The 57671-nt window shown below is 56.7% G+C and carries 51 protein-coding genes, 1 tRNA gene, 2 rRNA genes and 1 pseudogene (1 of these 55 cut by a window edge); 39 read left to right on the forward strand and 16 right to left on the reverse strand.

Annotated elements, in window-relative coordinates:
• Window positions 1-425 precede the first annotated feature (425 nt).
• The 3 genes from EE36_RS00020 (at window position 426) to EE36_RS00030 (ending at window position 3737) form a co-directional block, all read left to right on the forward strand.
• A 23S ribosomal RNA gene (locus EE36_RS00020) occupies window positions 426-3293 on the forward strand.
• Window positions 3294-3476: 183 nt separating this feature from the next.
• Window positions 3477-3591, forward strand: a 5S ribosomal RNA gene (gene rrf / locus EE36_RS00025).
• A 69-nt stretch (window positions 3592-3660) separates the two neighbouring features.
• A tRNA-Met gene (locus tag EE36_RS00030) sits at window positions 3661-3737 on the forward strand.
• A 17-nt stretch (window positions 3738-3754) separates the two neighbouring features.
• Here the strand turns inward: EE36_RS00030 and EE36_RS00035 are convergent.
• The 9 genes from EE36_RS00035 to EE36_RS17425 all read right to left on the reverse strand — a co-directional run bounded on the left by EE36_RS00035 (window position 3755) and on the right by EE36_RS17425 (window position 11372).
• Window positions 3755-5398: a recombinase family protein gene (locus EE36_RS00035; protein WP_005848216.1), complete on the reverse strand. Its 1644-nt coding sequence runs from the start codon at window positions 5396-5398 to the stop codon at window positions 3755-3757.
• Window positions 5395-5610: a hypothetical protein gene (locus tag EE36_RS00040; protein ID WP_005848217.1), complete on the reverse strand. Its 216-nt coding sequence runs from the start codon at window positions 5608-5610 to the stop codon at window positions 5395-5397. Before EE36_RS00040 ends, EE36_RS00035 begins: the two co-directional genes overlap by 4 nt.
• 193 nt (window positions 5611-5803) lie before the next feature.
• Entirely contained in the window at window positions 5804-6244 is a 441-nt protein-coding gene (locus EE36_RS00045; RefSeq protein WP_005848219.1) for a hypothetical protein, read from the reverse strand.
• 79 nt (window positions 6245-6323) lie between these two features.
• Window positions 6324-6668 (reverse strand): hypothetical protein, encoded by a 345-nt coding sequence (locus tag EE36_RS00050; protein ID WP_005848221.1) that lies wholly within the window; start codon window positions 6666-6668, stop codon window positions 6324-6326.
• 86 nt (window positions 6669-6754) lie between these two features.
• Window positions 6755-7881, reverse strand: a protein-coding gene (locus tag EE36_RS00055; RefSeq protein ID WP_198005472.1) for an IS3 family transposase whose coding sequence is annotated in 2 segments (ribosomal slippage) — window positions 6755-7611 and window positions 7611-7881 — 1128 coding nt in all. Because the reading frame shifts where the segments join, the coding sequence is not laid out codon by codon here.
• 63 nt (window positions 7882-7944) lie between these two features.
• On the reverse strand, window positions 7945-8067 hold the full coding sequence (locus tag EE36_RS17730; protein ID WP_005848228.1) for a hypothetical protein: 123 nt from the start codon (window positions 8065-8067) through the stop codon (window positions 7945-7947).
• 235 nt (window positions 8068-8302) lie between these two features.
• Window positions 8303-10096 carry a caspase family protein gene (locus tag EE36_RS00065; RefSeq protein WP_005848229.1) on the reverse strand — a complete coding sequence of 598 codons (1794 nt, stop codon included), beginning with the start codon at window positions 10094-10096 and terminating at the stop codon, window positions 8303-8305.
• Between the two features lie 116 nt (window positions 10097-10212).
• Window positions 10213-10830 carry a hypothetical protein gene (locus EE36_RS00070; RefSeq protein WP_005848232.1) on the reverse strand — a complete coding sequence of 206 codons (618 nt, stop codon included), beginning with the start codon at window positions 10828-10830 and terminating at the stop codon, window positions 10213-10215.
• Window positions 10831-10994: 164 nt separating this feature from the next.
• Window positions 10995-11372, reverse strand: coding sequence for a hypothetical protein (locus EE36_RS17425; RefSeq protein ID WP_156785493.1), 378 nt, complete (start codon window positions 11370-11372; stop codon window positions 10995-10997).
• A gap of 795 nt (window positions 11373-12167) precedes the next feature.
• On the opposite strand from EE36_RS17425, the gene EE36_RS00080 reads away from it, so the two are divergent.
• The 13 genes from EE36_RS00080 (at window position 12168) to EE36_RS00140 (ending at window position 27024) form a co-directional block, all read left to right on the forward strand.
• Window positions 12168-13217, forward strand: coding sequence for a pentapeptide repeat-containing protein (locus tag EE36_RS00080; protein ID WP_005848236.1), 1050 nt, complete (start codon window positions 12168-12170; stop codon window positions 13215-13217).
• Window positions 13214-13903, forward strand: coding sequence for a nucleotidyltransferase domain-containing protein (locus EE36_RS00085; protein WP_005848238.1), 690 nt, complete (start codon window positions 13214-13216; stop codon window positions 13901-13903). The genes EE36_RS00080 and EE36_RS00085 overlap by 4 nt, the downstream gene beginning before the upstream one ends.
• 294 nt (window positions 13904-14197) lie before the next feature.
• On the forward strand, window positions 14198-15517 hold the full coding sequence (locus EE36_RS00090) for a plasmid recombination protein (protein ID WP_005848240.1): 1320 nt from the start codon (window positions 14198-14200) through the stop codon (window positions 15515-15517).
• Between the two features lie 114 nt (window positions 15518-15631).
• Entirely contained in the window at window positions 15632-16048 is a 417-nt protein-coding gene (locus EE36_RS00095; protein ID WP_005848242.1) for a hypothetical protein, read from the forward strand.
• Window positions 16049-16245: 197 nt separating this feature from the next.
• Window positions 16246-16824: an ImuA family protein gene (locus EE36_RS00100; RefSeq protein ID WP_005848244.1), complete on the forward strand. Its 579-nt coding sequence runs from the start codon at window positions 16246-16248 to the stop codon at window positions 16822-16824.
• Window positions 16796-18238, forward strand: a complete 1443-nt coding sequence (locus EE36_RS00105) for a DNA polymerase Y family protein (RefSeq protein WP_254655515.1) — start codon at window positions 16796-16798, stop codon at window positions 18236-18238. The genes EE36_RS00100 and EE36_RS00105 overlap by 29 nt, the downstream gene beginning before the upstream one ends.
• Window positions 18235-21498, forward strand: coding sequence for an error-prone DNA polymerase (locus EE36_RS00110; protein ID WP_083776443.1), 3264 nt, complete (start codon window positions 18235-18237; stop codon window positions 21496-21498). Before EE36_RS00105 ends, EE36_RS00110 begins: the two co-directional genes overlap by 4 nt.
• A 197-nt stretch (window positions 21499-21695) precedes the next feature.
• Complete coding sequence (locus EE36_RS00115; RefSeq protein WP_005848250.1) at window positions 21696-22685, forward strand: DctP family TRAP transporter solute-binding subunit; 990 nt, start codon at window positions 21696-21698, stop codon at window positions 22683-22685.
• Window positions 22686-22699: 14 nt separating this feature from the next.
• A complete protein-coding gene (locus EE36_RS00120) occupies window positions 22700-23056 on the forward strand; it encodes a cupin domain-containing protein (protein WP_005848253.1) in 357 nt (118 codons plus the stop codon).
• The gene (locus tag EE36_RS00125) at window positions 23053-23526 is read left to right on the forward strand and encodes a TRAP transporter small permease (protein WP_005848255.1); all 474 of its coding nucleotides are present in this window, start codon (window positions 23053-23055) and stop codon (window positions 23524-23526) included. Before EE36_RS00120 ends, EE36_RS00125 begins: the two co-directional genes overlap by 4 nt.
• Window positions 23523-24806, forward strand: coding sequence for a TRAP transporter large permease (locus EE36_RS00130; protein WP_005848257.1), 1284 nt, complete (start codon window positions 23523-23525; stop codon window positions 24804-24806). The genes EE36_RS00125 and EE36_RS00130 overlap by 4 nt, the downstream gene beginning before the upstream one ends.
• 29 nt (window positions 24807-24835) lie before the next feature.
• Window positions 24836-26080 carry a Zn-dependent hydrolase gene (locus EE36_RS00135; protein ID WP_005848258.1) on the forward strand — a complete coding sequence of 415 codons (1245 nt, stop codon included), beginning with the start codon at window positions 24836-24838 and terminating at the stop codon, window positions 26078-26080.
• On the forward strand, window positions 26077-27024 hold the full coding sequence (locus EE36_RS00140) for an ornithine cyclodeaminase family protein (RefSeq protein WP_005848259.1): 948 nt from the start codon (window positions 26077-26079) through the stop codon (window positions 27022-27024). The genes EE36_RS00135 and EE36_RS00140 overlap by 4 nt, the downstream gene beginning before the upstream one ends.
• Here the strand turns inward: EE36_RS00140 and EE36_RS00145 are convergent.
• Window positions 27006-27938, reverse strand: coding sequence for a LysR family transcriptional regulator (locus tag EE36_RS00145; RefSeq protein ID WP_005848261.1), 933 nt, complete (start codon window positions 27936-27938; stop codon window positions 27006-27008). The genes EE36_RS00140 and EE36_RS00145 overlap by 19 nt on opposite strands.
• Before the next feature lie 167 nt (window positions 27939-28105).
• Between EE36_RS00145 and EE36_RS00150 the strand changes: the two genes are divergently transcribed.
• The 9 genes and pseudogenes from EE36_RS00150 to EE36_RS00195 all read left to right on the forward strand — a co-directional run bounded on the left by EE36_RS00150 (window position 28106) and on the right by EE36_RS00195 (window position 35922).
• Window positions 28106-28450 (forward strand): RidA family protein, encoded by a 345-nt coding sequence (locus tag EE36_RS00150; RefSeq protein WP_083776444.1) that lies wholly within the window; start codon window positions 28106-28108, stop codon window positions 28448-28450.
• Window positions 28451-28556: 106 nt separating this feature from the next.
• Window positions 28557-29171, forward strand: a complete 615-nt coding sequence (locus tag EE36_RS00155; RefSeq protein WP_005848265.1) for an RraA family protein — start codon at window positions 28557-28559, stop codon at window positions 29169-29171.
• Window positions 29172-29225: 54 nt separating this feature from the next.
• Window positions 29226-30758 (forward strand): ABC transporter substrate-binding protein, encoded by a 1533-nt coding sequence (locus EE36_RS00160; RefSeq protein ID WP_050752180.1) that lies wholly within the window; start codon window positions 29226-29228, stop codon window positions 30756-30758.
• 70 nt (window positions 30759-30828) lie between these two features.
• Window positions 30829-31749 (forward strand): ABC transporter permease, encoded by a 921-nt coding sequence (locus tag EE36_RS00165; protein WP_005848269.1) that lies wholly within the window; start codon window positions 30829-30831, stop codon window positions 31747-31749.
• Window positions 31749-32621 (forward strand): ABC transporter permease, encoded by an 873-nt coding sequence (locus EE36_RS00170; protein ID WP_005848271.1) that lies wholly within the window; start codon window positions 31749-31751, stop codon window positions 32619-32621. Before EE36_RS00165 ends, EE36_RS00170 begins: the two co-directional genes overlap by 1 nt.
• Window positions 32622-32629: 8 nt before the next feature.
• Window positions 32630-33601 (forward strand): ABC transporter ATP-binding protein, encoded by a 972-nt coding sequence (locus tag EE36_RS00175; RefSeq protein ID WP_254655516.1) that lies wholly within the window; start codon window positions 32630-32632, stop codon window positions 33599-33601.
• Window positions 33598-34548, forward strand: a complete 951-nt coding sequence (locus EE36_RS00180) for an oligopeptide/dipeptide ABC transporter ATP-binding protein (RefSeq protein WP_005848275.1) — start codon at window positions 33598-33600, stop codon at window positions 34546-34548. The genes EE36_RS00175 and EE36_RS00180 overlap by 4 nt, the downstream gene beginning before the upstream one ends.
• A gap of 140 nt (window positions 34549-34688) precedes the next feature.
• Window positions 34689-35143, forward strand: a pseudogene (locus tag EE36_RS17235) (transposase); the annotation flags it as partial.
• Window positions 35144-35472: 329 nt separating this feature from the next.
• Complete coding sequence (locus EE36_RS00195; RefSeq protein ID WP_005848280.1) at window positions 35473-35922, forward strand: hypothetical protein; 450 nt, start codon at window positions 35473-35475, stop codon at window positions 35920-35922.
• A 173-nt stretch (window positions 35923-36095) separates the two neighbouring features.
• Here the strand turns inward: EE36_RS00195 and EE36_RS00200 are convergent, their stop codons facing one another.
• The 4 genes from EE36_RS00200 to EE36_RS00215 all read right to left on the reverse strand — a co-directional run bounded on the left by EE36_RS00200 (window position 36096) and on the right by EE36_RS00215 (window position 41879).
• Window positions 36096-36689 (reverse strand): TetR/AcrR family transcriptional regulator, encoded by a 594-nt coding sequence (locus EE36_RS00200; protein WP_005848282.1) that lies wholly within the window; start codon window positions 36687-36689, stop codon window positions 36096-36098.
• A gap of 27 nt (window positions 36690-36716) precedes the next feature.
• On the reverse strand, window positions 36717-38456 hold the full coding sequence (locus tag EE36_RS00205) for an aldehyde dehydrogenase family protein (RefSeq protein WP_005848284.1): 1740 nt from the start codon (window positions 38454-38456) through the stop codon (window positions 36717-36719).
• Complete coding sequence (locus EE36_RS00210; protein WP_005848285.1) at window positions 38453-40075, reverse strand: long-chain fatty acid--CoA ligase; 1623 nt, start codon at window positions 40073-40075, stop codon at window positions 38453-38455. Before EE36_RS00210 ends, EE36_RS00205 begins: the two co-directional genes overlap by 4 nt.
• A gap of 76 nt (window positions 40076-40151) precedes the next feature.
• Window positions 40152-41879 carry a GMC family oxidoreductase gene (locus EE36_RS00215; RefSeq protein ID WP_156785495.1) on the reverse strand — a complete coding sequence of 576 codons (1728 nt, stop codon included), beginning with the start codon at window positions 41877-41879 and terminating at the stop codon, window positions 40152-40154.
• A gap of 452 nt (window positions 41880-42331) precedes the next feature.
• Between EE36_RS00215 and EE36_RS17430 the strand changes: the two genes are divergently transcribed.
• Complete coding sequence (locus EE36_RS17430; RefSeq protein WP_005848288.1) at window positions 42332-42472, forward strand: hypothetical protein; 141 nt, start codon at window positions 42332-42334, stop codon at window positions 42470-42472.
• 319 nt (window positions 42473-42791) lie between these two features.
• On the opposite strand, the gene EE36_RS00220 is transcribed toward EE36_RS17430, so the two are convergent.
• Window positions 42792-43106, reverse strand: a complete 315-nt coding sequence (locus tag EE36_RS00220) for a putative quinol monooxygenase (protein WP_005848290.1) — start codon at window positions 43104-43106, stop codon at window positions 42792-42794.
• Window positions 43107-43442: 336 nt separating this feature from the next.
• Here EE36_RS00220 and EE36_RS00225 point away from each other — a divergent pair, with 336 nt between their 5' ends.
• The 6 genes from EE36_RS00225 (at window position 43443) to EE36_RS00250 (ending at window position 50439) form a co-directional block, all read left to right on the forward strand.
• Window positions 43443-44969 carry an acyl-CoA synthetase gene (locus EE36_RS00225; RefSeq protein WP_005848292.1) on the forward strand — a complete coding sequence of 509 codons (1527 nt, stop codon included), beginning with the start codon at window positions 43443-43445 and terminating at the stop codon, window positions 44967-44969.
• A 73-nt stretch (window positions 44970-45042) separates the two neighbouring features.
• Window positions 45043-46233, forward strand: coding sequence for an acyl-CoA dehydrogenase family protein (locus EE36_RS00230; RefSeq protein WP_198005474.1), 1191 nt, complete (start codon window positions 45043-45045; stop codon window positions 46231-46233).
• 52 nt (window positions 46234-46285) lie between these two features.
• Window positions 46286-47263 carry a nitronate monooxygenase family protein gene (locus tag EE36_RS00235; RefSeq protein WP_005848296.1) on the forward strand — a complete coding sequence of 326 codons (978 nt, stop codon included), beginning with the start codon at window positions 46286-46288 and terminating at the stop codon, window positions 47261-47263.
• Between the two features lie 44 nt (window positions 47264-47307).
• Window positions 47308-48045 carry an enoyl-CoA hydratase/isomerase family protein gene (locus tag EE36_RS00240; protein WP_005848297.1) on the forward strand — a complete coding sequence of 246 codons (738 nt, stop codon included), beginning with the start codon at window positions 47308-47310 and terminating at the stop codon, window positions 48043-48045.
• A gap of 42 nt (window positions 48046-48087) precedes the next feature.
• Window positions 48088-49293, forward strand: coding sequence for an acyl-CoA dehydrogenase family protein (locus tag EE36_RS00245; RefSeq protein ID WP_005848299.1), 1206 nt, complete (start codon window positions 48088-48090; stop codon window positions 49291-49293).
• 12 nt (window positions 49294-49305) lie between these two features.
• Window positions 49306-50439: an acyl-CoA dehydrogenase family protein gene (locus tag EE36_RS00250; protein ID WP_005848301.1), complete on the forward strand. Its 1134-nt coding sequence runs from the start codon at window positions 49306-49308 to the stop codon at window positions 50437-50439.
• A 40-nt stretch (window positions 50440-50479) separates the two neighbouring features.
• Here the strand turns inward: EE36_RS00250 and EE36_RS00255 are convergent, their stop codons facing one another.
• Window positions 50480-51124 (reverse strand): TetR family transcriptional regulator, encoded by a 645-nt coding sequence (locus EE36_RS00255; RefSeq protein WP_005848303.1) that lies wholly within the window; start codon window positions 51122-51124, stop codon window positions 50480-50482.
• Window positions 51125-51522: 398 nt separating this feature from the next.
• Here EE36_RS00255 and EE36_RS00260 point away from each other — a divergent pair, with 398 nt between their 5' ends.
• The 7 genes in view from EE36_RS00260 to EE36_RS00290 are tightly spaced (at most 46 nt apart) and all read left to right on the forward strand, a layout consistent with a single transcriptional unit that may run on beyond the window.
• On the forward strand, window positions 51523-53091 hold the full coding sequence (locus EE36_RS00260) for a long-chain-fatty-acid--CoA ligase (protein ID WP_005848305.1): 1569 nt from the start codon (window positions 51523-51525) through the stop codon (window positions 53089-53091).
• Entirely contained in the window at window positions 53088-54098 is a 1011-nt protein-coding gene (locus EE36_RS00265) for a phosphotransferase family protein (protein ID WP_198005475.1), read from the forward strand. The genes EE36_RS00260 and EE36_RS00265 overlap by 4 nt, the downstream gene beginning before the upstream one ends.
• Window positions 54098-54490: a DUF6285 domain-containing protein gene (locus EE36_RS00270; RefSeq protein ID WP_005848309.1), complete on the forward strand. Its 393-nt coding sequence runs from the start codon at window positions 54098-54100 to the stop codon at window positions 54488-54490. The genes EE36_RS00265 and EE36_RS00270 overlap by 1 nt, the downstream gene beginning before the upstream one ends.
• A 46-nt stretch (window positions 54491-54536) precedes the next feature.
• Window positions 54537-55868 (forward strand): acyl-CoA dehydrogenase family protein, encoded by a 1332-nt coding sequence (locus EE36_RS00275; RefSeq protein WP_005848311.1) that lies wholly within the window; start codon window positions 54537-54539, stop codon window positions 55866-55868.
• Window positions 55868-56719, forward strand: a complete 852-nt coding sequence (locus EE36_RS00280; RefSeq protein WP_005848313.1) for a crotonase/enoyl-CoA hydratase family protein — start codon at window positions 55868-55870, stop codon at window positions 56717-56719. The genes EE36_RS00275 and EE36_RS00280 overlap by 1 nt, the downstream gene beginning before the upstream one ends.
• A gap of 35 nt (window positions 56720-56754) precedes the next feature.
• Window positions 56755-57546 (forward strand): enoyl-CoA hydratase-related protein, encoded by a 792-nt coding sequence (locus tag EE36_RS00285; RefSeq protein WP_005848315.1) that lies wholly within the window; start codon window positions 56755-56757, stop codon window positions 57544-57546.
• Between the two features lie 38 nt (window positions 57547-57584).
• A protein-coding gene (locus EE36_RS00290; protein WP_005848317.1) for an acetyl-CoA C-acetyltransferase crosses the window boundary here: on the forward strand, window positions 57585-57671 show its start. It continues 1074 nt past the right edge of the window; 87 of the gene's 1161 nt are visible here — the first part of the coding sequence; the start codon lies at window positions 57585-57587; the stop codon falls past the right edge of the window.

Below are 57671 nucleotides of genomic sequence, written 5' to 3' on the forward strand. Positions count from 1 at the left end.
GATACAGTTACTTTAAGAGTAATCTTAAAGTAACAAACAACACGATCTGATCGCACCGCGTTAGGTGATGATCTCGGTTGCTGCTCCTTTTGGAGCCGGCGTTTATTTGACTGTTTCCTCGGTCTTTTGAACGTATCGCGACTGAAAGCGACGTGTTGTCCAAGTCAAGTACACTAACCAGAGTAGTGACGCCTACTTCCTGCACGGAAGGTAGGCTAGATGCACTACTCGCTGTCCACTCTGAGAGAGTGGGCGGGTAAAAGTATGCTTTTGATCTGGAATAAGGGAAGACAGTTTCTTACCAGCTTCTGTCTCCCGCGTTGGACTGACGTCCTGCACTCTATCGGCCGTTTGAGGGTCTAAATTGTCCTCAAGTAGCCGAATAGGCGGTAGGACATTAAATCAGTCTTTCTTTTTCTGGATCAAATCAAGCGCGAAAAGGGCGTTTGGTGAATGCCTTGGCAGTAAGAGGCGATGAAAGACGTGATACTCTGCGATAAGCCATGGGGAGCTGAGAATAAGCTTTGATCCATGGATTTCTGAATGGGGCAACCCACCTGATTGTTTATTGTTGTCCTACCGCTTTGCTACTTGAGGACGTAAGTTCGCAAGGTGCAGACGGTGGGTTCATCAGTAAGCAGAACCAGGTATTTATAGACTGAATACATAGGTTTATAAAAGCAAACCCGGGGAACTGAAACATCTAAGTACCCGGAGGAAAGGAAATCAATTGATACTCCCCTAGTAGCGGCGAGCGAACGGGGACCAGCCGAGCCATGAGTGTGGTTAGAATGCGTTGGAATGCGCAACCAAAGTGGGTGATAGTCCCGTATAAGAAGCATGATTGGACGTATTAAGTAGGGCGGAACACGTGAAATTCTGTCTGAAGATCGGAGGACCACCTTCGAAGGCTAAGTACTCCTTACTGACCGATAGTGAACCAGTACCGTGAGGGAAAGGTGAAAAGCACCCCGACGAGGGGAGTGAAACAGTACCTGAAACCGAACGCCTACAATCAGTTGGAGGGTCTTTACGGCCTGACAGCGTACCTTTTGTATAATGGGTCATCGACTTGGTCTCACAAGCAAGCTTAAGCCGTTAGGTGTAGGCGTAGCGAAAGCGAGTCTTAATAGGGCGTTGAGTTTGTGGGATCAGACCCGAAACCGAGTGATCTAGGCATGGCCAGGTTGAAGATAAGGTAACACTTATTGGAGGACCGAACCCACATCCGTTGAAAAGGATCGGGATGAGCTGTGCCTAGGGGTGAAAGGCCAATCAAACTCGGAGATAGCTGGTTCTCTGCGAAATCTATTTAGGTAGAGCGTCATCCGAATACCCTCGGGGGTAGAGCACTGGATGGGTAATGGGGCCCCACAGGCTTACTGATCCTAACCAAACTCCGAATACCGAGGAGTACTAGATGGCAGACACACAGCGGATGCTAACGTCCGTTGTGAAGAGGGAAACAACCCTGACCTACAGCTAAGGCCCCTAATTCATGGCTAAGTGGGAAAGCAGGTGAGACGACCAAAACAACCAGGAGGTTGGCTTAGAAGCAGCCATCCTTTAAAGATAGCGTAACAGCTCACTGGTCTAAATAAGTTGTCTTGCGGCGAAGATGTAACGGGGCTCAAGCCATGAGCCGAAGCTTAGGATGCATTAATTGCATGGTAGCAGAGCGTAGTGTGACATAGTTCCATGTCTCCTTAGCCCTTCGGGGTATTGGAGACGCGGAGCTTTCTGTGAAGCGGGCGCGTGAGCGATCCCGTGGAGAGATCACTAGTGAGAATGATGACATGAGTAGCGACAAAGAGTGTGAGAGACACTCTCGCCGAAAATCCAAGGGTTCCTGCTTAAAGCTAATCTGAGCAGGGTAAGCCGACCCCTAAGGCGAGGCCGAAAGGCGTAGTCGATGGGAACCAGGTTAATATTCCTGGGCCAGATGGAAGTGACGGATCTCGAGGGTAGTTCATCCTTATCGGATTGAATGGGCTGCTTAGAGGTCCCTGGAAATAGCTCCATCGCTAGATCGTACCCTAAACCGACACAGGTGGATAGGTAGAGAATACCAAGGCGCTTGAGAGAACTATGTTGAAGGAACTCGGCAAAATACCTCCGTAAGTTCGCGAGAAGGAGGCCCGGTTCCTAGGCAACTAGGGGCTGGGGGCACAAACCAGGGGGTGGCGACTGTTTATTAAAAACACAGGGCTCTGCGAAGTCGTAAGACGACGTATAGGGTCTGACGCCTGCCCGGTGCCTGAAGGTTAAAAGGAGGAGTGAGAGCTCTGAATTGAAGCCCAGGTAAACGGCGGCCGTAACTATAACGGTCCTAAGGTAGCGAAATTCCTTGTCGGGTAAGTTCCGACCTGCACGAATGGCGTAACGACTTCCCCGCTGTCTCCAACATAGACTCAGCGAAATTGAATTACCGGTCAAGATGCCGGTTACCCGCGGTTAGACGGAAAGACCCCGTGCACCTTTACTACAACTTCACACTGGCATTAGGCCGAACATGTGCAGGATAGGTGGTGGGCTTTGAAACGTGGACGCCAGTCTGCGTGGAGCCTCCCTTGAGATACCACCCTTGTTCTGCTTGATGTCTAACCGCGGTCCGTTATCCGGATCCGGGACCCTGTGTGGTGGGTAGTTTGACTGGGGCGGTCGCCTCCTAAATCGTAACGGAGGCGCGCGAAGGTTGGCTCAGAGCGGTCGGAAATCGCTCGTTGAGTGCAATGGCAGAAGCCAGCCTGACTGCGAGACTGACAAGTCGAGCAGAGTCGAAAGACGGCCCATAGTGATCCCGGTGGTCCCAAGTGGGAGGGCCATCGCTCAACGGATAAAAGGTACGCCGGGGATAACAGGCTGATACTGCCCAAGAGTCCATATCGACGGCAGTGTTTGGCACCTCGATGTCGGCTCATCTCATCCTGGGGCTGGAGCAGGTCCCAAGGGTACGGCTGTTCGCCGTTTAAAGAGGTACGTGAGCTGGGTTTAGAACGTCGTGAGACAGTTCGGTCCCTATCTTCCGTGGGTGTAGGATACTTGAGAGGAGTTGCCCCTAGTACGAGAGGACCGGGGTGAACGATCCACTGGTGGACCAGTTGTTATGCCAATAGCAGTGCTGGGTAGCTATGATCGGACAGGATAACCGCTGAAGGCATCTAAGCGGGAAGCCCCCCTCAAAACAAGGTATCCCTGAGAGCCGAGATAGACCATCTCGTCGATAGGCCAGAGATGTAAGCGTAGTAATACGTTCAGTTGACTGGTACTAATTGCTCGATAGGCTTGATTTGATCCAGTAGAAGAAAGACTTCTTACTAGGACAAAAGCATACACATACAATCAGTCGTACTGACTTGGACAAATCCTTACCCAGAATGGTGAGGGGGCGGGAACGCGCATCCTTCGGATACGCTCTCTCCCGCTTGTTGCTCTTTTGCCAATGGCAAAAGCAGCAACATAGAGGTTTTACTCGGTTTGGTGGTCATAGCGTAAGCAAAACACCCGATCCCATCCCGAACTCGGCAGTTAAGTGCTACTGCGCCAATGGTACTGCGTCTTAAGACGTGGGAGAGTAGGTCACCGCCAAACCTAGCAAAACCTCTACGTATCTCTCAACGATGACAATAAATAAGCCAATACAAAAACATTGGCACCCGGCGCGGGATGGAGCAGCCCGGTAGCTCGTCAGGCTCATAACCTGAAGGTCGTAGGTTCAAATCCTACTCCCGCAACCAGCTTTAAAGAACTTTAACTAGCACCAACCGCTCGCATCGCCTGCGGGCCTTGTGGCGTTTAGCATCTCCAACAGCTTGCCACGCAGCTCAAGCGCATGATGCTTGGCTTCTACATCCCAGGTGACCACTACTGTATCAACCCATTGATGTAGCTCGTCGCTCGCACGACCCGAGACAGCCTCATCTGAAAGAGTGGCCGCCAGGTCGTCAATTTGGGCACGGTAAAAGACAGGGAGGTCCTCTGGCAACGTGACCGGGGTCGGCTTGATGGCCTTGCGTTTTATTTCTGCGGCTTTGAGGTCGGCTTCCAGTGATTTCAAGCGTGCAGTCAAAGAGGTTGGCGCATCGCCATCTTCAATGGACCGCACAATGTTCCCGATCTTGGTCTTCAACTCGTGAATGGTTTTGTCGTGCAGTTTGAGCATTTGACCATTCTCTTCTGCCTCCACCTTTTTGCGCGCCAGAAAGTTCTCCCGAAACTCCGCATAGGCCTCATCCTGCATCAGGCCAAACTTGAGGCCTGAAACGATGGAGGCCGCAGCATCTTCCTCTTTGAGCCCACGCATCCCGGCGCATACGGACGCACCCTTCTCCTTAGCGTTGGCGCAATAATAGCGCCGCGCTTTGCCGCTGCCTGCCACGGTGAGATTCCCGCCGCACTGCCCGCAGCTCATAAGTCCAGACAGCAGGTATTTACGCCGCCGGAACGATTGTCCGACGGAGAGGCCATTTTTATCTGTTGCTGTTTTTGTGCTGCGCACCTTTCTTTGTCCGGCTTGCAGCGCTTTTACTGCGTCCCAAAGATCTTGGTCGATGATCGGTAGGTCAGGCACATCCCGAACCTCCCAATCCTCGGAAGGGTTAAGACGTGAGACCCGTTTGCCGGTCTCAGGGTGTTTGGAATAGCGTAATCGGTTCCAGATGCGACGCCCGATATAGAGCTCATTATTTAGGATGCCGGTGCCACGGGTTGGATTGCCATTGATGGTGTTTTGCTTCCAGTGGCCGTTGGTAGCGCGTTTGGTGTTGGCGGCTGGAGAGGGGACACCGTCTGCATTGAGTTGTGCCGCGATCTTGAGGGGGGACACGCCGGACGCGTATTCCGTGAAGATGCGGCGCACAATGGTAGCTTCATTGTCGTCAATACTGACGTGGCCTGTCTGAACCAGACCGTCTTGTCCGATGCGGGGGGCATAGCCGTAAGACTTGCCACCTGCGCTTTGACCGCGCTCAAACTTTCCGCGCAGACCGCGCCTTGTTTTAAGGGCGAGGTCTTCAAGAAATATCTGCGCCATCGTGGACATAATGCCGATGTCGAGCAGGCCGAGTTTGCCTTTGCCCAACTGGTGGAGCTCAATGTCTGCGAAGGTCGCAGCCTTGTAGAAGTTCGAGGCCCTTTCAAGATCACGCCCAAGACGGTCGACGTGTTCGAACAGAACGATGTCAAATGAGCGTGCGTGAACTGCGTCGAGCAGCGCCTGAAATCCAGGGCGGTCCCGTAGGGCACCAGACATCCCGGCGTCGGCGTATTCTTTGACGACTTCATAGCCGTTGCGTTCTGCGTATTTACGGCATTCGCTGAACTGATCGTCAACAGACTTCGGGTTCTGCATATCCGAGGAGTAGCGGGCATAGATTGCCACGCGAGGTTTGACCGTCATTTAGAATCTCCTTGGGCCGCAAATTTGGGTCGCCTTTGTTTGGAATACAATCCAAAATTGAAAACATTGTGGAGAGGCTGCCATAATCTGGCCGGAATCTTGGCTATTATCCAAATCACTGCGCTTGGTGTTTCTTCCTTCGTTCTGCCCTCTTCGGTGGCCCGCTTGGCGGCAACTTCAGCTATCAGGTCGATCAGATTTGTGAGGGTCATTCGCTTCTCCTTCGGTTGTGGACACACAAAACCAACAACACGACGAGACACGGTGGCCCTTAACGGTTGATCGTCTATGCCCGCACAGAGATGATCTGTGCGGGCATCTCATTATGGGCGGCGCGCTGACATCTGTAGCAGCAGAAGGGTCGTCAGCGCGCCTGATGCAGGGTGTCTAAACCCGCATGTTCGGTCAGGCTGCTGCGCGCAGTCCCTGAAGGGCCTTCTCGGCACGAAGCAGATCGTGCACAGCCGAAAGCGTTACGTAGAGCTCGACTAGCACTCCCAGTGCGTTGGTTAGCCGATCGGCTTCAGGCGTCAGACGTTCCATTCCGTATTTCTTGGTGTCGGATACGTTCTCCAAGGCGTGATCGTAATGGGTTTCGATATAGGTTCCTTCGATGATCTCGGCATCAAGCACGCCCACAAGATCGTGCAGCTTTGCGAGAACGCCTTTGTCGAAGATCGCCCCACGCTGAAGTAACGCCGCGAGCGCTTGCGCCTCGCGTTTTGGCTTTGGCGAAATGAAGTCGAGGACATCCTGTTCGATGCCGGTCGCAGCGGCGCGCGCAAGCGGGTAGCAGGCGGCTGTCATTGGTGTAAGTTCTGTGCCCGATGTGAATGGTAGTTCCATAGTCTTTATCCTTTGATGTTTGGGGGGCGGGGTCGCTCGAAGGCGCGGTTCCCAAAAGGAAACCGCGATCTACGCGCGACTATCGTGCCCGTTGTTCCCGGCGTTCTTCTTGCGGAGCTGCCCGTATGTCAGCGTCGGCTTGTAACCGCGCCTGCACGGCATTCATCCGCTCGATAAGTGGCGGATCCAGACGACCGACGAGTGTTCCGCTATCGTCGTCGTCATCGAAACCAGAATGATTAACGCTGACGATGATCCGACGGGCGCAGACAAAGCGCGACGGCCGCTTCAGGCCAGCTGCGTGGCAGGACGCCAACTCCCCGACTCTCACCTCGTAACCGCGGTTGGCGTTGGTCGGGGCGGAGGTCCCATAGGCGAGTTCGACAAAGCAGGTTCCGGCCTTGTCGAAGACGTCCAGAACCAAGCAGGGGCGGCGTTTGGGGTGGGCTGAAGTGGTCCCACCTTTTCGGACAGGTTTGCAGCGTTTCTAAGGTGTATCGGGTTTAGGTTTCATGCTGCTTTTTGCTCTTCCAATCCGGCCCAATATGCGTCGTCGGGCGTTAACCGATCAAGCGCAGAATGGGGCCGCTCGGTGTTGTAGAATGTCATCCAGCCCTTGATGACGCGCCGGGCCTGGAAGCCATCGCTGATCTCTTGGAGATAGATCGCCTCCTGCTTCAGGCTCCGCCACAACCGTTCGATGAAGATGTTGTCGAGGTAGCGGCCCCGCCCATCCATCGAGATGCGCGCGCCTGCCGCGGTCAGCGTCGTGATCCACGCCGATCCGGTGAACTGCGATCCTTGATCCGTGTTGCATATCTCGGGCGGGCCGTATTTGACGATTGCCTCCTGCAAAGCCTCCACGCAGAAGTCTGCGTGCATCGTGTTCGACAGCCTCCAGCTCAGGACTTTGCGCGACGCCCAGTCCATGATCGCCACGAGGTAGAGGAACCCGTTGCGAACCGGCACGAAGGTGATGTCGGCACACCAGACCTGGTTCGGACGCTCGATCTGCAAGCTTCGAAGCAGGTAGGGATAGACCGGATGCTGGGGATGCGGCTGGCTGGTTTTGGGCCGTTTGTAGACTGCTTCCAAGCCCATCTTCGCCATCAGCCTTCTGACGCGATGGCGCCCGACAGCAATTTCTTCCCGGCGCAGATAGGCCGCGATCTGGCGACTGCCGAAGAACGGGTATTTGGTGAAGACGCGATCGATCTCTTTCATCATTGCCAGAGTGTCCGCATCGATCCCGACCGGCGTGTAATAGAATGCCGACCGCGACAGCCGCACCAGTTTGCATTGCTTGCTGATGCTCAACTCGGGATGGTCCCGTATAATCATCGCGCGTTTTTCCTCGGGGCTCACTGCTTCAGCCCTTCGGACAAAAAATCGTTCTCGACCGCCAACCTCCCGATCTTGGCATGCAGCTCCTTGACCTCTGCTTCTGTCGGGCCGCTTTGCTTGCCGCCAGAGAACACATCGGCCATCCCGTCGATAGCCTGCCGCTTCCAAGTGCTGACCTGGTTTGGGTGAAGCTGGTGCTTCGCCGCAATCTCCTGCACGGTCTTGTCGCCACGCAGCGCTTCCAACGCCACCTTGGCCTTAAACTGATCTGTAAAATTCCGACGCTTCGCCATTCTCGTATCCCTTCAAAGGTTTGGGATACACCTTAGCCGACTGTCCAGTTTTCTGGGACCACCTCAGGCACCCGTGGAAGCATCCTCTTCGTCCGCCAGCGGAAACCGAAACAGAACGACATCGCCGCGTTCGACAAGGTCCCGCCAGTCAAAGACCGGCACGAAAGGTTGGGGGGATTGATACATGTGGGGTCTCCTGTGATGCGATTGGAAATCGACACCAGCTTTGGAAACTTAGAAAAGCCTCCTGTTTTGCTGCGCGTCACAAAGAACGTGCAGCAAAACAGGAGGCAAAATCCGGGAGAGCGGCGAGAGGGTGCCCCTCTCGTCAAAATATGTTCAGGTGGCAAGTTGGGCGGATTCCAGACATTCGCGGCTGCGCGGCACGAATTATGAGAGATCGTTAAAGCGGACTTTCGCTTCAGAACACATCGGCAGTTAAGCTACCCATGGCACACCATGGGATTCGATCGGGGTAAATGAGCGAAGCGCAGATCGCTATCGAGTGGATCATAGTTTGGGGAGGCTGACTAGCAGTATAGACCGCCGGAGAGACATAGTTTCGTATAAAATTGTCAAAATCAGAGGCGGTAAAGACATCATGGCCAATCTGAAAATTAAGGTTGCCACCGCTGGCAATAACTTCGTCCGAAAAGTTTGCGTAGCTGTCAGGAATGTAGGTTGTACAGTGCGTTCCATCAACTTCGGAAAAGTCATAGCGGACAACGTCCAATTGATCGAAATTCCAGTAGTGGGCAAAAAGACAGAACAATAGTTCACTAGGTCGGGCGCTAAAACGGAGAAAATCTACTTCTTCTTCTAGTGAGCGGTATTTCATGAATTCGTAAGTGTCTTCAAGGGCAAGACCAGTTCTAGCTACACGCCCTCCATGGGCAAAGTAATCATGATAAAGCGATCCAATGAACCGTTCGCCCCACTCAGTTAGGCCGTGGCGTTTCGTAAGGCTTGAAATGGTAATGATGTATGCCGCTTGCTCCTCTGAAATCAGACTTATTGAACCGCTGTAATCGCGTTCCAATGCATCTAGGATCGCTCCACAGACCTTTGAACGTCTAGCGGTTTCGACGGCGTTGCCGCTGGAAAGGTCAAGGTAGAACAAGGACCAAGCCGCAACCTTGGTTATCCTGATCGGCAAAGAGAAGAACTCACTGTGCCCACCCCCGCCTCGGACAAGAAAATAGTCTTCTTTCAAGCCTTCATGAATGCTTGAGGTTGCAAACCCTAAGCTTGCTTCCAGTTGCCCCAGGATGAACGCGACCACTTCATCTGCGACATCTTGGTCAGAAATTTTCTGCGCGACGAACAAGAAAACTGCAGTAACCTGCGTGGTTGCAAAACCGTCGTCAGCAAGGGAACAACGTGCTGTGAAACTATCAAGTAAGCCGATAAGAAAGTTGGCCTGCTTGGTCGGTTCAGCTAACTCAAACAAGCCCTTTTCTAAGCAATTCTGTAGCTCGCGAAGTTCCACCTCTGTTTTGGAATCCAGATAGCATTTCCACAACTCTTCGGACAAAGCCAGAGGCAACGTTGAGCTGTCTGAGTCTTCAAATATTGGAATTGGTATGAGCGATTCAGATGGACCGACACCGGCCGTTTTATTCAAGCAAAACTGAGGAGAACCTGAGATGTTAAATGACCAAAAATTGGGAGATTGATCGTCCCTTTCAAGATCAATTGCTTTAGATATATCGTCAAGTGACAGGTGGGACTTACTGACCTGACAGTCAGTTTCGCCCTTCAAGCATTTCAGTAGTGATAGGGTCCCGTAGCCACCCTGAACGGGGTCGCAAGGTAGTGCTTCATGTGCATATTGATCGGTTGCGCTCATCGCTAGTATGGACACCCCAAACGAATTCGCAGGCCCCAAACTATTTGGTTTTATTAGACTTTGAACATCATGCACGACACCTGCCGCATGACACGCATCTATAATAATATTTGTATGGCGGGGCTTCGCGTTGCCAATAATCTGAAATAACTCGGTCAAAGATAGACCCGAATATGCAGCCCTATCTAACTCAATATCTCTACAACACAGGTAGTAGACCGAATCTATGATTACCCCATGCCCTGCAAAATAAATCGTTAGCGTGTCTATATCCGGATCGTAAGAAAGTTGCGCTAGAGCACCCGTAAACTCGGCCCTCGACGGATTGATCAATTGAACGGATTCAATGGCATCATATTGACCCATTGTGCAATCAGTTAGAGCTTCAAAAACCGAGGAAGCGTCTACCTTGGTTCCAGGAAGTGGACCTAAATGAGGGTCTGAGCATTCCGGTACACCCACGCACAAACACAACCTTTTTCTCAATTTCGTCGCCTCTCAAAACGATTCAATCTGGCTGTCTCGTTCTCTTTTGCCTCTAACTTTTTGCGCGCCTTCAATTCATCAATGCGCCGTTCAAACTCAGGCCCTGCCGCTTCAAGTTCAGCAACTAGTTTGGGACCTTGAGAGGGATGTACCAGCATCGTCGGTAGCAGAAGTTCGCCATCGTCTCCTAGTGACGGTTGTATCATTTCGAGCATTTCAGCAAAGGCTTCTGGGAAAGGCCGACCTCCTGCGTTTACTACATTGCCTGATTGCGCGGTTGACCTGTTCAATGTGGAGATCATTAAATCCATGATTGACTCGTGCATTTGCTCTGAGACCGTCATTGCAGCCCAAAAAGTCACTGTGGGATCACCCCTAACCACGTCTTTTAAGTGTAGTTCAGTTATGCTGCTGTGACGCGTCATTTCCGTACTAGTATCGCCAAATTCATTGGCGGGACTCTCAAATTTTCTACCATGCTGAAAGGACAAGACATTGCGTGAATCCAACAGTTTATTTCGCATTTGTGCTGACCGATCCCCAACGTCCTTGGTAAACCCAATCATGTAGGCTTCACTTAGCTTTTTCTGCAAGAACGGGGTCATAATGTTCATTCTAAAATACCAATTGGTGTGCTTGGAGGTTCAACCAATAGTTTGCCGCGAATAGAACTTGTGCGCCAGTACGCATTTTCTATCGATGCATGGGTCGCCAAGGTCAGGTTTGGGCATGCTGAAATTCAGCGTATTTGGTGATGACAAACGTTTGCTTTGGACCGTCAACTGCAGATAGCAATTAATACTCCTAAAACCCCCAAGCACACCGACATAAGTGCAAGCCATGCCGGTACATGGACCGCTGGATCATGGGTCCCGAGAAGCCAACAAACCTTGCCGAACCATCCAGTTTTCTGGACTGTAAATTCGAGGTCGGCACCCTTGTCTGCCCCGAGGGTTTCTCTGATGTCGTACGGCATGAAGATGGCGGTGTCATCATCATGGCCAAGTACAAGGACTTTTACGGATTTTTCATTCTCGGAGTTCCTCAGATGCGCGATGCCATAACGCGGGATACCAGCTCGGTACTTTCTATTTAGTCGAACCAACAGACGGCCAGTATCGTTGGGTGGGAGTGCTTTAACAGGCAGTTTTGTCATTATCTGAACTCCAATATAAAGTCTTTGCCGAATAGCATGTAACGACCGCTTCGGGGAAGCTGCATTGCAGCGTCGTTGCTGCGTACGGATGGCGGCTTTGGGCCGTCTGCGTCAGTGCCAGCAAGTTCAGATTGACCGTCGGAGACGCCTGAGAGGGTGCCGGGACAGACGGCGAGTGTTCCTTGCCTTGGAGTGTCCAGAGAGGGAAGTCCCCTCTTTGGTCCCAGACGGATAGGCTGCCAGGGGGTGCAGGGGGAGTGGCGAACGATGACCCTGCGAGTGGGGATGAAAGGGGTGGGCGAAACCTCCCTTTCTCGGGCTGAAAGCCCCTTGAGGGTTTGGGAGAGTTGGACGTCTCCCGAGGTCGCCGAAGGCGGCCAGGGTCCAGGGGCGTGCCCCTGGCGAACGCGTAGCTCGCACATAGAACCGAAGGGCCGGAGTGCGAGCTACTTAGTGAGTAAATGACACGCGCTTATGACTGGTACGTAAGTCGTTTCGACCCATGGCCGCCGTCTGTTTAGAAGGCGACCAACGTCTGCTCCTAACCTAAATTATTTCGCAATGGTTCGTTTAGCATTCATAGGATTAGCGCCTATCATCAAAGAGAACGCTGTTGACATTAATGTAGCACATTTTGCATTTTCGCAACACTTGCTTGGCTAATAGGCGACTATGGCAAAATCAGTTCGCGCCTCAGAAGCCGAACAGCTTTCGTAGCCATACACTTTATTGTGCGACCTTATGGAATGGCTTAGGATTTGCGAAAGGTCTTCTGACCGAGAGGATGCGTTATACATGACAAAGCAGAAACGGACCGAGAACTGGTGGGAGCCAGTTTATAGTCAAGAGGAATATGCATTAACGAAAGATAACCTTCGTGAGTTTCAGGAAGGGATTACCGTAGAAGACAAGGTCTTCATGCGGCCCGAAGAAGTGAACAACCAACTTCGGAATAAGCTGGTTACATTTAAAAATTGCGATTTTGAGGATAGTTTGGATGAAACCCGTTATATCTTTGAGCAGTGCACATTTTCGGGTTGTGACTTTGGTGGATCGGTTTGGAAGCAGTCCAAATTTCGAGGATGCCGCTTTGATCGAACGTCATTCTCGATAAGCACATTCAAAGATTGCGAGTTTAGAGAGTGCGAATTCTCGAATATTGCATTCTCTGGGAATACAACGGTAATTCCAGATACCCTGATAACGAATCCTTCCCAATTCATTGGGGCTGCGAGTATTTTCGAGGATCAGATACCTGATGATGTTTCTACCAGCTTTCAAAAAGCGCACCTCCGGGTGACACAATCGACGCTTTCGCGAATAATAATGGATAATCTCTCACGGGAAGGATCCGAAGAATCATACTATGAGGCCGTAAAGTGCCGCACTATCATGGCTGCCCGGGCAAGGTACGCACCAAAGTTCATTCAAGTATATGGGGAACGCAGAAAGATTAAGTTTGCAAGCCTGATGCTTTCAGATATCGCAAAGCTTTCTTGGATTTTCGGACTCCGTATTGGTGCGAACCTTGAAGTTCTTGTGCTTCGGACCCTCGGATCAATGAATGCTTGGGGGGCAAGCGTATCAAGATCTGTCCTAGTTGGGTCGCTTCTCGTAGCATTTTTCGCCTTGCTTCAAGTAAATTTGAATTCAGATGGGTGGAATGGTGCGTTGATGAAAACCTGTGAAGTCTTCTTCTTATTCGGCTATACAAACCATACCTCTGATCTCGCAATGCCGGGCTTTGGAAGATTTCTTTTTCTATCTAATGCAGTGGTGGGCCTGATATGGTATGCCGTATTTATTACCACCGTAATCAACAAGCTCACCAGGCAACGTTCATGACTGAGTGCGGCCTGCCCACGGTTATTCTATTTGGTAGCACAGCTCGCGGCGACAACGACGCCCAGTCTGACATAGATTTACTAATACTCGAAAAAGATGCATTCCCGAAGAGCATAAAGGAGGGAGCCTTGGAGATACAAAAGCTCTCAAGGGATGATGCAATGCGCAAAGCAATTAGCGGCGATCTATTCATGCTACATGTCGTGCATGAAGGTAAGGTTATTTCAGATCCGAACGGCTTCTTTAGCCCTCTGAGGGAGTCGTTCGTCATTAAGGATAGCTACGCAAAGGAACGAAGGGAGGCGTTGTTGCTTGCTTCTTTTATTGAGTCGAATTGGATGAACTTTTCAAATAGAAATCTGTTGAATAAGCGTATAGCGTGGTCAGTGAGAACTATCGTTATTTCACAGCTTATCGAAGAAGGTAAGATTATTTTTTCACCAAAAGGTTTATGTGAATCGGTCCAAGAGGTAGACATTTCTTCACTGATTGGTATGCGCCGATCCTCAGATGACCCATCCATTGTTATGCCTGCGCTCAGAGAATTCCTTTTGCTTCGAGGCGGGAGGGAATTCTTGGATCTGGATAAACGTGAGTTTGCCAAAGAGATAAAGAGCCTTGGAAAATCTGTGGCTTTGAGTACGTTTAGAAACTTCCTCTCAGGTAATGCTGGTTTCAGCTATTAGTCTCTCTGTTCTTTATAGGAGTGCTATCGACGAACTGCGGTGGCTGGGTCACGGCGGCAATATTTTTTTCGCAAATGCGGCGGCTGCGACATTCCAAACTGAGAAAAATCAGCATATTTCCGTTGGTTCCTATCTCAAATATTGAGCGCTTTCCTTTCCAATTGTCCGAAGTTTGAGTGAGCCAGACTGATGCCTTTGCGCCAAAATCTTGCACATGAAACAATTTTTCGCTCAACTCACTCGATCTAAAAACGAGTTCCCATTTTCTCATCTCCACCATCAAGGAGATAAAAAATGGACGGATCACAATTTCATACGCGCTACCCTGTCGTTTTGCGTTTCGAGGGGATCGGCCCCGAAAACATCGCCGGATACGAAAAGCACCGCAAGAGGGTTGGGGGTGATACTGGTCACATCTTGGAGCATCCGCCAGCCCCAAATCGCCGTCTCATTGGATCCGAAAACTGGGCGGCGGAAGCTTTGGCTGAGATAGCTGAAATCAAGGCGCAGAATTTTGCCGCTGAGTTGCAGTCGCTCGAACAGCGTAATCGCAAGAAGGACATTCAGAAGCGGCTGGCGGAAGGGCCGCACAACCCTTGGCGTCCGACACGTCACGGTCCAATGCGTGAGGTGATTTTGACTGCTAACAAAGAGTGGTTCGATGCTGACCCTGCAGCAGTCTTCGATGAAGGTGTCGAAAACAACCAAAGGATTGCGGATTTCGAGCTGTTGTCGATTGCTTGGCTGAAAGAACAGTTTGGCGATGACGTCATTCACGCCCGCGCAGACCTTGATGAAGAAGCTTATCACATCCACGCCGTAATCATGCCGCGTGTCTGCGTGGAGATGATGCGCACGGACAAGGCAACGGGCGAGAACAAAGTCATCGCGACCCGGAAGATGCTTCAACCATCAAAGTTCGACGTAATAGAAGACTACGAGCACGCTCAGGATAGCGTCGGCGCGTGGTTTTCCAAAATCGGTCTCGAACGCGGTGAAAAGCGCAAGGAGGCGTTCCGCCAGGCTGTCGCCCAAGGTGAAACGCCGCCGCCAAAACGGATGCATACAAAAACGAGGGACTGGCGGCGCAAGAAGGATAGTGAACTGGCCAAGCGTGAGCATGATCTTGATGCTCGAACTGACGCGATCGAGGAAAAGTCGGCGGAGGCGGACGCCATCATCGACATCACCGAAGCCATCGCGGACGGCGTTGTTGATCCCTCGGCTGATGGAACAGCGGCAATCGCACCGGTGAAGGGTCGCGAGAATGACCCAGTTTTCCTGAGAGCACAAAACAAAGCGAGACAATCGCCCAAGGGCGCAGCGCGCGTTGCGAAAGCCTTCCGTCGCGGATGGGGCGCAATGTTCAAGAAAGCGCGCACGGACGCCTTTGAGCGGGTTTCGGATGAGTTCCGCGCTGCCAACCGAACATTGGAGGAGGCAACATCCATGTTGGTGAAGATTGGTGCCACTCTCGGCGATGGCTTCACCGGAAATGTAGGCGCTCTCTCGGAACTTGCCCAGCGACTCAAGAAAGCAGTTATCGCGGGAAATCTTTCACACGAAAGAGCCGAAAAAAGAAGTTCAAGCAAAGACAATGGTTTAGGAGATTGAGCGATTTTTTATTGCCGTAAAAGTCACCGCACCCCGATTTGCTCTCCCATCTTTTTTTTACGTAGCCCAGACATTCTGCCCGGGCCTTAACTTACTAAGACAGAGGACGATTAGATGAACAACCGCATGCAAGGAAAGCCTTCCAAAACCACCCGTAAGAAACGCGCTGACGTTCCGATGAGCGCAGCGATGCAAGCAGCGATGTTCAAGGTCGCCAACGTTGCCGCGAACTTGTCCAGAAAAGATGAAGCAGCCCAGCAAGCTGCGCGCAAAGCGATTGCTGACACTATCGAGGAATGGATCTCATTCCTGACGGAACATGATCAATCAGCAGTTGATGAGTTCTATTATGAGATCAGCATGCTTGCCTCTGTTGGTAACCGCCGCCGAATTTCCAAACACGCGCTTATGCCCACAACGGTCGCCGAACGAGTTGAGGGCGATTTGCGAAAGCAAAAGGAAGAAACTGAAGCAGCGAAAACGCGAGCTGCAGAAGGCGATAAAGAGGGCGGCGCGCCAGTTCCGGCATAAGCTCAGGCGCAAACCTCAAGATTAGTTCGCCAAAGTCCAAATCCCCCTCCCGCAACCAAATACAAAATAGGTTATAGGAAACGCCCGCAAGCGGCGTATCGCCCAAGCGGGCGCTGGTTCTAGACGGATCAAAGTTCAGTGGCGGGTCAAGATGTCTTCAATGTGCATCTTTTGTTCCGTCTTGTATGATCTGAGCCATGGCCCAGTTCGAATCTCACTTTCCGCTCAAGAATACCCGCACCCATGAGGTTTGCGGGGCGTCTGCCTATGCTTTTGCATATGCATTGGCCGGTCAGGTCTGTGGCGCGAATGGCGGGGCCGCGCTTTGGGTGCGTGAGGCATGGCACGGCACGCAGATCAATCCGGTGGGGGGCGCGGCGTATCTTGATCCATCGCAACTGCTGATCGCGCAGGCGCCGCGTCATATCGATGTGCTCGCCTCGACCGAGGAGGCGTTGCGGTCGGGGCATGTGGCAGTGGTGATCGCAGAGCTCACACAGCCCATTGGGTTGACGGAAGGGCGGCGTTTGCAACTGGCTGCGCAAGAAGGCAGCGCCACAGGGCTTTGCATTTTGCCCGAAGGAATGGGGAACAATGCCGCGCAAACCAGATGGCACTGCACCCCTGTTTTTGATGAAGGCAACACAGCCGAGGACTCGACTCTGCAAAATTGGAAACTTATAAAGAACAAATCAGGAACATTAGCGGTTTGGACTGTGAAGTGGAATGCGCAAACGCGTCGCATCAGTGTGGTTTCCCCGACTGCCCAGCGATAGGGTGCTGCGCGCGCGGACGCGTGAGGCCACCAATAGCGATCGCCCTTTCGCGCTGGTGCAACACGCGAAAAATACCGACCGCATCTACTGTTTGAACCAAGCGGCAGAGGCGCAGGGGTTGCATCGTGGCATGGGGTTGTCAGATGCCCGTGCCTATTGCCCCGAGCTTTACAGCGCAGCAGCCAATCCCCAAGAGGACGCGCGGTTTTTGCAATCACTTGCCCGGTGGAGCAAACGATACTGCCCTTGGGTGGGGGTGGATGGGAGGGATGGTTTGGTCCTGAACATCACCGGGTCAGTGCATCTGTTTGGCGGTGAGGCGGAAATGCTGGATGATATGCGTCACCGTCTTGCGCGTGCGGGGCTGAACGGGCGTATCGCGGCGGCCGATACCCGCGGGGCAGCTTGGGCGCGCACGCATTATGCCCGCAAGCCCGATGCGGATATCACTGCATTGCCCGTTGCTGCGCTGCGTCTTGACGAGAAAACTGACACGGCGTTGCAGCGGCTTGGTCTGCGGAAAATCTCGGACCTGTTGGCTTTGCCCCGCATGACAATCGCGCGTCGTTTCGGGCCGAATGTCATGTTGCGACTGGATCAGGCAATGGGCACCCAGGACGAGACGATCACACCGATTGGCGAGGCACCGCACTATGCTGTGCGTATGACATTGCCCGAGCCGATCGGGCTTAGCGCTGATGTGATGGCGGGCACGAAAAGGTTGCTGGATCAGCTTTGCGACAAGTTGAAACGCCAGGCCATGGGGGCACGGCGATTGCAGTTAACGATGCGGCGGGTGGATCAGGGCGCGCAGCAAATCGAACTGCGTCTTGCGGCACCCATGCGCGATGCAATGCGTATTTTGCCCTTATTTGACCGGGGGATCCGGACTGTAGATGCGGGTTTTGGCATCGACCAGTTACGGCTTGAAGCGACGCAGGTTGAAAACCTTGCCGACGCGCAAATCACCGCCGCCACGGCTGCGCGCCCTGACGGGCTGGAGGATCTGATCACCCGTCTTGGGAACCGGATCGGGCTTGAAAACATTCAACGTTTTCTACCGGCAGACAGTCATATCCCCGAGCGGAGCTTTCAAATCGTACCAGCGGCCTACAGTACCGCCACGGGATCATGGTCCACTCTGCGGCCGCGCCCTTTGTGCCTGTTCCCGCCGGAACCTATCGCAGCCAGTGGGGCACGCCCGCCCGCACAGTTTCGCTGGCGCCGGATGTCGCTGACCACGGGGCGGGCGACAGGGCCTGAACGTATCGCGCCTGAATGGTGGTTGCCAGATGACAACTGGCGGTCAGGTGTGCGGGATTATTGGAAAGTGGACACAACGCAGGGCCGGCGATTGTGGTTGTTTTATACGCCGCAAAACCCGAACTGGTTTGTGCAGGGTGAATTTCCATGAAGGCGCGAAACCCATCTCTGGATCCCGGCTATGCGGAACTGTGTTGCACGTCTAACTTTACGTTCCTGCGGGGGGCATCCCACCCAGAGGAATTGGTTTCTCGGGCGGCCCAGTTGGGGCTGAACGCCTTGGCCATCACAGACCATAATTCGCTGGCCGGGGTCGTTCGGGCCTATTCCGCCCTGAAAGAGCTTCGTCGCGAGTTGGGGGCTGATGCGCCCTTGCCAAGGCTTGTTATCGGGGCGCGGCTGATCTTGCGCGATAGCGATACCCATTGGGTCGCATTGCCCCACGACCGTGAAGCCTATGCGCGGTTGACGCGGTTATTGACCCTTGGCAAACGACGTGCCCCCAAAGGGGCCTGCTATCTGGACCTGCCCGATCTGGTTCAAGGCTGTGCAGGCATGAGCTTGATTGCCGTGCCGCAAGCGTCTTTGAAAAGCAGTCAGCCCGATATTATGACGCTGAAAAAGCACTTTCCTGCGGATGTCTTTATCGGTGTCGCGCCGCGCTATGATGGCAGTGATCAACGCTATTTCGATGCCTGCGCCACCCTCGCGCATCGCACCGCAGCGCCGATGGTGGCCGTGGGGGATGTGTTGATGCACCACGGTGCGCGACGGCAGTTGGCTGATGTTCTGACCTGCCTGCGCCACAATATTACGATCGATCAAATCGGCACGCGTGCCTTACCCAACGCTGAAAAACGCCTCAAGCCCGAAGCTGACATGAAGCGCCTGTTCGCCCGTCACCCGGCGGCCTTGCGCCGCACGACACAGATCGCGGCCAGGTCCAGCTTTTGCCTGTCCGAACTCAGCTATGATTACCCGGACGAGATCGCAGACAATGAAACGCCCCAAGACCGTTTGGCGCGATTGGCGTCCGAGGGTCTGAAGGTCCGCTATCCCAAGGGGGCACCTGCGCGGGCGATTGCGCAAATGGAAAAAGAACTGGCGTTGGTCAAGACGCTCGATTTTCCGGCCTATTTCCTCACGGTGCATGACATCGTTCAATTCGCGCGCTCCAAGGGGATCTTGTGCCAAGGGCGGGGGTCCGCGGCCAACTCGATCTTGTGCTATCTGTTGGGCATCACCGACGTCAGCCCCGAGACGATTACCATGGTGGTGGAACGCTTTGTGTCAGAACATCGCGGAGAGCCGCCGGATATCGACGTCGATTTCGAACATGAACGCCGCGAAGAGGTCATCCAGCATATCTACGCCAAATACGGCCGGCACCGCGCCGGGCTTTGCGCCACGGTGATCCATTTCCGCTCGCGCGCGGCGATCTCCGAGGTGGGCAAGGTTATGGGCTTGTCCAAGGATGTCACGGCCAATCTCTCGGGGCAAATCTGGGGCACCAGCAATGGCGGCCCGGACCCCGAGCGCGTTAAACAACTGGGGCTTGATCTATCGGACCCGCGTCTGGCGCTGACCATCAAGCTGATTGGTGAAATCATCGGGTTTCCGCGACATCTGAGCCAGCATGTCGGCGGGTTTGTCATCACCAAGGGGCGATTGGATGAGCTTTGCCCTATCGAAAACGCCGCGATGGATGACCGCACGATCATCGAATGGGACAAGGATGATATCGACGCTCTGAATATTCTGAAGGTCGATATCCTGTCGCTTGGGATGCTCACCTGTATCCGCAAAAGCTTTGATCTGATCGCGCAACATGGGGGCAAAAAACACAGCATCGCCAGCATACCCCAAGATGATGCGCAAACCTATGACATGCTGGGCGTTGCGGACGCCATTGGTGTGTTTCAGGTGGAAAGCCGCGCGCAGATGAACTTTCTGCCGCGGATGAAGCCCCGTGAATTATATGATTTGGTGATCGAGGTGGCGATTGTGCGCCCCGGCCCCATTCAGGGCGGCATGGTACACCCCTATATCAATCGCAGGCAGGGGAACGAAGCCGTGGTTTTCCCCTCGAAAGAGCTGGAAGACGTGCTGGGCAAAACGCTTGGCGTGCCATTGTTCCAGGAGCAAGCCATGCAGATCGCTGTCGTCGCAGCCGGGTTCCTGCCAAGCGAGGCAGACCAGCTGCGCCGTTCTATGGCAACCTTCAGGCGGATGGGTACGATTGGCCAACTTCGCGATAAATTCATCAATGGCATGTTGGCGCGGGGCTATGAAAACGCTTTCGCCGAGAATTGCTTTTCCCAGATCGAGGGCTTTGGCGAATACGGTTTCCCTGAAAGCCATGCCGCTGCTTTTGCAATGCTTGCCTATGTATCGGCCTGGCTGAAATGCCATCATCCGGCAGCCTTTGCCTGCGGCTTGCTGAATGCGCAGCCTATGGGGTTTTATGCGCCCGCCCAGATCGTGCGCGATGCCCGCGAGCATCACATCGAAGTGCGCCCCGTCTGTGTCAACACAAGCGAATGGGACAACACGCTTGAAAAGCGCAGCGACGGGTCACTGGCTTTGCGATTGGGGTTTCGCCAGATCAAAGGCTTTCGTGAAGAGGATGCAGGGTGGATCGTTGCCGCGCGTGGCAATGGCTACCCCGATCCCGAAGCTTTGTGGTTAAGGGCAGGGCTTTCGCCCGCGGTTCTGGAACGTTTGGCCGAAGCCGACGCCTATGCAGTGCTTGGCTTGGGACGACGCGACGCCTTGTGGGCGGTAAAAGCGATCAAAGGCAACGCGCCCCTGCCGTTGTTCAATGATAAGATCGAGGGCGAGGGCATTGCCGAACAGCCTGTCACTTTGCCCGCCATGCATTTAGGGCAGGAAGTGGTCGAGGATTACGTGGCCATGCGCCTGTCGCTGAAAGCCCATCCGATGGAACTGTTGCGCCCGGCCATGACGGGGCTGACAGCTCATGACGCGCTGCCCGAGGTGCCTTTGGGGCCTATGGCACAAAGGCCCATTTCTGTCTGCGGTCTGGTGATCACGCGGCAACGGCCCGGTACGGCGTCGGGTGTCGTTTTCCTGACGCTTGAGGATGAAACAGGTGTGTCAAATGTGGTGGTCTGGAAAAAGGTCTATGCACAATTCCGCCGCGCGGTGATGACGGGGCGCTTGCTGCGCATCACCGGCCATGTACAACGCGAAGGTATCGTGGTGCATGTGATTGCGCATAGCATCGAAGACGTGTCGCACTATCTCAGCCGTCTCGGCCACCCGATGGATGATGCGGTAGGCATCACGCAACCCCAAGCCGACGACGCACCAAGATCCCGCACCCAACCCCGTGCCATGCACCCCCGCGATCAGGCCAAGCGTTTGTTCCCAAGCAGGGATTTCCACTAGTCGTGCGCTTTGCAGGGCGTCCCATGAGCGGGTGCGCATGATGTGTGCAAGCCTTCACGCCGCGCGAAAGTGCAGCCCTGTGGTCAGACCGATGAGCATTCAAGAAAGCTTTTTCAATTATAGGCCCAGCCTATTTGCGTAGAAACGGCGATCCGTATTTCTTCTGTTCCAAATAATGCACAACAGGAGAGACCAAAATGAAATCCCCCACCACATTGATCAAAGGCGGCCTGCTGGCGGCCAGCCTCATGGCCTTTGCGCCGCTTGCCGCCCTGGCTGATGACGTGTCGATCCGCCTTGGCCATGTTCTGCCGGAAAGCCACAGCTGGCACGTTGCCGCCACTGGTTTCGCCGAAGAGGTCAACAACCGCACAGAAGGTCGCGTTGCGATCAAGGTCTTCCCCTCCGGCCAGCTTGGCAGCGAAAAGGAAGTGATCGAGGGGCTGCAATTCGGGTCGGTGCAGGCCGGACTGATCGGTTCCGGGTCGTTCCAGGGGATCGAGCCGCGCATGGGCATCATCGAGATGCCCTATGCCTGGGGCGCGCGGGATCAGGCCTTTGCCGCGCTGGACGGCGATCTGGGCGTTGCACTGGCCGATATGCTCGATGGCAAGGGGATCAAGGTTCTGGGCTGGTGGGAAAACGGTTTCCGCAACATCACCAACAACGTCCGCCCCGTTGAAAAGCCCGAAGACCTCGCCGGTCTGAAAATCCGTGTCACGCCCGACAAAGTGCGCTTGGCAACATTCGAAGGTCTGGGCGCAGAACCGGCACCCCTGTCGTTCGGCGAATTGTATTCCGCGCTGCAACAGGGGCTGTTTGATGCGCAGGAAAACCCGCTGGCAATCATCTATTCCGCGTCCTTCTTCGAAGTGCAGAAATACGTCTCGCTGTCTGAACACATCTGGGGCGCTGCCACGCTGACCATGTCGAAATCCGTCTGGGACAAGATCTCTCCCGAGGATCAGGCCATCGTCATGGAAGCCGCCACATCCTGGGGCCTGAAACAGCGCGACATGGTTGCCGCCGCCAATGACAAGCTGATCGCCCAGTTGGAAGCAGAAGGCATGCAGTTCAACGAGGTCGACAAAGCCGCCTTTATCGAAGCGGTCGCACCGATCTGGGAAAGCCAGAAGGACGTTTATGGCGAAGAGCTTCTGACCATCCTGGACCAGTACCGCAAATGACTTTGCGACCTGAAATGACACAAGTTGCATCGGTCGAGCCGGTGCAACTTTACGACTTCACACAAAAGGTGCTGTTTTCCCCGGCTCAACGCGGCGAGGGCTTTATCAAGCTTTCGGTGACCACCGGTAAGAAAGGCGCGAAGTCTACCGCGCACAGCCATCCCCGCGACGAGGTTACGCTGACGCTGAAGGGCGAGGCGATCCTGCGCGCAGGGGGCGAGGAATACCATATGACCGAAGGCACCGCCATGCGCCTGCCACCGGGGCTTGACCACACGGTCGAGGTAATTTCGGACGAATGGGTCGTTGTCGCGGCCTATTGTGACGAATGCATGCTCTGCCGCGGCCCAGAAGGATTTTTGAAACCATGACTTTCGAGAGCGGGTCGCTGCGGGCGGCCATTCTTATCGACCGCGCGGCCCGCTGGGTTGGTGCGGCGCTGGTGGCGGGGTTTGCGGCGATGGTCGTCTATGTCGTGATCTCGCGCTACCTGTTCTCCTCCACCCCTCGCTGGGCCGAGGAATTGCCCCGCATGGCGCTGGTCTGGCTGACCTTTGTGGGGGCCATTTCGGGCTTTGTGCGTGGCACGCATTTCCGTGCGGGGTTGCTTGACTTGGTGACCATGCCCGCACCGCTGCGCCGGGTTTTTGCCGTTCTGGCATGGCTGGCGAGCTTTGTTTTTCTTGCGGTGTTCATCTGGACCGGCTGGAAGCTGACCCAGATCACATGGGCGCATCAGACCACCGCGCTGTCGTTGCCGGTGGGGCTTTTTTACCTTTCACTCCCCGTTTGCTGCGGCGTTGCACTGCTGGGCCTGATCCTGAAAGGGGGCCGCGCATGAGCCTCGCGCTTGCTTTGCTTCTTGTCGTCTTTGTTCTGTTGGTGCTGCTGGATGCGCCCATTGCCGTGGCGCTTGGTCTGTCGTCGATGTTCTATTTGCTGATCGCCGACGCCGCGCCCCTGATCGTTGTGGCGCAGCGCGCGGTGGCGGGGATCAACAGCTTTACACTGCTGGCGATTCCGCTGTTCCTGCTGGCGGGTCTGCTGATGGTCCACGGCGGGCTTGCACCGCGGATCATCGCGCTGTGTTCGGCCCTTATCGGGCGGCGCACAGGCGGGTTGGCGATGGTGATGATCATCGCCTGTATGATGTTCGGGTCGCTTTCCGGCTCCGGCGTGGCCGACGTGGTGGCCATTGGCACGATGATGCTGCCCGCGATGAAGGATCAGGGCTATGCCCCCGGCTTTTCAGCCTCTGCCTTGGGCTGTGCTGGTTCGCTTGGTACCGTCATCCCGCCGTCAATCGTGCTGATTGTCTACGGCACCGCCACCAACAGTTCGATCGGCCAGCTTTTCGTGGCTGCGATCATCCCCGGCATCCTGCTGGGTCTCGGCCTCATGCTGGTGGCGTGGTGGATTTCGCGCCGCAACGGATGGCAGGGCGGAGAGCCGTTTTCCTGGGGTGAGCTGGGACGTGCCGCCAAGGGCTCGATCCTGGCGATGCTGGCACCGATCATCATCGTGGGGGGCATTCGTCTCGGCATCTTCACCCCGACCGAAGCTGCGGGCATCGGCGTGGCCTACGCGCTTTTCATCGGCGTTTTCGTCTATCGCGCGCTGTCACTTTCCACCCTGATGCGACTGTTGCGGGAAACCACCGAGATGACAGGGGTGATCCTGCTGGTGATCGCTTCGGCCTCGGTCTTTGGCTGGATTCTCGCGGCCGAGCAAGTGCCGCAGATGGCCGTCAACGGTATTACGCAGGCCACGCAAAGCGGCACTGTCGCCTTGTTGATGATGATGGCGGTCCTGTTGATCCTTGGCACTTTCATGGAAAGCATCGCGATCATTCTGATCCTTGCGCCGGTGTTCCTGCCGATCCTTGGCCACTACGGCATCGATCCGGTTTACTTCGGCATCCTGCTGACCATCAACCTCGCCATTGGTGCCAATACGCCCCCGTTGGGGATCGACCTCATGGCCGCCTGTCGGGTTGGTGAAATCCCGCTTAGCGCGTCGTTCAAGTATTTGATCCCGTTCCTTGGCGTGATGGTCGGCGTGCTGCTGCTTCTCGTCCTCTTCCCCGCACTGATTACCGAACTTCCGGGCATCCTGTTTTGATCCCGGCCCTCGAAAGAAAGAAGGTTTCCATGTCGATTACCCCCGATACCCGTGTCGATCTTGACCGTTTCTGGTCCACCATCGAAGCCTCCGGCGAGATCGGTAAAGGCCGCCCCGGCGGGCTGTCGCGCCTGACGCTTGGCGATGCCGACCGGGACATGCGCGATCTGTTCCGGTCCTGGTGTGAAGAGGCCGGTTTGACTGTTGAAGTGGATGCCGCCGGCAATATCTTTGGCCGTCGCGACGGCAGCGACAACGATCTGCCGCCGATCCTGATTGGCAGTCACCTTGATACCCAGATCAACGGCGGGCGGTTCGACGGGATCGCCGGCGTGCTGGCCGGGCTCGAGGTGATCCGCTGCCTGAACGATGCGGGCCATGTCACCAAACGCCCCATCGTGGTGGTCGACTGGACCAACGAGGAAGGCGCGCGGTTCTCTCCTCCGATGGTCGCCTCGGGCTGTTTCGTTGGGAAATATGACATTGACTGGGTGCATGATCTGATTGGCGATGATGGCGCGCGCTTCGGTGATGAGCTTGAGCGCATCGGCTATAACGGCGAACGCGCTTGCAAGGCGGGCGAGATCGACGCCTATTTCGAGCTGCATATTGAACAAGGGCCGATCCTTGATGCCGAGAAGCGGCAGGTCGGCATTGTCACCGGCGGCTATCCGGTGCGGGGGATGCGGGCGTCGTTCAAGGGGCAGACCTCGCACACCGGACCAACGCCGATGGACCTGCGCAAGAACGCGCTGGCGGCGGGGGCGCGCTGGCTGACCGCGGTGGATGACATCGGCTGGGATTTTGCAGTGCATGACGGCAAGGCCACCGCCGCGCGGTTGACCGCTTGGCCCAACAAGCCGGGGATCCTGTCCGACACAGCCGAAGCCGTTTGTGACGTGCGCCACCCCGATCCCATCACCACCCGCGCCATGGCCGAAAAGATGCGCCGGGCCCTGTTCGAATCCGCCGCACGGTGTGGGTGTGAGGCCGTGATCGAGGATGAATGGGAATGGGGCGGCGACATCTTTGACCACGAGATGATCGACGGCATCCGCGACGAGGCTATCCGCATGGGCTTCAACTGGCGTGATATCGAAAGCCAGGCAGGTCACGACGCCTATTTCCTTGCCACCCATTGCCCGACGGCGATGATCTTTGCGCCTTGCGAAAACGGCATCACCCACAACAACGAAGAAAACTGCACACCAGAGGATTTCGTCGCCGGGCTAAATATTCTGCTGCATGCCGTCGTCAAACGGGCTGATCGATGAGCGCATTGATCGGACACGAGGCGCTTGAAACCGCGCTGGATTGGCCCGATCTGATCGGCCAGTTGCGCGACTGGTATCGCGGCAAGGCGGTGCAGGCACCGGACCGGCAGGTTTTGACGATTGAGCAGCCGGACGGCACCGAGGCATCTTTGCTGATCATGCCCGCCTGGGTTCCCGGTGAAAGCATTGGCGTCAAGGTGGTGACCTTCTTTCCCGAAAACGCCGCCAAGGGCCGCCCGACGATCAATGCGGGCTACCTGCTGTTTGATGGGGAAACCGGGCAAATGCAGGCCGCGCTGGATGGTGATACACTGACCGCGCGGCGCACGGCAGCGGCGTCGGCACTGGCGGCGGATCTACTGGCGCGCAAGGATGCGCGTGATTTACTGATTGTCGGAACGGGGCAGCTTTCCCTCGCCGTCGCAGCGGCACATTGCGCGGTGCGGGGCTACACCTCGGTTTCAATCTGGGGGCGCAGCGGTGAAAAGGCTGCGGCTATTGCCACAACGCTTGGGGATCAGGGCCTGCCCGCTCGGGCCGTAGACGACCTTGAAACAGCGTGTCGCGCGGCGGATGTGATCAGCACTGTCACGGCCTCCACCAGGCCCATCATCCAGGGGGACTGGCTCAAACCCGGCAGCCACCTTGACCTGATCGGCGCATTCAAGGGCGACATGCGAGAAAGCGACGATCAGGCGATCCAACAGGCCGAGGTTTTTGTCGATCTGCGGGCAGGGGCATCGCTTGCGGGGGATCTGTCGCAGCCATTGGAAGCGGGGCAGATCACGCCAGAGCATATTCGCGCCGACCTAGCGGAATTGTGTCAGGATACCCATCCCGGCCGGAGCGATGATAGTGCCCGCACCGTTTTCAAATCCGCGGGCATGGCGCTTCAGGATCTGGCAGCGGCGACGATGGCAAGCGATCACACCATATTGGGGTAAATCGCCAGCAGCTCCTGCGCGATATCCACAAATTTCTGCTCCGAGGGAGATAGCTTGTCTCTCGGGGCGTGCACCAGATAGACGTCGGCCCCAATCGTTTCATCTGTAATCTTGATGGGCCACAGGTCGCCGCGCCTGATGTCGTCCTGCGCGACCATGAGGGGCAGGATGCCAATGCCCATGCCGGCCACGATCATTCTTCGGACCTCTTCGATGTTGGTGCTTAGCCCGTTGATGCGATTGCCAAGCCGTGTGCCTTCGCGCAGGACCGACATCGGCTCCAGCCCCATCCCTTCGGTGGCGCAGGCAAAGCTGATAAAGGGCTCGCGCTGAAGATCGCGGAGCGCGACGCTTTCCTGCCCGAACAGCGGATGCTCGGCCCCGCAGAAGACACAGAACTCTTCGCGAAACAGACGGATCGAGGGCAGGTTGACCAAGGGTGCGGCCAATAGGCAGAACCCGATCGTGCCACGCCCCTGCTGGATCGAGCGCACGATCGCCTGACTGTTCTGGACCTCACTTTGGAAGGCCACGGAAGGATATCGCTGGTGATAAAGCCGCAGCAATTCGTCCATCATCGGTGACATCAGATTGCTGATAATCTGATAGCGGACTTGCCCGCGTTCCTCTTCTTCGGCGTCGCGGACCAAAAGATTGATCCGTTCGGCACTGTGGAAAATTTCGCGGCATTCCTGAAAAATCTTGTCGCCACGCGTTGTCAGTTCGAAGTGGCGGCTGTCGCGAAAGACAAGCTGGCACCCCAGTTGCGCTTCGAGCTTTTGCAATGCATTGCTCACCGAAGGCTGGCTTAGGCCTAGCCGTTTTGCGGCCTTCGTGATGCTTTCCTCCTTCGCAATCATGTAAAACATGCGCAGAAGGTTCCAGTTCAGATCGGATTGCGGCAAAGCGTTCATGCTGATGATTCGTTTCTTGCTTGGGTCTGAGTAGAGTTTCCTATTTTTCATCCCCTATCACATAGTCAACGCGAATGCCTAAAATTGACTGTGACTATGGTGTGCAACTGTGCGCCTGGGGCAGGTTCGGCTAAGCTTGCCACTCATTTCATCAGAAAGCACAAAACATGACCATCACTCGTTTGCACCCCGGCCCCCGCATGAGCCAGGCCGTCGTTCACAATAACACCGTTTACCTTGCCGGTCAGGTCGGCACCGCCGGAGCCGATGTCGCGACCCAGACCCAAGATTGTCTGGACGCGATCGACCGCCTGCTGGCAGAGGCAGGCAGCGATAAGTCCAAGCTGCTGCAGGTCACCATCTGGCTTGCTGACATGGCCGATTTCCAGGATATGAACGCAGTTTATGATGCGTGGATTGACCCTGCCAACCCGGCGGCGCGCGCTTGTGGTGAGGCCAAGTTGGCGACACCGGACTACAAGGTAGAATTTCTCGTGACCGCCGCGATCTAATCGCCGCTTTCTAGCCGGAGATTATGCGAGCCATAATCTCCGGCTATTTGACCCTGCCGCTCTCCCGTCGCCATCCTTTCTTTCACATCAGGCGACAGGATAGGGCATGACATTTCAAATCGACCTTTCGGACATCGAAACAGCGACGCTGGGGCATTTTCTTGAATCCGGTTTCATGTCCCCCGCGCTGCAGGGGCTGTTGCCGCATCGAACTGTTTTTGGCCCCGCGCTGACCGTGCGCATGCTTGGCGATGATGGTGCGATGCTGACCGAGGCGCTGTCCGCCGCACAACCCGGACAGGTCATCGTTATCGACCGTTGTGGTGATCTGCGCCATGCCTGTTGGGGGGCCGTCACGACCGCTGCCGCCAAGGCACGCGGCGTGGTGGGGGCGGTGATCGACGGCTTTGTCACCGACCGCTCCGCCATAGAGCAAGAAGACTTTCCAGTCTGGTGCCGTGGACGGTCCCCCATCACGACCAAGCCGCGTGGGCTTGGCGGCGACTTCAACGTGACCGTGGGGTGTGGCGGCGTCTCGGTCCGGCCCGGCGACATTATTCTGGCCGACGAAAACGGGGTTGCCGTGCTGGACAAAGATCAGGCTGAAACCCACGCCGCGCGCGCCCGAAAAATGCAGGCGGACGAGCTTACAATCCTCGAACGGCTGCGTGCTGGCGAAACACTGGCTGACATAACGCGAGGCGCAAAGCAGCCCGCATAGAACCGGATAACCGGCGCAAAACACCTTCCCTTCACTCAACCGACAGAGAGATCCATGACACAGACATTCTCCATAAAGGGCCTCACTACATTGGCCGTCCTTGCTGCCAGCACAGCGCTGACACTGGGCACACCCGCCGTCGCCGACAAGGCGTCCAATACGCTCAACGTCGCTTTCGCCGCCGAGCCAGAGCCGCTGGATACCTATAAGATCGCCGGTCGTCAGGGCCTGATCCTCGCGCGGCACATCTATGACGGGTTGCTCTACAAGAACCTCGACACCGGAGAGATCGTCCCCGCGCTGGCGGAATCCTGGGAGTTTACCGGCCCGCTGACGATGGAGTTCACCCTGCGCCAAGGGGTCAAATTCCACAACGGCGCCGATTTCACCGCTGATGACGTGGTTGAAACGCTCAACACCGTGATCACCCCGGAATACGGCACCCGCTATTCGATCTCGGTTGACTGGATCGACAGTGTCGAGAAGCTGGATGATTATAAAGTCCGCATTAATATGTCCAAGCCTTTTGCCGGTGCGGTAGAGATGCTGGCGGATGCACTGCCGATCTATCCGCACGCCTTCTTTGCGGAAAACGGGTCTGCGGGTATGGCAGCGACCCCGATCGGCACCGGCCCCTACAAGCTGGTGAGCCAAGAGCCGGGCATCCGCTACGAGATGGAGCGCTTTGAGGATCACTATGAAGGCAGCCCCAAATCCGGTGCCACCATCGACAAGATCTCTGTGCGCACCATACCCGAGATGAACACACAATACGCCGAACTGATGTCGGGGTCGCTGGACTGGATCTGGCGTATTCCGCCGGATCAGGCGTCGCGTCTTGAAGGCCGTGTGCAGATCATCAGCGCACCGATCATGCGCATCGGCTATGTCGGTTTCGCCCCCGAGGCGATGGATGGCGGCACGCCGATTGCAGACAAACGTGTGCGTCAGGCGCTTATCCACGCTACAAACCGCGGCGCGATTGTCGACGCTTTCGCAGGCGGCGCGTCCGAGGTTCTCAACACCCCATGCAACCCGGCGCAATTCGGCTGCGAACAGGATGTCACCGCCTATGAATACGACCCGGAAAAAGCCAAGGCGCTCTTGGCCGAAGCCGGATATGAGGACGGTTTCAAGATGGAGATGGTCTTTGCCGCCATGCCGCGCCCGACTGCCGAAGCCGTGGCCGCCGATCTTGCCAATGTCGGCGTGACGCTTGAACTGAACGAACAGCAGTATGCGTCGGGCATCGGCAAGTGGCGCGCCAAGGAGCTTCCGGCGTTCTTCTCGAACTGGGGCAGCTATGGCATCGGCGACACCGCATTCATCTTGTCGAATTTCTTTGGCGGCGGCGCGGATGACCTTGTGCAAGACGCCGAACTGGCAACCTGGCTGACCGAGGCTGATACGTCATCGGACCGCGATGTGCGCGCCAAGAACTACTCTATGGCCGTCAAGAAGATCGCCGAGGAAGCCTATTGGATGCCGATGTATAACTTCAACGTCAACTATGGCCTGTCCAACGACCTGAACTTCACGCCGCATCCGGATGAGTTCGCCCGTTGGTGGGGTGCCAGCTGGAAGTAAGCTGACCCTGTCAACGTAACGGGCCGGACAGTTCTCTCCCCGCTGTCCGGCCCCCATAACGGAAAGACCTATGCTCTCTTTCATCTCTAAACGTCTGCTTGTGGCGCTCTTGGTCTGTCTGACCGTGTCGGCGCTGAGCTTTGGTCTGATGTTCGTGTCGGGCGACCCTGCGATTGCCATCGCGGGCGCGGGTGGCCGTGCCGAGGATGCCGAAGCGATCCGGCAGGCCTATGGCTTTGACCGACCCCTGGTTGTTCAATACCTGGACTGGATCGGCAGCGCCTTGACCGGAAATCTGGGGCAGAGCATCTATTTCAATGTGCCGGTGACAGAGATCATCGGCAACCGTGCCGGCGTTACACTGGCGCTCGGCTTCATCTCGTTCCTCGTCGCTTTGGTGATCGCCGTGCCTTTGGGAGTCGCCGCGGCGCTCAGACCGAACGGCTGGATCGACCGCCTTGCGCTGGTGATCGCCGTGTCCGGACAGGCAATCCCGAGCTTCTGGTTGGGGTTGATGGCCATCGTGGTCTTTGGGGTCTGGTATGGCTGGGTCCCCATTTCAGGCGCGGACACATGGCAAGGATACATCCTGCCCGTGATCGTGCTGAGCTACTACGCTATCCCCGAACTCATGCGCATCACACGCTCGGGCATGATCGACGTGCTGGCCACGGATTACGTCCGGGCGGCCAAGGCCAAGGGCCTGCCGATGCATCTTGTGATTTCGCGCCATGCCTTGCGCAATGCGGTGCTGCCGCTTGTATCACTGGCAGCGGTTCAACTGGGCCAGCTTCTATCCGGCTCCATCGTGATCGAAAGCGTCTTTGCGCTGAACGGGTTGGGGCGGCTGGCGTGGGAATCTCTTCTGCGCAGTGACCTGCCGGTGGTGCAGGCGATCATCCTGATCCTGTCGCTGCTTTACGTGCTGCTGACCATGCTGGCCGATATTCTGAACGCGGTGCTGGATCCGCGCCTAAGGGGGGGCTCCTGATGTCCGACGTTACTATCGAAACGGCTCGCCCGTCTGTCTGGCGCAAGATGCGCGGCAATACGGGTGCGTTGATCGGGGGTACGCTTTTGGCAGGTATCATCCTGATCGCTTTGCTTGCGCCGCTGCTGGCTCCGCATGACCCAATCGCGCAGGATTTGAGCCGCCGACTGCTGCCGCCCTTCTGGCATGATCGCGCGGTGCCGGAACACCTGCTCGGGACCGATCACCTTGGGCGCGATTACCTATCTCGGATGATCTACGGCGCGCGGGTGTCGCTGGGTGTCGGGCTTGGGGTGATCCTTGTGTCCGGTGCCATCGGGATCACGCTTGGCCTGATCGCGGGCTATTTCGGGGGCTGGATCGATATGGTTATCAGCTTCGCCATCACGACACGGCTATCACTGCCCATCGTGCTGGTCGCGCTGGCGGCGGTGGCATTGGGCGGCGCGTCGCTCACCACGCTGATCACCGTTCTGGGGCTGCTTCTGTGGGACCGGTTCGCGGTCGTCACGCGCGCTGCCGCTCAAAGCTTGCGACATCAGGAATTCATCATGGGCCTGCGATCCATCGGCGCGAGCCGCATGCGCATCCTGTTTCTCGAAATCTTACCCAATATGCGTGCCACGATCCTTGTCGTCGTCTCGCTTGAGGTCGCAAACGTCATCCTGCTCGAGGCGGCCCTGTCCTTTCTTGGGTTGGGGGTGCGCCCGCCGACGCCAAGCTGGGGGCTGATGATCTCGGAAGGGCGCGACAATATCCTCTTTGATCCATGGTTGATCGCACTGCCCGGATCGGCGCTCTGCCTGCTGGTGCTGGCGGTGAACCTGTTCGGCGATGGTATGCGCGATATAACAGGGCCTGCACGAAAGTGACTGAAATGATGCTTGATATTCGAAACCTGAAGGTATCGATCCCCACCGACCGCGGCATGTTGAACGCGGTTCGGGGTGTCGACCTGCAAATCGCTGAAGGAGAGACCCTGTGCCTTGTCGGCGAGTCGGGTTGTGGCAAGTCGCTTACCGCGACATCTATCATGGGGCTGCTGCCGCGCTACGCCAAGGTGACAAGTGACCGGTTCGACATGGCAGGGCAGGATCTGACGACCAAGACCGATGCCAAGCTGGCAAAGCTGCGCGGCCGCGATGTGGCGATGATCTTTCAAGACCCGACCAGCGCGCTAAATCCGACGCTTACCATTGGACGGCAGTTGACCGAGGGCGTCATGCGCCACGAGAACTTGACCCGAAAAGAGGCTGACGCCCGCGCAATCGAGATGCTTGACCGGGTGGGGATCGCCAATCCGGCGGCACGGCTGACGCAATATCCGCACGGGTTCTCTGGTGGGCAACGCCAGCGCATCATGATCGCCTCGGCGCTGATGGGACGACCCAAGCTTTTGATCGCGGACGAGCCGACGACGGCGCTGGATGTGACCATTCAGGCGCAGATCCTGACGCTTCTGGGGCAATTGCAGGCCGATCTTGGTCTGTCACTCTTGCTGATTACCCATGATCTGGGCGTGGTGGCGGCTATCGCGAACGATGTTGCGGTGATGTATGCAGGGCGGATCGTCGAACGCGCGCCCGCCGCCGATCTTTTTACGACGCCGCGCCACCCCTATACCAAAGGGCTGCTTGCCGCGATTCCGGTGCCGGGCGTCACCGCACGGGGCAGCGCATTGCCCGCCATTCCGGGGCGCGTTCCGGGGTTGATCGGCACGATGGCGGGCTGCGCCTTTCGCGACCGCTGCACCATTGCCGGACCTGAATGCGCTGTCGATCCAGTGCCACGCGTAAGCGCCGGGGGGGCGCAATTTATTGAATGCGCCAAGGCATCGGAGGTGGCCGCATGACCGCCGCGACGCCGATGATCCGCATGACTGATATCCGCAAAACCTACCGCCTGCGCCGCGGCATGTTCGCCCCGACCGAAGAATTGGTGGCCGTGAATGACCTGTCGCTCGAGGTCGCTGAAGGCGAAACGCTTGGCCTTGTCGGTGAATCCGGTTGCGGCAAAAGCACGGCGGTCAGCATCATGCTGGGCTTGTTGCAGCCCGATCGTGGTGAGGTCGAGATCGCGGGCCAGAAGATCGACACCATGCCCGTGGCGGACCGTGTGCGGTTGATCCAGCCCGTGTTTCAGAACCCCAATGCCTCGCTTAACCCGGTTAAACGTATCCAGACGCTGGTTGGCCAGCCGCTGCGACTGCATGGCGGCACGCATGTCGATGCAGAGGTCAAGCGGATGCTCGATTTGGTCGGGCTGCCATCACGGCTCGCCGATGCCTATCCCGGGGAGCTTTCTGGCGGGCAAAGGCAGCGGGTCGCCATCGCGCGTGCGCTGATCCTCGGACCGCGTGTTTTGATCTGTGACGAGCCGACCTCGGCGCTTGATGTCTCGGTGCAGGCGCAGATCATTAACCTGTTGCTATCGCTGAAGAAAGAACTGGGCCTTACCATGGTTTTTGTCAGCCACAATCTTGCGGTGGTCGAACATTTGGCGGACCACGTGGCTGTTATGTATCTCGGGCAGAAGATTGAAGAAGCCGCGACGGATGCGCTTTTCGAGGATGCCAGCCACCCCTACACCCGGGCGCTGCTTGCCGCGACCCTGCTGCCGGATCCAGAGGCGGGACTGCCTGAACATAAGCTTGGCGCAGCAGCGGCGGACCCCTTTGCAGCGCGTCAGGGCTGTCATTTTGCGCCGCGCTGCCCTGAGATGAGGCAGAGCTGTATCGAGGGCCCGCAAAAGCTACGGAAACTGCGCGAAAGCTTGGTCAGATGCGAAAGAGCGGTGTGACCACCGCCTTTTCTCAAAGCTGCAAGACGCGGTACGTCAGCCAAAAGTCGTCGCGCCTTTGTTCTTAAGGGCGCGACGATATGAATAGCCCCTAGATTTGTAGACGCTTTCTTCCCTACCTTTGAGGCAAGGAGGCCGTTATGGGGAAGCCAAATTTCAGTGAGGATTTCAAGCGCGATGCCGTCCATCAGATAACAGTGCGGGGGTATGCCGATCGCGAAGTTTCGGAACGGTTGGGCGTCAGTACATATTCGCTCTACAAATGGATGAAGCTCTACGCAAAAGCTGCGTCACAGACATCATCTGTTGACCATGAAGCTGAGAACCGCAGGCTCAAGCGTGAGTTGGCGCGGATGACGAAGGAGCGCGACATCCTAAAAAAGGCGGCCGCGTACTTCGCAAAGGATGCAAGGTGAAGTACGCGTTCATTGCCGAGCACCGCCCTCAGTATTCGGTACGCAGGATGTGTCGTTGCCTCAATATCCATCCCAGCGGGTTCTATGCATGGATTAAAAATCCATTAAGCCACCGTGCGCGTGAGGATGCGCGTCAGACCAAGCTGCTCGAAGAAGCTTGGAACGACAGTGGCAAGGTCACTACCGCCCGCCCGCGCCAGAAAGCATGATGCCGATAGACCAAAGGCCGACCATGCATTAACATTCAAACTGGACCACCCGATGGGGGCACTCCATCGGCAACTTTGCTTTTTATAACACCGATCCGATGGTCATGGCCTTTGCGTCGACTGATTTCGGCCTTACCAACGAGGCTGCACTGGCCGAGTGCAACAAAGAGAATGGCGTCGTTTTCGGCGGCGGCTATTCGACTTCGCAATATTAGATGATGTGCAACATACCTGTCGCTACCTACTGAAGATATTCAGGGCAAGCGTCTGCGCATGGCGGGCGGTGCCTGGTTACGCACATGAACACGCTTGCAGTAGGGAACTACTATGCCGGATTTGAATGGGGCTATAACCCTGCGTTTTGGCAAGGCTTGTCCGAGGCGTCGCGCAACGTACTGTTCGACCAGATGGCATACTATCTTGCGCAGCACCGGGTTGAGTTCGACAAGGATGTTGAAAAAGCGGTTTCCGCCGCCAAAGAAGGCGGCATGAAGATTTTCGAACCTGATCAGGCTCTGACGGAAGCGCTGGCGGAATTTGTAACCGCCGACGAGGCCGTGCTGATCGAGTCCGCCAAGAGCCGCGGTATTGAGAACCCCGAAGCGCTGCTGGCAGACTACAAGCGCATCGTTGATCGCTGGGCTGCGCTGCTGGCGGATGTGGACCACGGCGATACCGATGCATTGGCAGCATTGGCCAAAGCAGAGATCTACGACAAGTTGGACCGCGCAAACTACGGTATGAATTAACCTACATATATTATGTACAGTCCCGGGGCGCTGCCAAAGCGCCTCGGGGTTCCTACCGCCCTGCGACTTCATAGCATTTTGATCAAAACGCTACCAGCAATGTAGACTGTCATTCGAAAGCGCGCAAATGATCAGAAGACTGTTTGCAGCATATGATGCAGACGCAGGTGTGGTTACCCGGCAGCGGCTTTGAGCACCTCGGTCATTTCCCCCAACTCACGCGGGCGACCAGAAACGCTCAACTGCAGCAAATATCGAAAAGCGCCGTCGAAACGCAGATAAAGAAGTTCCTTGGCTTTGCGCTCAGAGGCTATCGGATTCATCATCTCGATCAGCTGTTCTTCAATCTCGTCAACGACGGGAACGAAAGCTTGGTCAAATAGCGCTTGGTTTCGAATGTCGTACCAAAGCCGATGAAGCTCGGCTTCGGTACTGATCGTTTCTGCCAAAGCAGTACAGAACGCTGTCTTGATGCGATCTGGGTTGGAAATACCCCTGACAGATGCAGAAATTGTTCTGACAAACTCGCTTTTGTACTGTCGCACACAGTAGATTAGAAGCTCGTCCTTATCCTCAAAATAGTAGTGCAGACTGCCAAGCGACATTTCTGATTGCGACGCAATATCACGCAGGGTCGTACGGGCATAACCATAAAGCTTAAGCGCGCTGATCGCACTTTGCGCAATCTCGCGTTTGCGGCTCTCACGCTTGCGGGCCTTATTCGCTTTTCGGTCCGCAAGCCTACCTGTTTGGGTCATGTCGTTCATCGGGCACTCACATTTGTCCCTGCCGACCTAGCCCAAAAGGGCGTGAAAGAAAATACGCGGCAGCTTGAACCAGCTGGGTTTGTGCTGAAACCGGGTCAGCAAGCGACCGATATGATGCTGACGCTTGTTGGACACAAACCAGGGCGGCCGGGGCAGCAGGCTCATCCCGCCGGATAGTAGATTGCGCGGGAAGGGGCGGAACGGGGCCTCGATTACCGTGCGTTCAACGTTTTCAAGCATGAAGGTATTGTGGACGGTGCCCACACCAGACTGGACGTTTTGCAAGGTTGCGCCAGCAAAGCCGCCCCAGGGACAGGCAGTCACCAGAAAGGCAAGGCCGGACCACGCATTGATCGCAATCGCGCCATAGCGGAATTCGGCGATGATCTCTTCGAACCGCTTGCGGCCCATAGCCCGGATCGTGGCAGGGTGGATGATGATATTGCCGCCCAATGTGCCATAGAGCGTGTCATTCGCCCATTTGATCGCTTCGATCATATAGGTTTCGGCATCTTGTGCCTCGATATGCATGACACCAAGCGCAGATGTGAAGACTTCGGTCTGGGCCAGCCAATCGCTATCACCCTCGGCCATATCGGCAAGATAAAGTGGAGCCACATCCGCCCCACGATCCAACTTTTGCGGGCTTTTGGCGTGATCGACAAAGGCCTGTTGGCGATCTTCGGCACCGGGGTAGTAAGCGGCCCGTTTGGTGTGTTTGGCCATCACATCGGCGACATTCCCCATCAGCTCGGCTGTCTTATCCCAGCCTTTCGGTAAAATAAGGCTCTGCACCGCGACACAGTTAAAGCCACCGTTATGCAGTTTCATGGTGGCGATGTTTTCCGCCTGAAAGCGCAAGTCCGCCTTGGTCCACGGGCCTGGTACGACGATGGTGGGGCAAACGGCACCAAGCTCGGATGTCATGTGTCGGGTGTTTTTCGGCGTGTTGGCGGCCTTGTTCTTCTCGCCTTCCTCGCCTGGCCCCCAGACGATCAGATCATGGGTGGCGCGCGCACCGGTGATGTGGATTTCCTCGACCAGCGGATGCGTCGTAAGATAGGCCCCCGCCGGACCATCGCCACGATGGATACGTAGTGCGTCGCGGTCGATCAGCGGCTTCAGGGCGGCCTGCAAAGGCTCGGTCAGGTAGTCGTTGACCGGGTTCATTTTAAGCAAGACCACCTGGTTTTCCAAAAAGAGCTTCTGGAAAGCATCCAGCGGCGTGATCGCGGCGATATTGCCGGCGCCCAGAACCAGCGCAACCTTGCCAAGCCGTTGGTCTGGCGGAATATCATAGGCTGATGCAGCGTTGTTCTTGAGGTTGGCGGGAGTCACGCCTTTTTGCATCCAGACATCCGCATGCACGCCTGAAATCAGCAGCCGATCCCAGATCGAATGTGGCACAACGCGCACGGCGGTTTGGCCGCTTGGCAGGCTGCGCTTCTTTAGCCCGTCCAGAAAGGTTTTGCCTTCCATCTGCGACAGCGTATCGATCAGACCGTTGCAGCAGGACATGACGGCATAGGGCCCCGATGTCCATTCCTCCCCCAAGAGAGGGGAACGTTGCGGGATGCCCTTGGCGTTACCCGCCGCATCGACCCATTCGTCGGCGACGCGCATCAGATTGTCTTTGACTGCCTGCAATACCGCGATGCGGTCGTCCAGCGAGGTTTGCGCCCAACGGTCCTTCGCCGCGTCTAGGGCTTTTAGGTCGACGTCATAGGCTGCTTGCAGATCGGGGGTGAAGTTACTTTGATGTTTCATGCGGCTCCCTCCAGAAGGACGTTCGCGTAGGTCTCGCGTAGTTTGAGTTTCACCACTTTGCCCGTGGCACCTAGGGGCAGTTCATCGACAAAGATCACGCGATCCGGCACCTGCCAGCTGGCGACTTTGCCGTCGTAGATTTTCAGAAGTTCCGCTTCGGAGACGTCACCGGATTTGACCGCGATCAGGATCGGACGCTCGTCCCATTTAGGGTGATGGGCAGCGATGGCGGCGGCATTTGCGATCGCCGGATGACCGATTGCGATGTTTTCAAGCTCGACCGTAGAGATCCATTCGCCGCCGGATTTGATGATGTCCTTTGAACGGTCTCGGATCACCATGAAACCATCCGCGTCAATCGTGGCGACATCGCCAGTGTCGAACCAGCCATCGGGGGTCAGCGCCGAGTCTTCTTTGTTGAAATAGCTGTGAACTACCCAAGGACCGCGCACCTGCAGGTCGCCCTGTGTTGCCCCGTCTTCGGGCAGTACATTACCGGACTCATCTACCAGCCGGATTTCTATCCCGTAAACAGAGCGGCCCTGACCCACGCGAATGTCGGTTTGCGCTTCGGTCGACAGACCCTCGTGGCGCTGCAGCAGGCGGTTGACCGTCGCGAGGGGGCTGGTCTCTGTCATGCCCCACGCTTGAATCAATTCGACATCATATTTGTCGCGGAACGCCGTATACATCGACGGTGGCATCGGTGCGCCACCGACAATGGTGCGGGTCAGGCTTGGCAGTTTAGAGCCGGATTTCTCCAACGCTGCTAATAGCCCCATCCAAATTGTGGGCACGCCAAAGGCAGCAGTCACCTGTTGGGTGTCGATCAGGTTGGCCAGGCTGTCCCCATCCAGCCCCGGACCCGGCAGCACCAGTTTTGCACCAGCCGACGCCGCAGTATAGGGCACGCCCCACGCATTGACGTGGAACATTGGCACAACCGGCATCACCGTATCACAGGCCGAGATCGCAAGCCCGTCGGGCTGGTTGCCCACAAGCGCATGTAGCAAGGTCGACCGATGGGAATAAAGCACGCCCTTCGGGTTTCCCGTGGTTCCGGATGTGTAGCAAAGCGAAGAGGGCTGGCGTTCATCGAGTTCGGGCCAGACAAAATCCGGGTCTCCGTCAGCGATCAATTCATCATAGAACTGCAGCCCGTCAAGCATCTGGGCCGCCTCGTCATCTCGTGGTCCCAGCAGAACGTAGTGCTCGACCGTATCAAACCGGTCCTTCAAGTTTGCCACAGCGGGCAGGAAGGTTCGGTCAAAGAACATCACCTGATCTTGCGCGTCATTGGCAATATAGACCATCTGGTCGGGATGCAGACGCGGATTGAGGGTATGGCAGACGAAGCCTGCACCCGAACTGCCAAAGTAAATCTCGAGGTGCCGCCGGTTATTCCATGCGATGGTGCCGCACCGGGTTTCCTGCGGCAGGCCCAGTTTGGTCAGTACCGAACCCAAGCGCCGCGCATTCCTGGCAACCTCTTGCCAGCTTGTGACGTCGACTTCGCCTGAAGTTTCAACCGAGACAATTTCGGTGCGCCCGTGGCAGCGGGCTGCGTGATCGATAAGGGAAGAGATCAGCAACTGCTGGTCCATCATTTTGCCAAGCATAGGGTGGCTCCGTAATTTTAAGACGATATGGGGGCTCGCGACCTCGGTCGCCCGAGGTCGCGAGGGGTAAGCCAAGTTAGGCCCGGATCAAGTCAGAGCACTTTTCGCCAATCATGATGGCGGCAGCATTGGTGTTGCCATTGACGATCGTCGGCATGATAGACGCATCCGCGACGCGCAGCGCGTCGATCCCATGAACCTTTAGATCGGCACCGACCACAGCCATGTCATCGGACCCCATTTTACAGGTGCCCACAGGGTGATAGATCGTCTGGATATTTGCCCGCAAATAGGCTCGAATTTCGTCATCGGTTTGGACATCCACCCCCGGAAAGCGCTCTTCGCCACGGAAATCATCCAGCGCAGGGGAGCTAATGATCTTACGCGCGATCTTGACCCCCTCGACCAGAATTTCCAGATCTTGAGCTTCGGCAAGCGCATTCGGATTGATCAGCGGCGCATCCTCTGGGTTGGCTGACGCGAGCGTGATTTCACCAACTGACTTCGTTCCAACGAGGCTTGGCATGATGGTAAAGCCTTCGCTGTCCGTCGGATTGCCAGCACCGTCCGAGATGAACCAGGTCGGCGCAAAATGAAACTGAAGATCAGGGGCAGGGGCGTCCGGCATAACCGTCAGATAACCGCCTGCTTCGCCAATATTCGACGTGAGCATTCCCATGCCCTTGGCGAGCAGTTCTGCCTGCTCAGGCTCAGTCGCATGGGCGAGGGTTACGGGTTGCGTGCAGACATGGGCAACCGGTGCCATCAGGTGTTCCTGAAGGTTCTGACCCACACCGGGGAGGTCATGAACCACCTCGATCCCCAGCTCTGTTAGGGCGCTGCGTGATCCAATGCCCGACAGCATCAAAATCTGGGGTGAGCCGATTGATCCTGCCGACAGGATGACTTCAGCCTCCGCCATGACCTCATGCATCTCGTCGCCTGCTTTAAAGCGCACACCGACGCAGCGGCCATTTTCGACAAGGAGCTTGTGCACATGGGCTTCGGCCTGAATCGCGAGATTGTCGCGCGTTAGGGCAGGGTGCAAGAAAGCGACGGCCGTCGAATTTCGCATCCCGTCTTTTTGCGTGACCTGATACAGGCCGAACCCTTCCTGCTCTGTGCCCGCATTGAAATCGGGCTGCGCTGGATAGCCCGCCTCTACAGCGGCATCGACCATCGCGAGCGTCACAGGGTTAGGGTCGCGCAGGTCCGCTACGTTCAGCGGGCCACCTGTGCCGTGATGATCATCGGCACCGCGTTCGTTATTTTCCGACCGCTTGAACAGAGGCAAGACATCTGCGTGGCTCCAGCCGGGGTTTTCTGCCCCCCAAGCATCATAACAGACCGGATTGCCCCGCTTGTAGATCATCGCATTGATCGAGCTTGACCCACCAAAAACTTTTCCTCGGGGCATATACAATTGAATATCGGCGGAATGCTTTTGGGGCGTGCTGCGGTAAGCCCAGTCTAGCTGGGTCTGAAATAGATTTGGAAAGGCAGCAGGAATGTGGATGAACTGGTTTTCATCCGCGGGCCCTGCTTCAAGCACGAGCACGTTCTTGTCCGGATCCTCTGACAGGCGCGCCGCAAGGGCACAACCCGCAGAGCCTGCGCCGATAATGATGTAATCATATTTTTCGGTAGCTTGCGCCTTGGCATGGCTGGCCCCTAGTGCAAGAGGTGCCGCAGCGGCCACCCCGAGTGCTGCGCTCTTGCGCATAAAGTCACGCCGCGAAATACGGCCTGCGTCAAATTCCCGTGCAACGGCTGCGTATCTTGTCTGGTTCTTTTCTCTGTTCATGATCGACTCCTCCCAAGTCATTTTCATCAAGGACTGCCCCTCCACTGGCGACCCTTGATAATACTGGACATCTGAACAGACGAACTGGTCATTTGTCCAGTATTTTATGATTTGCATCTCTGAGCAGGTAATTAGTTAACAGTAACAGGCAGTTGCGCTATCTAAGGCTGATGAGGTCATACCCCGTCGACTCTGCGATTTCGCGGATCTCTTAGAATTTCACACAACGAAATCCACAATTTCCGGCTTCGCTCATTATGCCGGTACGTCGCAAATCCGGTGTGCATCTTCAGGGGTTAGTGCCCCTAGGCTTGGTGTAATTCCGACGGTAGCGCGGGCTGAGTGGAGCCACGCGTTGCTTAGGCGAAGCCCGCGCGGTTTGGCAGGCGACCGTGGACGTTCTCCGGTAGGGTTTGGGTAGCACACCTAACCTACCGATCAAGAAGAACCCCATGACCGATGACATGATATCAGAAACAGCAGCGTTGAAAGCGCTTCTCTCGGAGACTGCGGGCCATCAAGTTCTGGCCGAGATGCTGGGTTTCGGTGCCGATCGGTTAATGGCCCTCGATGTCGACCATCTGCGAAGATAACATCATAGACCCGGCAAAAATCGCCGGCCTTTAAACCGGCTCAACATCCAGCCGGAGAACAAATTAGACCACCTGCTGGGACACTATCCGCATATAGGCATCGGTTAGCACTTCGTCGCGCCGGGAAGCCCCAGCAGAACGAATTCATTGAAAGCACCAAACTTCAGCACTCGGCACTAAGGTCGAGGGGACTTGGGGCCCAGGTCAGTGGATGTGTGAGGGTCAAGCCCATCAAGCTAGCGCATTCAACTAAATCCGCTCCGCAGGAACGTCTGGGGTGCCGGGCGCGAAAATGGCGTGGCGTGGGTTGCGCCGGTGATTATGCGGGCGACAGAATGTGGATTTTGCTATCGGCGACCATGTTCTTGGATTGTTTGCTATACTCTTTCATATGTGGTGCTGCAGCATGTGCCCCTAGCGCCTGCATGCTCTCCCATTGTTCAACGACAACAAATGTATCGGGCCCTAATTCCGCCTGCATTGGTCCTGCACCTTCTGCGTCGACTGTGGCCTCGTAGGCGATGCATCCTGCTTCAGCTTTCACGGTAGGGACGTTTTCATTGAATAGATCCAGAAGTGCTTGGCGTTGTCCTGGCCGGGCTGTGATGACGGCAATAACGTGGATATTTGGCATGAGTAACCTTCTTTGGTTGGCGGGCGCTTTGGGTTTAGCTTCGGATTAATCGGCCACTTAGATGTGGCTTTGATCCTGTGAGTTTGAGTGCTGTTTCTTATGAATATTTGGTGTAAAATCCTAAACCTACAGCGGATGATAAAGCAATGCTTGAAATATATTAATTCAGCAGTTAATTAGTGCAAAGTTCGGGCGTTGGAGGAGGATTCTTCGCCTGTCGATGTTCTATGATACCGTGCCTTGGGAGGGGATAATGGTTCACTGCAGCAGTCAAAGTGCCGCAAATCGTGAAGATGGCAAGATGCCCGGCGCACCGGAAAACGCTGTGGTTGCGTCATGAAGCATCCATCCTACACGGCCAAAACTGATCCTGACAAAATTGCCTATGAAATGGCAGGTAGCGGCGAAACCCTGAGTTTTGGGCAGCTGGACAAGCGATCCAACCAGGCCGCGCATGGCTTTCGGAAACTGCAGGTGGAAGCCGGCGAAAACATTGCACTACTATTTGAAAACTGTCTGGATTTTGTTGTTCTCACATGGGCGGCTCAGCGGTCGGGGGTGTTCTACACCGCCATAAGCTGCCATCTGACTGCGAAGGAGATCAGTTATATCGTAGGCGATTGCGCAGCGAAAGTGCTGGTGCTCTCCTCCAAATATGCGGAGCTTTTTCCTGCAATCCAAAGCGCTTGTCCGGATGTTAGGATTTATGTGAGCGGGAAATGCGACGATCCGGAAATGGACTGGAACGCCTTTGTACGCCATATGCCCAGTGATCCAATCCAAGACGAGACGGTGGGCGCGGACCTGTTGTATTCGTCAGGTACGACGGGGAGGCCCAAGGGTGTGGTGCGCGAATTCACCCGCCAGCCAATCGAAACGGTCATACCACCGCTGATGACGGTGCTGTGTGAAACGATGGCGAATATGAACGAGCAAAGCGTCTATCTGTCGCCGGCTCCTCTGTATCATGCAGCCCCTTTGCGCACATCAATGATGGCGGTCATGCTGGGTGGCAAATCAATTATCATGGAGCGTTTCGACGCCAGCGAAATGCTACGACTGATCGATCGACACCGGGTGACGCATACTCAGGTTGTGCCAACGATGTTTGTGCGGATGCTCCGTCTACCCCTTGCTGAACGCGAGACGTATGACCTTTCCTCGCTAAAGGTGATTTTCCACGCGGCAGCACCTTGCCCACAAGAGATCAAGAGACAGATGCTGGATTGGGTTGGTCCGATCCTGATCGAATACTACGCAGGTTCCGAGGCAAATGGGGTAACCGTATCGACCTCGGATGACTGGCTGAAGTATCCGGGCACAGTGGGGCGTTCCCTGATTGGTGACATACTTGTGGTCGATGCGAACGGCAGGGCGTTGCCTGTCGGAGAGATAGGCGATGTCTATTTCGACAGCGGTATCGAATTTTCCTATCGTGCAGATCCCGATAAGACTGCCAAGGCTTACTTGCGTCCCGGGTGTTCCACGCTGGGGGACGTCGGCCATGTGAACGAGGAAGGGTTTCTTTTTCTCACAGACCGTGCGTCGTACACGATTATTTCCGGCGGCGTGAACATCTATCCGCAAGAAACCGAAGATCTGCTTGCGTGTCATCCTGACGTTGCAGATGTCGCGGTGTTTGGCGTTCCCAACGAGGAAATGGGCGAAGAGGTAAAGGCGGTCGTGCAGCTTGAAGATGGTGTCGCCCCGTCGGCGGCAAAGTCAGAGGAACTGATGGAATACTGCCGCTCTCATCTGTCCCGGATCAAAGCGCCGAAAAGCATCGACTTTCGCACCGACCTACCGCGAACACCGACAGGCAAGCTGACCAAACGAAAGCTCAAGGACGAATACTGGAACTGAGCGTTAAAGCTTGCTGGGGCAGCGCATAACGCCCAGACTCACCGCTCTGATGACAAGAACTGGATCACCGAAAATGACTTTTACCCTCGATAACAGCCGGATGTCCGAACGGGCGTTGGAAATCGCCGACCGCGTAGAGGCTTTCGTTCGCGAAAAGATCGTTCCTTATGAAAAGGACGGCCGCCGCAACAGCCACGGCCCGACGGAAGCGCTTGGCGACGAGATGAAGGAGGCGGCCCGACAGGCGGGGGTGATGACGCCCCATATCCTCGAGGACGGCACGCATCTGACCCACCTTGAAACAGCGTGTGTGTTGATCCGGTCGGGCCTGTCGCCGCTCGGTCCGGTCGCTTGCAACGTGGGCGCGCCCGACGAGGGCAACATGTATCTGCTGGGCAAGGTCGGATCGGCCGAGATGAAAGAGCGGTTTCTAGCGCCGATGGTCGAAGGCAAGATGCGATCCGCCTTTTTCATGACGGAGCCCGCGGCCGAAGGGGGTGCCGGGTCTGACCCGATGATGATGCAGACGACCTGCAAGATGGACGGAAACCACTGGGTTATCAACGGGCGCAAGACGCTGATCACCGGCGCCGATGGGGCGGGGCTTGGCATTGTCATGGCAAAATCTGAGGATGGGGCCTGCATGTTCCTTGTTGATCTGCCTGATCCCGCGATCCGGATTGAACGGGTGCTGGACACCATCGACGATTCCATGATCGGCGGACATTCGGTCATCAACATCGACAATCTGCGGGTCCCTGCGAGCCAGATGCTGGGCGAAAGCGGTGAAGGTTTCCGCTATGCTCAGGTGCGTCTGTCGCCTGCGCGTCTGACCCATTGCATGCGCTGGCTCGGTGCGGCGATCCGCGCCAATGAGATCGCGAGCGACTATGCCAACCGGCGTATGGCTTTTGGCAAACCGCTGGTGGACCACGAGGGCGTCGGCTTTATGCTGGCGGAGAATATGATCGATCTAAAGCAGGCCGAGCAGATGGTTTACTGGTGCGCGGACGTGCTGGATACCGGCGAGTTGGGTACGGTCGAAAGCTCCATGACAAAGGTGGCTGTCTCCGAAGCGCTGATGCGGGTCGCGGACCGCTGCGTTCAGGTGATGGGCGGGCAGGGCGTGACCGGCGATACGATCGTCGAACAGGTGTTCCGCGAAGTGCGCGCGTTCCGGATCTATGACGGCCCGACCGAAGTGCACAAATGGTCGCTGGCCAAAAAGGTTAAACGGGATTGGAAAAAGGCGCAGGGCGAATGAGCCCTGTCCGTCTCAGTCTGAATTCAACCATTATGAAAGCGGAGATACTCTGATGGCTCTTCATACGCGGGTCACCGAAATGCTGGGGATTGAAGCCCCGATTGTACAGGGTGGCATGATGTGGGTCGGCACCGCCGAGATGGCTGCCGCGGTTTCGAATGCCGGGGGGCTTGGTATCCTGACCGCCCTGACCCAGCCAACGCCTGACGCCCTGGCCGCAGAGATCGAGCGCTGCAAGACTATGACGGACAAACCGTTTGGCGTGAACCTGACCGTGCTGCCATCGGTGAACCCGCCGCCCTATCGTGACTATCGCCGTGTAATCATCGAAGCGGGGGTCAAGATCGTAGAAACCGCAGGCGGCCGGCCACAGGAGCATGTGGAGGATTTCAAGGCCCATGGCATTACGATCCTGCACAAATGCACCTCAGTCCGTCACGCGCTTTCGGCGGTCAAGATGGGGGTCGATATCATCTCTATCGACGGGTTCGAATGTGCGGGCCATCCGGGCGAAGATGACGTGCCCGGTCTGGTTTTGATCCCTGCTGCTGCTGACCAGATTGATGTGCCTTTGCTGGCGTCAGGCGGGTTCGGCGATGGCCGCGGGCTTGCCGCTGCTTTGGCCCTGGGGGCCGACGGGATCAATATGGGAACGCGATTCTGCGCAACGAAAGAATCGCCGATCCATGAGAAGGTTAAACAGTTTTTGGTGGCGAACGGGGAACGGGACACCAACCTGATTTTCCGGGGGTTCAAGAACACGGGCCGCGTTGCCAAAAACTCGGTCTCCGACATGGTGGTCGAGATCGGGTCGAAACCGGGTGCCGCATTTGGCGATGTCCAACCCTATGTTTCCGGCGTCAAAGGCCGCGAAGCCTTGATGTCTGGCGATCTCGACCGGGGGTTGATCTGGGCGGGGCAGGTGCAAGGGCTGATCAACGACATCCCCACCTGCGAGGCATTGATCGCGCGGATCGTGGCGGACGCAGAATCCATCATCTCTACACGGCTTGCACGACTGGTTGCGTAAGGGCCGCCTTTGATGCCCGACGGTTTGGGAAAGGGAAGAGTACATTGGCTGAATTGGTACTTCGCGAGGACAAGGACGGTTGGACGGTTCTGACGTTGAACAGGCCGGAGAAGTTGAACTCTCTGACCGTCTCGCTGTTCAAGGAGCTGCGCCAGCATATTATTGATCTGCGCGATGACGACGCGGTCCGTTGCGTTGTCTTGCGCGGCGCGGGCAAGTGTTTTTCGGCGGGCCATGACCTTGGCGATATTGCCGAAGGGGAGGATGTGCCCTCTGCGGGGTGGCATTCCGAAACCTTGCGGCTGATGGAAAAACTACCAAAGCCGGTGATCGCCGCGGTGCATGGGCATTGCTACACCGGCGCGCTCGAAGTGGCGCTGGCCGCTGATTTCATCGTCGCGGCGGATACCGCCCGTTTCGGTGACACCCACGCCAAATGGGCCCTGACCCCAGTCTGGGGGATGAGCCAGCGGCTGCCCCGGCGTGTGGGCATCGCAACAGCCAAGCGGCTGATGTTTACGGCGGACATGATCGACGCAGATGAAGCGGTGCGGATCGGGCTGGCCGAGTATGCGGTTCCGCTTGATCGGTTCGACGCCGAGATCGAACGTTTGGTGGCCCGCATCATCGCCAATTCCCCGTTTTCCCATGCCGCGAACAAGCAATTGCTTGAAGCGACAGACATGCGCCCGATGGATGCGGGATTGCAGTGGGAAGTGATGGAGACTGCCGGCATCGGCCCGGACATGGCGGAGCGGATCGCCGCCTTCACCAAAAAGTAAATCCGGCGCGTTTCGGACGAATTTCTTCAGGAGGATTGCAGGATGACGACCCAGACCAAAGAGGAACTGGACGCGTTCCGGGAAGAGGTGGCAGCCTATCTGGACACGGCCCCCACCGACGCGATCCGCGAAGCCGGGCGCAAAACCACCAGCGCCTTTGCACCGTTTGAACAAGGGGCAGCTTGGCAGGCCATTCTAAACGAAAAAGGCTGGGCCGCGCCCGATTGGCCCGAGAAATATGGTGGTACAGGCTGGTCCGCCGAGCAGCGCACCATTTTCGAGGAGGAATACCGCAAGCGGGATCTGCCGCCCTTGCTCCCGAACTCGCTCAAGATGGTGGGGCCGTTGTTGATCGACTTGGGCACCGAAGAGCAAAAGGCCAAATACCTGCTCCGGATCCTGTCGGGCGAGGATTACTGGACGCAAGGGTATTCGGAGCCGAACTCCGGTTCCGATCTGGCATCGCTGAAATGCAGCGCGGTCGCGGATGGGGATGATTACATCATCAACGGCAGCAAGATCTGGACAACCTTCGCCCATAAATCGAACCGGATGTTCATGTTGGTGCGCACCAGCAGCGAGGGCAAAAAACAGCAGGGCATCACCTTTCTGCTGCTGGACAGAACCGACTTTCCCGGAATGGACATTCGCCCGATCAAGGGGCTGGATGGTCATGCGGAATTTTGCGAGGTGTTTTTCGACAATGTCCGAGTGCCGCAATCCGGTCGGGTCGGGGCAGAAAACGAAGGCTGGAGCGTTGCGAAACATCTGCTGAAGCACGAACGCAACGGATCGGCCAACAGCCCCGTTCTGGTCCGCTATCTGAAACGGATCACCGAGGCAGCGCAGGATGAAACATCCCCCTTTGGCGGCAAGCTGTCTGACGACCCGGTGTTCCAGCGCGACCTGGGCGCATTGTACGCGGATGTCGCGACGCTGGCCCAGTTCGAGTGGCTGATTATGGGCGGGGACGAGATGATCAACGACCCGGCGCTGCCTTCGATTGCCAAAACCATGAACTCTGAATTGATCCAGCGTGTATCGGTGATGATGACGCGGGTGGCCGGATTGGAAGGTCTGTCCATGCAGCTTGACGCGCTGACCGTGGGGTCGGGTGTGGATCCGATGGGGACCGAGCTAGATCTGATCTCCATGCCGTTTTACCTCAACAGCCGCGCGACGACGATCTATGCGGGCACCAATGAGGTTCAGCGCGACTTGATCGCGCGCAGCCTGCCGATCGCTTGAAAGGGTACTCAGATGGATTTCTCTCAGACCGACGAACAGAAGATGCTGCAAGAGAGCGTGAAGCGCCTTTTGGAGCGGAGCTATGATTTCGAGACCCGTCAGAAAATGCTGCAATCCGGCCGCCCGTGGTCGCCCGAGATTTGGCAGGCACTGGCCGAGATGGGTATTCTTGGCCTGCCTTTCGCCGAAGAGGTTGGCGGGTTTGGTGGGTCGATGGCGGATGTCGTTGCTGTGGCTGAACCCTTTGGGGCGCATCTGCTGATCGAGCCTTATGTTTCTTCGATCCTGCTGGCGGGGTCTTGTCTGGCGCAATCCGATAGCCCTGCTGCGCAAGCGCAACTTTCCAAAATCATAACGGGTGAACAAACGGCAGCCTTCGCCCATGAAGAAGGCAAGGGGACCGCGGATCCGGCACTTGTTTCCTTGGCCGCAACCGAGGCAGCGGGCGGATTCACACTGAGCGGTGAAAAGCGGATGGTCCTTGGGGGTGCGCAGGCCGAAGCGCTTGTCGTATCGGCACGAACGCGCGGCACGGCACCTGACAAGGATGGCCTATCCCTGTTTATGGTCGATCCAAAACAGCAAGGGGTCAGCATTACATCTTTCGTTACCATTGATGGCCGCCACGCCGCGCATATCACTTTTGATGGGGTTCAAATCCCGTCCGAGCGCAGGATCGCCGAAGATGCCCATAGCGTGCTGCAAACAGTGATCTCTAGGGCAATCGTCGCGCTCTGCGCTGAAGCCGTGGGCGCTATGGGGGCCTTGCTGCGACTGACAAGCGAATATGCATCGACGCGCAAACAGTTCGGCACGCCTATCGTCACGTTTCAGACCATTTCGCACCGCTTGGCGGATATGAAGATCGCCTATGTAAAGGCTCGCTCCTGCCTGCTGTACACGACGGCGCTGATGGATGCCGGACAGGCAGGCGCGCCGGATATTTCGATCCTGAAAGGGCAGATCGGCACATTGGGACGGGACATCGGCGAAGCGGCTATTCAGACCCATGGCGGCATCGGTATGACGGACGAGGTCAGCATCGGTCACTTTCATAAGCGTATCCTGACAATCAATGCGCTGTTCGGAGATAGTGAGTATCACTTCCGTGCGGTCGGCAAATCTCTCGCCACTGTTGACGCGTAGAAATATGGTGCGGAGGTGTGGCTATCTCACCTCCGCGATATCAGCTACGCGCCATTAGGCCGCCCAAGATGACCGCGATCATCTGCTCCGTATAGGAGCGGCGTATGTCGTCATCAATTCTATCGACGCCGTGCATATAGTTCAGCACTTCTCGGGACGAAAATATCTGGTCACAAGCGCCAATGACGATGAAGTAGAAAAACTTGTAGTCGACAGATTGGAACTCTCCTGCCGCGACACCTTCGGAAATCATCCGCTTGTAAGCGTCGTGGATCGGTTCGATGTACGACTTTATCATGGTCCGTCTGACTTCTTCGGTTTCGTCGCGCATCGTCGCGGTCAGCAGGCGCTGCAAGTAAGGGTATTTGAAGTACATGTTGACGAGACCGGAAAGGTGGTACCGCATCTTCGCGGTCGGGCGCATGTCCATCTCGACCAAGGCTTCAAGCTGGGTGACTGCTTCCGCCAGATCTCGGTGAAGAAGGGCGCGCATCAAGCCGCTTTTGTTGCCGAAGTAATACTTCACCAAAGCAGAGTTCACCCCAGCCTTCGCCGCAATATCGATAATGGGCACCAGCAAGGTGTCCCGTTCACACATGAGCTCGCTTGCGGCGGTGAGCAAATCATCTCTTGTTGACGCACGTTCTTCGAGTGGTGCGGTGACTGCGGCTACCTTTGAATTCATTGCTCAACTAACTCCTGTAGGTAGAACCTTATTACTTAGTGCCGATCAGAATGTCACGGACGATTCGGTCGCACTTCAAGCCAAGAAGCCATTGAAGCTTGCCAGTCGCGCCTCCTTTGCGACGACGTCTGCTGGGGGATCGCATTAGAGTTTGTGATATTACTGTTCTTTATAGCGGTGGCGCATGGTTTCAAAAACCTCATTAACTACACAATTACCACTTTACAGGCGAAACTTAACTGCGTAGCTAATATGCCTATGTGATGTGTTTGGTCTGGGAGGTCGCTCATCACGATTGGTAACTAAGCGCGACGTTTTCGCATACCAAGAAGGCTGTGTCGCAGCGCGGTACCGTCCGCCGTGCGATGAGGATGTCGGTAACGTCGGGAGGAGACGAGATGATTGATCCAGAGGCAATGAGCTCGATTAGCGCGGTCGCACGAAGCGCTGCACAGCGCGCACCTGACAAGATCTGCAATCGGTTTGAAGGGCGCGATACGACGTTCAAGGATTTTGATCGTCACGTCGATCAGGTTGCACACGGCTTGCACAGGGCTGACGCCAAAGTCGTCGCTTACCTTGGGAAAAACTGCGACCACGTCTTCGAGATTTTCATCGGCGCGACGCGCGTCGGTGGGATGTTCGCGCCCTTGAACTGGCGACTTGCACCTGCCGAGATCATCGAGATTTTACGTCAATACCCTCCACAGATGCTTTTCTTCGGGCCTGAGTTCTCGGAAGCGATCAAGGAAATCAACGCAGCACTTCCGGACATTCAGATCCTCGCTATGGAGGAGGGCGACGGACCTTGGGAAACATACGAGGCGTGGCGTGATGCTCAGTCGAGCGAGCCTGCCGCTGACTGCGCTTCAACGCATGATCCGGCTATGGTTTTGTTTACATCCGGCACCACCGGTGTGCCGAAAGCCGTACTCCTGAGCCACAGTAACTTGCTACAGCCGAAACTGGACTCCCTGGCTGTTAAACATATCTATGACCACTGGGACGACGAGGATATTGGGTTTGTTGCGATGCCCTTGGCGCATATCGGCGGCATTGGTTTTTGGACAATCGCCTTTGTGAACTGCTGTACCAGCGTCATCCTCCGAGAGTTTGACCCTGTTGCGGCCCTTGATGCAATCCACACAGAGCGCGTTTCAAAGCTGTTCGTAGTGCCTGCTGCCTTGCAGATCGTCATCCAGCACCCAGAAGCAAAGCGCGTCGATTTTTCTTGTGTCAAAACCGTGATGTACGGTGCTGCGCCCATGCCCCTGCCGCTATTGAAAGAGGCCATCGAAGTCGTTGGTTGCCAGTTTATCCAATGTTACGGCATGACGGAAACGACGGGCACGATTGCGATACTTCCGCCGGAGGACCACGTGCCCGAGGGATCCGAGCGGATGCGTAGCGCCGGGCGGCCCGCGATGGGGTGTGAAATCGCTATTTTCGACCCAGACGGGAAACCCGTCAAAGCTGGCGAGATCGGCGAAGTGGCCGTCCGAGCACCGGCAAATATGCTGGGATACTGGAAGAACCCGGAGGCGACGACCAAGACGCTGCGCGACGACGGTTGGCTGCTGTCGGGCGATGCGGGCTATCTTGACGAGGACGGCTACCTGTTCATCCACGACCGCATCAAGGACATGATCATTTCCGGCGGCGAAAATGTATACCCGGCCGAGGTGGAGAGCGCGCTATATGCGCATCCCTCCATCAGTGAGGCAGCTGTGATTGGCGTGCCTGACCCCAAGTGGGGCGAGGCCGTTCGGGCTGTTGTGACACTCAAGCCCAATGCAACCCTTGACGAGAAAGAAGTGCTGGCTTGGATGCGCGGTAAGCTCGCTGCATTCAAATGTCCCAAGGCGATTGACGTCATCGACGTGATGCCGCGCAATGCGTCCGGCAAGCTGCTTAAGCGCGACCTGCGCGCGCCCTATTGGGAGGGCCGCGAGCGGCAGGTGAATTGAACGCAGCACAAGACATCTTGCATCCTCAGACGACCCTCGAGAACGGATTGGCGCGGCTGGTGTCCACCCTCGATCCTTCGGCGCAGGGTATCAAGGGGCTGCGGCGGTTATCGGGCGGGGCCAGCCAGGAAACCTGGTCTTTCCAGATGGATGGTGGGCAGGGGCACCACTTGATCTTGCGCCGCGAACCTGCCGCGGCGCGGTCGGGCGGCACCGGCATCGGCATGGCGGCCGAAGCCCGAGTGATCAAACGCGTGGTTGCAGCAGGCGTACCCGCACCACAGATCGAACATGAGCTGACGCCAGATGACGGCATCGGTGCAGGCTTTGTCATGGTACGCATCGACGGGGAGGCGCTGCCCCATCGCATCCTGCGCGACGACAGCTATGCCCCGGCGCGGGCGAAGTTCGCCCGTCAGGCCGGTAAAGTTCTGGCGAGAATTCACCAGAGCGACCCGACTGGCCTGCCCATTCCCGTGCTGTCTCCGCGCGAGGTGTTGGATGATCTTGGCGATCGACACCGCGCATTCGGTGCCGCGCGCCCGGTCTTTTCGCTGGCGCTGCGCTGGCTGGCCGAAAATGCGCCAGAGCCGCGCGCGCCAAAGCTGGTGCATGGGGATTTCCGCATGGGCAATCTGATGTTTGGTCCTGAAGGGATACGCGGCGTTCTGGATTGGGAACTGGCGCATATCGGTGATCCGATGGCCGACATGGGTTGGCTTTGCATGGAAAGCTGGCGCTTTGGTAATGCCGATCCCGTTGGCGGTTTGGGCCGTCGCGAGGATTTGTTTGCAGGGTATGAAGCGGCAGGGGGTGATCCTGTCGATCCGGCTACGGTGCGGTGGTGGGAAATACTGTCGGCGTTGCGGTGGGGTGTCATCATCGAAGAGATGGCCGCGTGGGTGCGCGAAGGTACTGACACCAGCGTGGAACGTCATGTGATCGCGCGGCGCGCCTCGGAAACAGAAGCGATATTGTTGCTTCATCTGCTGGAAGGGGCCGCATGATGCAGGACCAGCCAAGCCCCGACGCGATTTTGGCGGCCGTTGCTGCATGGCTGCGTGACACCGCTGCGGAAGCACTGCCTGCGCATGCCCGGTTCGAGGCCAAGGTCGCGGCAGGCGCGGTTGAACTGGTCCGGCGCCAGATCGGGGCGGAACCGTCCGAAGGCGAGGAGGCCCGGATGCTGTCGGCGCTGGTGGGTGACACGGGCGGGCTGGACGCGTTGACCGCGCGTCTTTGCGCACAGATCGAAAATGGCGAAACGGATCTATCGACGCCGGGGCTGTCGGACCTGTTGATCGCAACCACGCTGAACAAGATCGACATCGATCAACCGGAGTTTTCCGCGGCAGCCCGCTTGCGGGCATTGGCGCAGCGCAGGCGAGGGCTGCCGTAGCAGACCAACAAAAGCCACCGCCAACCGACACAAGGAACACCCGCAGATGAACTTTGATCTACCTTCTGAAATTACCGATCTTGTGACCCGCCTTGATACGTTTATCGAAGCAGAAATCATGCCGCTGCAGGCCGAGGACGATAACGAACGGTTTTTCGACCATCGCCGGGAATACGCGCGCACCGATTTTGACAACGGCGGGTTGCCACGGCCCGAGTGGGAAGCCTTGATGGCCGAAGCCGTCCACCGCGCCGACAAGGCCGGGCTGTATCGCTTTTCCCTGCCTGCTGAATTCGGCGGGCAGGACGGCGGCAATCTGGCCATGGCCGTCGTGCGCGAGCATATGGCCGCCAAGGGGCTGGGGCTGTTCAACGACCTGCAGTCAGAGCATTCGGTAATTGGCAATTTCCCGGTCATCGTCATGCTGCGCGATTTCGGGACAGAGGCGCAAAAGCAGACATTTATCTCGGGCGCGCTGAGTGGCGACATCCGCATGGCCTTCGGGTTGACCGAGGAAGCGCATGGGTCGGATGCCACACATATGGAAACCCGTGCTGTGCGCGAGACCCGCGATGGCAAATCCGGCTGGCGCATTGACGGTGAAAAAATGTGGACCACAGGGATGCACACCGCGACCCATTGCGTCACCTTCGCGCGCACCTCTGGCGAGGATGGCGCGGCGGATGGGATCACTGCTTTCTTGGTTCCTGCCCAGACACCGGGGCTGAAGATCGAGGAATATCTCTGGACCTTCAACATGCCCACCGATCATCCGCGGATCAGTTTCAACGACGTCTGGGTGCCGGATGATCTGATGTTCGGACCAGAGGGCGGCGGCTTGGCGCTGGCGCAGGCGTTTGTGCATGAAAACCGCATCCGGCAGGCGGCGAGTTCGCTGGGGGCTGCGGTATATTGTATCGAGGAATCCGTGCGCTATGCCCGCGCCCGCAAACCATTCGGCAAAGAACTGGCGACAAATCAAGCGATCCAATTCCCCTTGGTCGAACTAGCCACGCAGGCAGAAATGCTGCGCCAGCTCATCCGCAAGACAGCCTGGGAGATGGACCGCATGCCACACCCCGAGGTCGCCAAGAAACTGTCTGCCAAGGTGAGCATGTGCAATTATCAGGCCAACCGGCTGTGTTGCGAGGCCGCAGACCGCGCCATGCAAATTCATGGCGGCATCGGATATTCCCGGCACAAACCGTTCGAACATATCTACCGTCATCACCGCCGTTACCGCATCACTGAAGGCGCAGAAGAGATCCAGATGCGAAAAGTCGGCGCATGGCTGTTCGGCTACCTTGGCCCCCGACGCGGCAACATTCCCGATCCGACGCCGCGTAGCGTTGCGGCACCGCTAAAGGGAGAGAACTGATGGCTGTTGTACGCACTGATCTGACGGACGGGGTCATGACGCTCACCCTTGATCGGCCGGAAAAGTTGAACGCCTTCACGATTGAGATGATGCAAGAGCTTATCGACGCCTTTGATGTGGCCGATGCAGATGACGCTGTGCGCGCTGTTGTGGTGACCGGGGCGGGCCGGGCATTTTGCGCCGGTGCGGATATTTCCGGCGGGACCAAGGGCTTTGTGGATGTGGAAAAGCGCAAGGTAGGCGACGGCATCGTGCGCGATGGCGGCGGTCTGTTGACCTTGCGCATTTTTGACAGCCTCAAACCTGTGATCGCCGCCGTCAACGGCGCGGCTGTCGGCGTTGGTGCCACGATGCAGTTGCCGATGGATATGCGGCTTGCCTCCGAGGATGCCAAATTCGGTTTCGTATTTAGCCGCCGTGGCATTGTGCCAGAGGCCTGTTCATCGTGGTTTCTGCCGCGCGTTGTCGGCATCTCCAAGGCGATGGAATGGAGCACGACGGGTCGCATCTTTGATGCGCAGGAAGCACTTTCCGCCGGATTGGTCCGCTCGGTCCACAAACCCGCCGATCTGCTTGGGGCCGCGCAGGAACTGGCCGAGGAAATAGGCGCGAACAACGCCCCGGTTTCTGTCGCGCTGACACGTCAGATGATGTGGCGGATGTTGGGTGCCGATCACCCAATGCAGGCGCATCGCGTCGACAGCCTTGCGATTGAACTGCGAAGCGCCTCCGCCGATGCCGCAGAGGGTGTGCGCAGTTTCACGGAAAAGCGTCCGGCGGTTTTTCCCGACAAGGTCAGTACAGATTTGCCCGACATCTTTCCCGATTGGACGGCACCGAAATGGCAATAGCCAACCCGATCCCCGAAATTAAAGGAGCCCCGCCGATGACAACTTCTACCCTTGATGACCGTCTCGCAGTCACCCGCGAGGGGCGTGTCAGCACGGTGCGCCTGAATGACCCCAAGACGTTGAATTCCATGGATACGCAGATGGCCCTGTCCCTGCGCGAAGTGCTGCGTGCCGAAGCCAAGGTTTCCAGGTGCATCATTCTGGCGGGCGGAGAGCGCGGATTTTGCTCTGGGGCCAACCTGTCCGGCGATCTTGCCCCCGGTGACGGGGAACTGGATGCAGGTCAAACACTAGAGGACGCCTTCAACCCCTTGGTTGAAACGATCCGGACCTTGCCAGTGCCTTTCATCACAGCGGTGCGCGGTGCGGCGGCGGGGGTAGGTGCGTCTCTGGCGATGTCGGGTGACATCATCACCTGCGGTCGATCGGCCTATTTTCTTGAGGCCTTTGCGCGGATCGGGCTGGTTCCCGATGGCGGCGCAGCGTGGTTTTTGACGCGCTCGGTCGGACGGGTGCGGGCAATGGAGTTGATGATGCTTGCAGAAAAACTACCGGCGGAAAAAGCGTTTGAGTGGGGCCTGATCACCAGGTTGTTCGAGGATGACGCCGTCGAGGCGGAAGCGATGAAGATTGCGCAGAAACTGGCGGACGGGCCAACCCGTGCACTGGCGCTGACCCGGCAATCTGCATGGGCAGCGGCGGATTCCAGTTTCACCGAAACCCTGCAATTGGAACGTGTTCTACAACGCGACGCGGGCAATCACCCCGATTTTGCCGAAGGTGTCGCGGCATTCATGGAAAAGCGTGCCGCGCGTTTCGGCGGCTAAGCAGGCGTTCTGCGCCCTACGTAAAGGAAGGTAATAAAATGACCGAGGCTTATATCTGTTCTGCATTGCGCACCCCTGGTGGCCGTCGTGGCGGCAAGGTGTCCGGGTGGCACCCCGTCGATCTG

The organism is Sulfitobacter sp. EE-36, assembly GCF_000152605.1.
In the GTDB taxonomy this organism is placed as follows: Bacteria; Pseudomonadota; Alphaproteobacteria; order Rhodobacterales; family Rhodobacteraceae; genus Sulfitobacter; species Sulfitobacter pontiacus.

Excerpts from the sequence above, each read along its gene's own strand:
- EE36_RS00035 (WP_005848216.1), bottom strand. The coding sequence starts at position 5,398 with ATGACGGTCAAACCTCGCGTGGCAATCTATGCCCGCTACTCCTCGGAT.
- EE36_RS00040 (WP_005848217.1), bottom strand. The coding sequence starts at position 5,610 with ATGACCCTCACAAATCTGATCGACCTGATAGCTGAAGTTGCCGCCAAG.
- EE36_RS00045 (WP_005848219.1), bottom strand. The coding sequence starts at position 6,244 with ATGGAACTACCATTCACATCGGGCACAGAACTTACACCAATGACAGCC.
- EE36_RS17730 (WP_005848228.1), bottom strand. The coding sequence starts at position 8,067 with ATGTATCAATCCCCCCAACCTTTCGTGCCGGTCTTTGACTGGCGGGAC.
- EE36_RS00065 (WP_005848229.1), bottom strand. The coding sequence starts at position 10,096 with ATGGGTCAATATGATGCCATTGAATCCGTTCAATTGATCAATCCGTCG.
- EE36_RS00070 (WP_005848232.1), bottom strand. The coding sequence starts at position 10,830 with ATGAACATTATGACCCCGTTCTTGCAGAAAAAGCTAAGTGAAGCCTAC.
- EE36_RS17425 (WP_156785493.1), bottom strand. The coding sequence starts at position 11,372 with ATGACAAAACTGCCTGTTAAAGCACTCCCACCCAACGATACTGGCCGT.
- EE36_RS00080 (WP_005848236.1), top strand. The coding sequence starts at position 12,168 with ATGACAAAGCAGAAACGGACCGAGAACTGGTGGGAGCCAGTTTATAGT.
- EE36_RS00085 (WP_005848238.1), top strand. The coding sequence starts at position 13,214 with ATGACTGAGTGCGGCCTGCCCACGGTTATTCTATTTGGTAGCACAGCT.
- EE36_RS00090 (WP_005848240.1), top strand. The coding sequence starts at position 14,198 with ATGGACGGATCACAATTTCATACGCGCTACCCTGTCGTTTTGCGTTTC.
- EE36_RS00095 (WP_005848242.1), top strand. The coding sequence starts at position 15,632 with ATGAACAACCGCATGCAAGGAAAGCCTTCCAAAACCACCCGTAAGAAA.
- EE36_RS00100 (WP_005848244.1), top strand. The coding sequence starts at position 16,246 with ATGGCCCAGTTCGAATCTCACTTTCCGCTCAAGAATACCCGCACCCAT.
- EE36_RS00110 (WP_083776443.1), top strand. The coding sequence starts at position 18,235 with ATGAAGGCGCGAAACCCATCTCTGGATCCCGGCTATGCGGAACTGTGT.
- EE36_RS00115 (WP_005848250.1), top strand. The coding sequence starts at position 21,696 with ATGAAATCCCCCACCACATTGATCAAAGGCGGCCTGCTGGCGGCCAGC.
- EE36_RS00120 (WP_005848253.1), top strand. The coding sequence starts at position 22,700 with ATGACACAAGTTGCATCGGTCGAGCCGGTGCAACTTTACGACTTCACA.
- EE36_RS00125 (WP_005848255.1), top strand. The coding sequence starts at position 23,053 with ATGACTTTCGAGAGCGGGTCGCTGCGGGCGGCCATTCTTATCGACCGC.
- EE36_RS00130 (WP_005848257.1), top strand. The coding sequence starts at position 23,523 with ATGAGCCTCGCGCTTGCTTTGCTTCTTGTCGTCTTTGTTCTGTTGGTG.
- EE36_RS00135 (WP_005848258.1), top strand. The coding sequence starts at position 24,836 with ATGTCGATTACCCCCGATACCCGTGTCGATCTTGACCGTTTCTGGTCC.
- EE36_RS00140 (WP_005848259.1), top strand. The coding sequence starts at position 26,077 with ATGAGCGCATTGATCGGACACGAGGCGCTTGAAACCGCGCTGGATTGG.
- EE36_RS00145 (WP_005848261.1), bottom strand. The coding sequence starts at position 27,938 with ATGAACGCTTTGCCGCAATCCGATCTGAACTGGAACCTTCTGCGCATG.
- EE36_RS00150 (WP_083776444.1), top strand. The coding sequence starts at position 28,106 with ATGACCATCACTCGTTTGCACCCCGGCCCCCGCATGAGCCAGGCCGTC.
- EE36_RS00155 (WP_005848265.1), top strand. The coding sequence starts at position 28,557 with ATGACATTTCAAATCGACCTTTCGGACATCGAAACAGCGACGCTGGGG.
- EE36_RS00160 (WP_050752180.1), top strand. The coding sequence starts at position 29,226 with ATGACACAGACATTCTCCATAAAGGGCCTCACTACATTGGCCGTCCTT.
- EE36_RS00165 (WP_005848269.1), top strand. The coding sequence starts at position 30,829 with ATGCTCTCTTTCATCTCTAAACGTCTGCTTGTGGCGCTCTTGGTCTGT.
- EE36_RS00170 (WP_005848271.1), top strand. The coding sequence starts at position 31,749 with ATGTCCGACGTTACTATCGAAACGGCTCGCCCGTCTGTCTGGCGCAAG.
- EE36_RS00175 (WP_254655516.1), top strand. The coding sequence starts at position 32,630 with ATGCTTGATATTCGAAACCTGAAGGTATCGATCCCCACCGACCGCGGC.
- EE36_RS00180 (WP_005848275.1), top strand. The coding sequence starts at position 33,598 with ATGACCGCCGCGACGCCGATGATCCGCATGACTGATATCCGCAAAACC.
- EE36_RS00195 (WP_005848280.1), top strand. The coding sequence starts at position 35,473 with ATGAACACGCTTGCAGTAGGGAACTACTATGCCGGATTTGAATGGGGC.
- EE36_RS00200 (WP_005848282.1), bottom strand. The coding sequence starts at position 36,689 with ATGAACGACATGACCCAAACAGGTAGGCTTGCGGACCGAAAAGCGAAT.
- EE36_RS00205 (WP_005848284.1), bottom strand. The coding sequence starts at position 38,456 with ATGAAACATCAAAGTAACTTCACCCCCGATCTGCAAGCAGCCTATGAC.
- EE36_RS00210 (WP_005848285.1), bottom strand. The coding sequence starts at position 40,075 with ATGCTTGGCAAAATGATGGACCAGCAGTTGCTGATCTCTTCCCTTATC.
- EE36_RS00215 (WP_156785495.1), bottom strand. The coding sequence starts at position 41,879 with ATGAACAGAGAAAAGAACCAGACAAGATACGCAGCCGTTGCACGGGAA.
- EE36_RS17430 (WP_005848288.1), top strand. The coding sequence starts at position 42,332 with ATGACCGATGACATGATATCAGAAACAGCAGCGTTGAAAGCGCTTCTC.
- EE36_RS00220 (WP_005848290.1), bottom strand. The coding sequence starts at position 43,106 with ATGCCAAATATCCACGTTATTGCCGTCATCACAGCCCGGCCAGGACAA.
- EE36_RS00225 (WP_005848292.1), top strand. The coding sequence starts at position 43,443 with ATGAAGCATCCATCCTACACGGCCAAAACTGATCCTGACAAAATTGCC.
- EE36_RS00230 (WP_198005474.1), top strand. The coding sequence starts at position 45,043 with ATGACTTTTACCCTCGATAACAGCCGGATGTCCGAACGGGCGTTGGAA.
- EE36_RS00235 (WP_005848296.1), top strand. The coding sequence starts at position 46,286 with ATGGCTCTTCATACGCGGGTCACCGAAATGCTGGGGATTGAAGCCCCG.
- EE36_RS00245 (WP_005848299.1), top strand. The coding sequence starts at position 48,088 with ATGACGACCCAGACCAAAGAGGAACTGGACGCGTTCCGGGAAGAGGTG.
- EE36_RS00250 (WP_005848301.1), top strand. The coding sequence starts at position 49,306 with ATGGATTTCTCTCAGACCGACGAACAGAAGATGCTGCAAGAGAGCGTG.
- EE36_RS00255 (WP_005848303.1), bottom strand. The coding sequence starts at position 51,124 with ATGAATTCAAAGGTAGCCGCAGTCACCGCACCACTCGAAGAACGTGCG.
- EE36_RS00260 (WP_005848305.1), top strand. The coding sequence starts at position 51,523 with ATGATTGATCCAGAGGCAATGAGCTCGATTAGCGCGGTCGCACGAAGC.
- EE36_RS00270 (WP_005848309.1), top strand. The coding sequence starts at position 54,098 with ATGCAGGACCAGCCAAGCCCCGACGCGATTTTGGCGGCCGTTGCTGCA.
- EE36_RS00275 (WP_005848311.1), top strand. The coding sequence starts at position 54,537 with ATGAACTTTGATCTACCTTCTGAAATTACCGATCTTGTGACCCGCCTT.
- EE36_RS00280 (WP_005848313.1), top strand. The coding sequence starts at position 55,868 with ATGGCTGTTGTACGCACTGATCTGACGGACGGGGTCATGACGCTCACC.
- EE36_RS00285 (WP_005848315.1), top strand. The coding sequence starts at position 56,755 with ATGACAACTTCTACCCTTGATGACCGTCTCGCAGTCACCCGCGAGGGG.